Here is a 57,671-nt window from a genome sequence, read left to right as displayed (position 1 = left end):
GATCAGCTTCGCCTCGCCCTGCGTGCTGCCGCTGGTCCCCGGCTACCTCTCCTACGTCACCGGGCTGGTCGGCACCGGCGGCCGCACGAGCGCCCCCGCCCCCGCCCCCGCTCCGACGAGCGATGGCGGCACCGCGACCGCACCGACGAGCGGCGGCGGCACCGCGACCATCGCGCGCACCGCGGTGGACGAGCGGGCACCCCGTGGGCGGATGGTCCTGGGTGCGCTGCTGTTCGTGCTCGGCTTCACGGTCGTGTTCGTGGCCGCCGGCTCGGCCTTCGGCGGGCTGGGCCGGGCCCTGCTGCAGTACAACGACGTCATCACCCGGGTGATGGGCGTGGTCACCATCCTGGTCGGGCTCGGCTTCCTGGGCTGGCTCCCGCTGCTGCAGCGCACCTCCCGGCTGTCCGTCCGCCCGGTCGCCGGGCTGGCCGGGGCGCCGCTGCTCGGCGTCGTCTTCGGCCTGGGCTGGACCCCCTGCCTGGGCCCCACGCTGACCGCCGTCTTCTCCCTGGCCGTCGACCAGGCCACCGCGGGCCGGGGCGCCTTCCTCAGCCTGGCCTACTGCCTGGGGCTGGGGGTGCCCTTCGTGCTGGTCGCGCTCGGCGCCCGCTGGGCGGTCGGCGCGATGTCCTTCCTCAAGCGCCACGCCCGCGGGGTCACCCGCATCGGCGGTGCCGTCCTGGTGCTGGTCGGGCTGCTGCTGGTCACCGGCGCGTGGACCGAGATGATGCGCTGGCTGCAGGGCTGGCTCGCCGCCACCGGCCTGGCCGAGGGCGCGCCGCTGTGACGATCACCGCCCCGCCCCGCTCGGCTGCCACCCCCGCCCCGCCGCCGCGCCCCTCGGCCGGTCGCCGGTTGGCCAACCGGCTGCTGCGCTGGTGGCGCCAGCTCACCGCGATGCGCACCGCGCTGATCCTGCTGTTCCTGCTGGCGCTGGCCGCCATCCCCGGCTCGCTGCTGCCGCAGCGGTCGCTGTCGCAGACCAACGTCAACCAGTACCTGGCCGACTACCCGACGCTCGGGCCGTGGCTGGACCGGCTCTACCTGTTCGACGTCTTCAGCTCGCCGTGGTTCGCCGCGATCTACCTGCTGCTGTTCATCTCGCTGATCGGCTGCGTGCTGCCCCGGGCGGTCGAGCACGGGCGCGCGCTGTTCACCCCGCCGCCCTCGGCGCCGCGGCACCTGCACCGGCTGCCGGAGTCCGCCGCCCTGCCCACCCCGCTGGGCGGGCCGGCGGCGCTGGACGTGGTGGAGGAGGAGCTGCGGGTCCGCCGCTACCGCGTGGTCCGCCGCGACGGCAAGGCAGGTCCGGAGCTGTCGGCGGAGAAGGGCTACCTGCGCGAGACCGGCAACGTGCTGTTCCACCTCTCGCTGCTGGCGCTGCTGCTCGGCCTGGCCGGCGGGAAGCTCTGGGGCTACGAGGGCAGCATCCTGGTCACCGAGGGCTCCGGCTTCTGCAACACCTTCCAGCAGTACGACACCTACTCCGCCGGCCCGCTGGTCGACAACGGTGCGATGTCCGACCTCTGCGTCGACCTGGACGACTTCCAGGCCACCTACGAGGAAGACCGGACCGCCGCCTCCTACACCGCGGACATCCGCTACGGCCCGGCCGGCGGCGGCGCCGACCAGGAGACGACGATCGGGGTCAACGACCCGCTGCGCACCGGCGGCGACCGGGTCTACGTCACCGGGCACGGGTACAGCCCGTGCTTCACCGTGGCGGTGCCCGGGGCCGAGCCGATCACCGACGTCTGCGCGCCGTTCCTCCCCGCCAGGCAGTCCACGATGGACAGCGAGGGCGCGGTCAAGCTCCCCGACCTGGGGGCAGGGATCGACGAGCAGTACGCGATCCAGGGGCTGTTCGCCCCCACCGGCGTGGTCCAGGGCGGGATCCTCTCCTCGGTCGACCCGCGGCCGCTGGACCCGCAGGTCGCGATCTTCGTCTGGAAGGGCTACCTGGGGCTGGACTCCGGCCTGCCGCAGTCGGTGTACACGATCGACCAGCGGCTGATCGACCAGGAGCGGCTCACCGAGGTCGGCCGGGCGAACCTGGCGGTGGGGGAGTCGACGACGCTGCCCGACGGCACCGTGGTGACCTTCAGCAGCTACCGGCAGTTCGCCGCGCTCCAGCTGTCGCACGACCCCGGCCAGATCTGGGTGCTCGCTGCCGCGATCGCCGTGCTGGTCGGCCTGCTCGGCATGCTCCTGGTGCGCCGTGAGCGGGTCTTCGCCCGAGTCGGCCCGGGTGCCGACGGCGGGGGTACGGTGCTGTCGATCGGCTCGCTGACCCGGGGCAGCGCGGACACCGGCCCCCGGTTCGCCGAGCTGACCGACGACGTCAGGCGCGCGCTGGCCGCGGCCGCCCCGGCACCGCCCCCGTTCTCCGAGAGAGAGGCCCCGCCGTCGTGATCGACGAGTCGCTCGCCGCGTTGTCCGACACGCTGTTCTCCGTCACGGTGGGGCTGTACTCCCTGGCCGTGGTGGCGTTCTGCGCCGAGCTCGCGTTCGGTCGGCCGGCCCGGGCCCGCGAGCTGGTCGCGGCCGGCATCGCCCCGACCGCGCCGGTCGACGGGACCACCGGCCCGGGTGCGGCGCCGGAGCCGAGCCGGGCCCGCCGCCTGGGCATGGTGGCGATGGTGCTCACCGTCATCGGTGCGCTCACGCACACCGGCGTGCTGGTCACCCGCGGCATGGCCGCGGACCGGCTGCCCTGGGGCAACATGTACGAGTTCTCCACCGCGGTGGTGCTCGTGGCGGTGGTCGCCTACGCGGTGATGGCGGTGCGGACGCCCGCCCTGCGGCACATCGGCGTGTTCGTGATGGCGCCGGTCGTCGTCTCGCTGGTGCTGATCGGGCTGTTCCTCTACGTCGAGACCGGTCCGCTGGTGGCCGCGCTGCGGTCCAGCTGGCTGGCGGTGCACGTGAGCACCGCGACGCTGGGCTTCGGCATCTTCTTCGTCAGCGGGATCGCCAGCATCCTCTACCTGGTCCGCAGTCGCCGGGAGTCCCGGGTCGCGGCGGGGGAGACCCTGGCGCCGTCCCTGCTCGACCGGCTGCCCTCGGCCGCGGCGCTGGACCGCACCGCGCACCGCACCGCCGTCTTCGGCTTCCCGATCTGGACCTTCGCGGTCATCGCCGGGGCGATCTGGGCGGAGAGCGCCTGGGGGCGGTTCTGGGGCTGGGACCCCAAGGAGACCTGGGCCTTCATCGCCTGGGTGGTGTACGCCGCCTACCTGCACGCCCGGACCACGTCGGGGTGGCGCGGCCGGCCGGCCGCGTGGATCAACATCGTGGGCCTGGTCGTGATGATCTTCAACCTGCTGTTCGTCAACCTGGTCTCCACCGGGTTGCACAGCTACGGCGGGGTCAGCTGACCTTCCGGTCACCCAGCGTCACGATCGGGTGAAACCGGCCCGAGCGGAACGACGGTGGCTCGCGGCCTGCCCGCGGGACGTGCCATCCTCGGGTCATGACTGAACCCGGTGGAGTTCACTGTGGGTAGGCACGTGGCAGCTGAGGGCGCGTCGGTGCACCCGCTCGTCGCAGCGGCGCTGGAGCAGCGGCCGGAGGCGTCCGGTCCCCGGCACTCCGCCGGCCAGGGCGGCCTCGGCTGGCCGGGCGACCCGGCCGACGGCACGGGGCTGGGCTGGCCCGGCGACCTGGACACGGGCACCGACCGGTCCGATGCGTCGGCGTCGGCGTCGGCGTCGGCGTCGGCGTCGGACGAGCCTGTTGCCCCGCGGCGGGCCGGCTGGCGCCGGCTGTTCGGCGGCTCCCGCACCGCCGCGTAGCGCACCCCGCCGACGACGCGAGCCGTCGACCTCCGCAGGGAGGCCGACGGCTCGCGTCGTCGTCAGGGGCGCCGGGTCAGCTCAGGCTGCCGTCGTCCCGTCGGGCCCGTCGCTCGAGCTCCCGCAGGAACTCCGGGTCGTCGTCGGGCGCGACCGGCCGGGTCGGCCGCTGGGCCCGCGGCGGCCGTGGCGGACGGGGCCCGGCACCGGGCCGCCCGATCCCACCTGAGCCGCCGGAACCCCCGTTCTGAGCCGCGGCAGCCCGCATCACGAGCACGACCACCACGGCAGCGATCACCAGCATCACCAGGAAGACCATCGGTCCACCCCCCTCGTCAGCACCCAATGTACGACCGCGCCGATACTGGTACCCGGTGATCTCGCGCCCCAGGGTGCGGGTCCACAGACCGGGCACAGCGGCTCCTCAGGCGCCGGGTGCGACCACGGCAGGACCGGAGGGGCGTCATCGACGCGGTGGACGAGCAGCTGATCGCGCTGCTGGGGGCGAACGGGCGGGCCAGCTACGCCGAACTCGCCCGGCAGGTGGGGCTGTCGGCGCCCTCGGTGCACGAGCGGGTGGGCAAGCTGGAGGCCGCTGGGGTGATCACCGGCTACCGCGCGGTGGTCGACCCCGCGGCGGTGGGCCTGGGCGTCACCGCGCTGGTCGGCGTGATCGAGAGCGACCAGGTCGACGACGTCGGCCTGGAGGAGGCGCTGGCCGCGCTGCCCCCGGTGGAGGACTGCTGGCGGGTGGCCGGCAGCGAGGGCTACGTGCTGAAGGTGCGGGTGCCCGACATCCCGGCGCTGGAGGACACCATCAGTGCCATCAACCGGATTCGGGGCGTGGCCCGCACCCGCACCACGGTGGTGCTCTCGACGAAGTGGGAGGGACGTCGTGGCTGACGACAGGAACGTCGGGCAGCGGGTCACCCCCGGCTGCGACCAAGTGGGAGGGACGTCGTGGCTGACGACGCGCAGGCACCGGTGAACCCGGTGAACCCGGTGGGGCCGACCGGCGGGCCGGCGGAGCCGCCACCGCTGGTGCCCTGGCTGCTGGCCTACACCTTCGCCCGGCTGGCGATCGTCGCCGCGCTGGTGGCGCTGATCTGGGTGCTCGGGCTGCCGGGCTTCCCGGCGCTGCTGTTCGGGCTGCTGCTGGGCATGCCGGTGGCCTACCTGGCGCTGCGGCCGATGCGCGACCGGCTCACCGAAGCGATCGCCGCGCGCAGCATCCGCAAGCAGCAGCTCCGCGCGGAGCTCCGCGGCGACGACGACGCCGCGTCCTGATCCTCAGCTGAGGGCGAGGCCGACGGCCAGCAGCACGCCCACGGCGAGGGTGAGCCGGCCGGTGCCCTGCAGCGCGCCGATCAGCGCGGGGCCGCGGCCGCCGGTGACCACGGTGCGCACCGGCGGCACGGCCAGCGGTGCGGCGAGCAGCGCCAGCAGTGCCCACGGCCGGGCCAGGCCGATGAGCACGATCGCGGCGAACACGACCACGAGCAGCCCGGTGAAGAACAGCCGGGTGCGCCCCGCGCCGAGCAGCACCGCCAGGGTGCGCTTGCCGACGGCGGCGTCCCCGTGCACGTCGCGCAGGTTGTTGACCACCAGCAGCGCAACCGAGCACAGCCCGATCGGCACCGCGGCCGCGAACGCCAGCCCGTCCAGCGAGCGGGTCTGGGCGAACGTCGTCCCGACCACGGCGACCAGGCCGAAGAAGACGAAGACGAACACCTCGCCCAGCGCGCGGTAGCCGTAGGGGATCGGTCCGCCGGTGTAGGTCCAGGCGGCCAGGATGCTCACCGCACCGACCGCGACCAGCCACCAGCTGGACAGCGCGGCCAGCGTGAGCCCGGCCACCGCGGCGACGGCGAAGGCGATCATCGCGGCGACCAGCACCTGCCGGGCGGTGGCGGCGCCGGAGCCGACCAGCCGCATCGGGCCCACCCGGTCGGCGTCGGTGCCGCGCTTGCCGTCGGAGTGGTCGTTGGCGTAGTTCACCGCCACCTGCAGGCTGAGCGCTACGAGCAGCGCGAGCAGGGCGGGCACCAGGCGGAACCCGTCGAGCGCGGCCGCCACCCCGCTGCCGACGAACACCGGCGCGAGGGCCGCGGGCAGGGTTCGGGGGCGGGCGCCCGCCAGCCACTGGGCGGGGGTCGCCATCAGTCGGTTCCTCTCAACATGCGGGCCACACCGCGGCGGTCGGGCTTGCCGGTGTGCAGGGTCGGGACGGCGTCGATCAGGTGCAGGTCCTTCGGCGCGGCGGCGGCGCCGAGCCGGTCGGCCACCCAGGGCCGCAGCTCGGCCAGCCCGGGGACGGCGCCCGGGGCGGGGACGACGGCGGCGACCACCCGCTGGCCCCACTCCGGGTCGGGCAGCCCGGTGACGACGGCGTCGGCGACCGACGGGTGCTCACGCAGCGCCGCCTCGACCGCCTGGGGTGACACGTTCACGCCGCCGCTGATCACGACGTCGTCCAGCCGGCCGTGCACGGTCAGCACGCCGTCGGCGGACAGCGTTCCGGCGTCCCGGGTGCGGAACCAGCCGTCGTGGAAGGCCTCGGCGGTGGCCGCCGGGTCGCGCCGATACCCGTGCGCGAGCACCGGCCCGGCCAGCTCGATCCCGTCGGCCACCCGCACCGAGACGCCGTCCAGCGGCACCCCGTCGTAGACGCAGCCGCCGGCGGTCTCGCTCATCCCGTAGGTCCGGACCACGCGCACCCCGGCGGCGCGGGCCTCGGTCAGCAGCGCGGCGTCGGTGGCGGCGCCACCGACCAGCACGGCGTCGAACGACGCCAGTGCGTCCGGCTCCTCGGCCAGGTACCGGCGCAGCTGGGTGGGCACCAGTGCGGTGTACCGCCGGTCGCCGGCCGGCAGCCGGGCCGCGGCTGCGGCGAGCGGCTCGCCGCGGCCCAGCACGGCCGGCTCCCGGCCGGCCAGCGCGCTGCGCACCAGCACCTGCAGCCCGCCGACGGCGGAGGTGGGCAGCGCGAGCAGCCAGCTGCCGGGGCCGCCCAGCCGGTCCAGCGTGGCGGTGGCGGAAGCGCGCAGCGCTGCGGCGGACAGCAGCACCCCCTTCCCGGCGCCGGTCGAGCCGGAGGTGACCACGACCAGGTCGGTGCCCGGCTCGAGTGGCTCGTCGGGGCGCAGCACCTCGCGGGCGGCGGCCGCCGGGCCGTCGCCGGCGGGCAGCACGGCCAGCGGGGAGTCGCCCTCGAGGGCGGCGCGCAGCGCGGGCCAGACGGTGCCCAGCACCGCGGCCGGGTCGGTGGAGACAGGTGCCGGCACGAGGGTCAGCTGCCGGGACACGAGGAGCCACGGTACTGCGCACCGCCCGGGCGCCCTGGCGCGCTCTAGGCTGGGCGGGTGATCGCCCCGGCAGCCGGCGGCGCCGGTACGGCGCTGGAGGCGCACGTCTACCGCCTGCCGCTGCGCAACCGTTTCCGCGGGCTGGACGTGCGCGACGGCGTGCTGGTCCGCGGCCCGGCCGGCTGGGGCGAGTTCTCCCCGTTCTGGGACTACGACGTCGCCGAGAGCCGGCGCTGGTGGGCCAGCGCGCACGAGGCCGCCGTCCTCGGCTGGCCCGACCCGGTGCGCGGCACGGTGCCGGTGAACGTGACGGTGCCGGCGGTCGGCCCCGAGCGGGCGCACGAGATCGTGCTCGCTTCGGGCTGCCGGACGGCGAAGGTGAAGGTCGCCGAGCGCGGGCAGACGGTCGCCGACGACCTCGCGCGGGTCGAGGCGGTCCGCGACGCGCTGGGCCCCGCCGGCGCGATCCGGGTCGACGCGAACGCCGCCTGGGACGTCGACACCGCCGCCGACCGGCTCACCGCGCTGGACCGCCGGGTCGGCCTGGAGTACGCCGAGCAGCCGGTGGCCACCGTCGAGGAGCTGGCTGCGCTGCGCCGCCGGGTCGACGTGCGGATCGCCGCGGACGAGGTGGTCCGCCGCGCGCTGGACCCGCGCCGGGTGCCGCTGCGCGAGGCCGCCGACGTCGTCGTCCTCAAGGTGCAGCCGCTGGGCGGGGTCCGGGCCGCTCTGGAGGTGGCCGAGGCGCACGGGCTGCCGTGCGTGGTCTCCTCGGCGCTGGAGAGCTCGGTCGGCATCGCCGCCGGGATCGCCCTGGCGGCGGCGCTGCCGGAGCTCCCGTTCGCCTGCGGGCTGGCGACGGTCGCACTCTTCACCGCCGACGTCGCCAGCGAGCCGCTGCTGCCGGTCGACGGCGCGCTGCCGGTGACCCGTTCGGTGCCCGACCGGCTCGCCGAGACCACCGCGGACCCCGGGACCGAGCGGCGCTGGCGCGAGCGGCTCGCCGCGGTGCAGGCGCCGTGAACCCGGCCACCGCCTTCGCCCGGGTGCTCGTCGACGAGCTGGTCCGGGGCGGGGTCACCGACGCGGTCGTCTCACCCGGCTCCCGGTCCGCCCCGGTGGCGCTCGCGCTGGCCGACGCCGAGACCGCCGGCCGGCTGCGGCTGCACGTGCGCATCGACGAGCGGACGGCGGCGTTCCTCGCGCTGGGGCTGGCCAAGGCCGGCGGGGGCCCGGTGCCGGTGCTCACCACCTCCGGCACGGCGACCGCGCACCTGCACGCCGCGGTGCTGGAGGCCGACGCCAGCGGGGTGCCGCTGCTCGCCCTGACCGCCGACCGGCCGCCGGAGCTGCGGTCGACCGGGGCGAACCAGACGATCGAGCAGCCCGGGCTCTACGGCCGGGCGGTGCGCTGGGCCGCCGACGTCGGGGTGCCCGAGGCCGGGCGCGAGGTCGCGCAGAACCGGTACTGGCGCTCGCTGGTGGCCAAGGCGCTGCTGGTGGCCCGCGGCGAGCTGTCCGGCGACCCCGGCCCGGTGCACCTGAACCTGGCGCTGCGCGAGCCGCTGCTGCCCGACGACGTCACCCCCGGCGTCCGCCCGCCGCTGCCCGGCGGCCCGTTCGCCGGCCGCCCGGACGGCGCGCCGTGGACCGCTGCCGTGCCCGGCGGCGGCACGCCTCGGGGGGCGCCGCTCACCGGGCCTGACCCGGCCGGGGCGCGCACCCTGCTCATCGCCGGCGACGCGCCGCTCGGTGTCGGCCGGGCCGCCGCCGTCCTCGCCGACCAGCGGGGCTGGCCGGTGCTCGCCGAGCCCAGCAGCGGCGCGTGGGGCGCCGCCGGAGCGCTGCGCGGGCCGGCGCTGCTGCTGGGCGCGCCGGAGTGGCTGGCCGAGCACCGGCCCGACCGGGTGCTGGTGGTCGGCCGCCCCACGCTGTCCCGCCCGGTCTCCGCGCTGCTCGCCGACCCGGACGTGCTGGTCGAGACCTACGCCCCGGCGCCCCGCTGGGCCGATCCCGGCCGGGGGAGCACGCTGGTCGGCAGCGCGCACCTGGACCCCGGCAGCTCCTGGCGGGAGGGCGGCCCGCGCGCGGGGCGCGGCTGGGCGGCCGAGTGGTCGGCGGCCGCCGAGCGGGTGGGCGTCGCCGTCGACGCGCTGCTCGACGACCGGCCCGGGCGGGCGCTCACCGCCGCGCGGCTGGCGCGCGACGTGGTCGCCACCCTCCCGGCGGGGGCGCTGCTGGTGCTCGGGTCGTCGACCCCGGTCCGCGACGTCGACCGGCTGGCGGTGCCCCGGCCAGGCCTCACCGTGCTGGCCAACCGCGGCGTCGCCGGCATCGACGGCACCATCTCCACCGCCGTCGGCGCCGCCCTGGCGCACCAGGGGGCCGGCGGTGGCCCGGCGTTCGCGCTGATGGGCGACCTGACGTTCCTGCACGACCTCACCGGGCTGCTCGCCGGCGAGGGCGAGCGGCAGCCGGACCTCACCGTCGTCGTCCCGGACAACGACGGCGGCGGCATCTTCGCCCAGCTCGAGCCGGGGCAGCCGCAGTACGCCGCCGGTTACCGCCGGGTGTTCGGCACGCCGCACGGGCGCGACCTGGTGGCGGTGGCCCGGTCGCTGGGCTGGGCGGCCACCGCGGTCGCCGACCCCGAGCAGCTGGTCGCGGCGCTGAGCGCGGGCGGGCCGCGGGTCGTCGTGGTCCGCACGGACGCCGCGGCTGAGGCCGAACTGGCCGGGCAGCTACGTGCGGCGGCGGCGACGGCGCTGAGCGTCGCCCGGGGCTGACCGGCCGCCCTCAGGCCTGGGCGCGGGGCGCCGGGCTCGACTCGCGCAGGAGGAGCAGCTCCGCTTCCGCCTCCTCCAGCGGTGTGGCGAACAGGTAGCCCTGCGCCAGGTCGCAGCGCTCGGCGCGCAGCCGGTCCCGCTGGGCAGCGGTCTCGACCCCCTCGGCCACCACCTCCAGCCGCAGCGTGCGGCCCAGCTGGACCAGACCGTGCACGATCGCCGCGTCGTCCGGGGAACCGTCGAGCAGGCTGACGAACGAGCGGTCGATCTTGAGCACGTCGACGTCGAACTGGCGCAGCCAGCTCAGCGACGAGTAGCCGGTGCCGAAGTCGTCCAGCGCCAGGCGGGTGCCCAGCGCGCGCAGCTCGGCGAGCCGCTCGGCGACCGCGGACCGGTCGGTGACCAGCGCCGTCTCGGTGACCTCCAGCACCAGCGACGAGGGCGTGATGCCGCTGTCGGACAGCGCCTCGGCGACGTGCCCGACCAGCGTGCCGCCGGCCAGCTGACGGGGTGAGACGTTGACCGCCATCGACAGCGGGGTGCTGCGCGGGTGGGCACGCTGCCAGCGGGCGGCGGTGCGGGTGGCCTCGGCGAGCACCCAGCGGCCGATCGGCAGGATCAGCCCGGAGTCCTCGGCGACCGGGACGAACCGGTCCGGTCCGATCGGGCCGAGCACCGGGTGGTGCCAGCGCAGCAGCGCCTCGAAGCCGACGACCCGCTCGGTGGCCAGGCAGACCACGGGTTGGTAGACCAGCCGCAGCTGCCCGGCGTCCAGCGCACCGGCCAGCTGGCGCTCCAGCTCGATCCGCTCCAGCGCGGCCGCGCGCATCTCCGGGTCGAACACCACCCACTGCGCCCGGCCGGCGGACTTGGCCCGGTACATGGCGATGTCGGCGTCCCGGAACAGCGACAGCGGGGTCGCCGACGCCTCCGCGGCGACGATGCCGATGCTGGCGGCCACCGTGACCCGGTGCCCGCCGAGGTCGATCGGTGCCCCGATCACGTCCAGCAGCCGCTGGGCGAGCGCGGCGGCCTCGGGCAGCCCGCCGCGGGTGTCGTCGACCAGGACGGCGAACTCGTCGCCGCCCAGCCGGGCCACGGTGTCCGCGCTGCGGACGGCGTCCCGCAGCCGGTGCCCGACGGTGCGCAGCAGGTCGTCACCGGCCAGGTGGCCGAGGCTGTCGTTGACGTCCTTGAAGCCGTCCAGGTCCAGGCACAGCACGATCGGTGGGCTGCCGGTACGGCCGGCCCGGCGCAGCGCCTGCTCGGTGTGGTCCAGGAACAGCGAGCGGTTGGCCAGGCCGGTCAGCGCGTCGTAGAACGCCTGGTGGGCCAGCTCCTGCTCGGCGAGCTTGCGGGCGGTGATGTCGTAGACGCTCACCACGATGCCGCCCACGTCCGGGTCGTCGACCAGGTCGACGGCGCGGCCACCCAGCCAGACGGTGCCGCCGTCGGGGTGGCCGCCCCGCAGCTCCAGCTCCGACGGGGTGCCCTTCTGCTGCCGGGCCCGGGCCAGCACGGCCAGCACGTCGGCGGGGTCGACGCCGATCGCGGCCAGCATCGCCGGCAATGAGTCGCCGGCGACGCCGGGCTGGCCGAGCAGCTCGGCCATCGACCGGGAGTCGGCCACCAGCCGCCCTGCTGGGTCGACGACCACGACCCCGTCGGAGGAGTTCACGGCGAGCGCCTCGGACCGGCGGGCCTGGGAGCGGACCAGCGCCCGGGAGCGCGCGCTCTCGGTCAGCAGCCGCTGCGCCCGGATGACGACCAGGACGGTGAGGGCGAGGGCGGCCAGCAGCCCCGGCAGCGGATCCAGGTCCTCCCCTTCCAGCCACGCCTCGAGCTCCAGGACGCTCGGCACGAGCAGCGGCAGGAAGGCCAGCGTCATCCGCCAGCGGCCCACGACGGCGTGGTGCGGGCGCGGGGTCGCCCTCGCGCTCCTGCGGGAGGTCCACGTCGAGAGGGCGAGCAGCACCGAGCCGACCAGCCAACCGGCGTCCAGCCAGCCGCTGGCGGTGTCCGCGTCGCCGATCACCAGCCATCCCAGGTCCGAACCCAGCCACGCGGCGGTTCCCAGGGCGAGCAGCAGCGGGGACGTGCCCAGCCGGCGGTAGAGCACGGCCCCCCGGACGACCAGCCCCAGGGCCACGGCGTCCAGGACGGGGTAGGACGCCCAGACGACCCGGGTCTCCAGGGCGAGCGAGGCGTCGAACAGCGTGGTCCGCACGGAGGCCTGCCAGACCACCAGCAGGGCGATGACGAGCATGGACGTGCCGTCGAGCACGGAGTGGAAGCGGGCCCGGGTGCTCGGCCCGCCGTCGTGCCCGAGTCTGAGCAGTGCGGCCGCCAGGGCGATGTAGGAGCCGATGTAGGCCACGTCCGCCACCGAGACGTCCAGCGCGCTGCCGTGGGCGGTGGCGACCAGCTGCCAGAGCAGGTCACCGAGGGCGTTGAGGGTCAGCGCCACGGCGAGCCATCGGCTGGTCGACGAGCGCGGTTGCCGCCGGGCCCCGAGCCACGCGGCGATCGCGGCCCCGGTGCTGACCACCAGGAAGCTGACGGCGGACGACGGCGTGCCCTCCGTCAGCGCAGCCGACAGCACGAGGGCAACCGCGAGGCCCAGCACGGCGACGCCGGCCACCGTCGGGCGCCGGTGGGCCGGCGACGGCGACGGCGCAGGGGCGGCGGGCAACACCTGTGAGACGTCGGCCGGGAGCCGCCTCGCCTTGACCCCACCGGCGGCGCCTCCGCTCTTCCGGGTGACCCGGTGGGCGCTCAGTCCTCCAGGGCTGCCTGCACGGCCGCGAACTTCGCCTGCGTCTCGGCGAGCTCGGCCGCCGCGTCGGAGCCGGAGACGATCCCGCAGCCGGCGAACAGCCGCGCCTGCCGACCGCCCTCGGCGCCGGTCAGCTGGGCGCAGCGCAGGGCCAGCCCGAACTCGCCGTCGCCGCGGGCGTCGAGCCAGCCGACCGGGCCGGCGTACCGGCCGCGGTCCATGCCCTCGAGTTCGCCGATCAGCGCCGCGGCGCGGTCGGTCGGGGTGCCGCAGACCGCCGCCGTGGGGTGCACGGCGGAGACGAGCTCCAGCAGGTCGGCGTCGCCGTGCTGGCGGCCGTGCACGTCGGTGGCGAGGTGTCGGACGTTGGGCAGGGTCAGCAGCGACGGGCCGGGCGGGACGTCCATCGACGCGCAGTAGGGGTGCAGCGCGTCGACCAGGGAGCGGACGGCGTAGCCGTGCTCGGCGAGGTCCTTGACGGAGTGCTCCAGCGCGACGGCGAGCCGCTCGTCCTCGGCTCCCGCGCCGCGCGGGGCGGTGCCGGCGAGCACCCGGGCGGAGAGCTGGTCACCGGTGCGGCGCAGCAGCAGCTCCGGGGTGGCGCCGAGCAGGCCGTCGACGGCGAAGGTCCAGCAGTCGGGGAAGCGCTCGGCCAGGCGGAGCAGCAGCCGGCGGGGGTCGATCGGCTCGTCGGCGCTGACCAGCAGGTCGCGGGCGAGCACCACCTTGTCCAGCGCCCCGGCGTCGATCCGGGCGACCGCGGCCTCGACGGCGGCGCACCAGGTGGCCGGGTCCCGCGACCCGTCGGCGTAACGGAGCTGGCCGATCGACGTCGTCGTCACCGACGGCGAGGTCTCCACGACCGCCCGCTCCTCGGCGCCGGCGTCCCCGGTGACGGTGACCCAGGTGGCGCCGTCGCGCCGGCCGACCACCACCTCCGGGACGACGAACACCGAGCTGGACGCCGCCGGGTCGAAGGCGATGGAGGCGAAGACCACCGGGCCGGACCCGGGGACGCCCACCGGGTCGTGGACCTCGGTGCGGGCGCAGCGGTCGGCCCACCAGGCGGCGGCGGTGGCCAGCGCGTCGGGGCCGGAGACCTCCAGCCGGTCGGCCTCGCCCCAGCCGACCAGCCCCTCGCCGCGGCGGACCCAGGCCAGCGCACCGTCGGAGGGGACCAGGGTGAGCAGCGGGGTGCGCCGCCGGCCCAGCGCGGTGGTGGTGACGACAGCCGCGGTGGGAGGGGAGGACGCGGCCGGGCTCACCGCTCCAGGGTAGGAGGCGCGCAGGTAGCGTCCCCGGGGTGGCGACCGGTGGACGACCTGACGGGGGCGGCGTGCGCGCCGGGCTGGACAAGGCCCCGGCCGACGTCGCGGCGATGTTCGACCGGGTCGCCGGGCGCTACGACCTGACCAACACCGTCCTCTCCGGCGGGCTGGACAGCGGCTGGCGGCGGGCCACCCGCGAGGCGCTGGACGCGCGGCCGGGCTCGACGGTGCTGGACGTCGCGGCCGGGACGGCGGTCTCCACGGTCGAGCTCGCGGCGGGGGGCGTGCGCGCCATCGCCTGCGACTTCTCCCAGGGGATGCTGCGCGCCGGGGCATCGCGCCCGGTGCCGAAGGTGGCCGGTGACGCGATGGCGCTGCCGCTGGCCGACGAGAGCGTCGACGGGGTGGTCATCTCCTTCGGGCTGCGGAACGTCGCCGACCCCCGGCAGGCGCTGCGCGAGTTCCGCCGGGTCACCCGTCCCGGCGGGCGGCTGGTGGTGTGCGAGTTCTCCCGGCCGACGTGGGCGCCGTTCCGCACCGTCTACACCGAGTACCTGATGCGGGCGCTGCCCTCGATCGCGCGTGCGGTCAGCAGCAACCCCGAGGCCTACGTCTACCTGGCCGAGTCGATCCGGGCATGGCCGGCGCAGCCGGAGCTGGCGACGTGGCTGCAGGAGTCCGGCTGGGGCGACGTCGCCTGGCGCAACCTGACCGGCGGGGTCGTCGCCCTGCACCGCGGCACCCGCGCCTGACCTCGCCGCAGGCCTTGGCTCGGTCCTCCCGCCGTGCGCAGCTGCTGATCGGCGTCTCCCTCGTGGCTGTCCTCGGCCTCGCGGGCTGGGCCTGGGGAGCCGGTGGCCCGGCGGTGCTCCTGGTCTTCGGGCCGGCCGTGGCCGGCGCGCTCCTCGCGCTCGCGGCCGAACGGGCCAGCCGGACGATGATGGCTCCCGCGGTCACCGCCGGCGTGGGTGCGGCGTCGCTCGTGTGGGGGCTGGTCACGCTGGCGGGCGGCGGCCTCCATCTCCTGGTGCCCGCCGGTCTCCTGGTGGTCGCCGCCCTGGTCTCGTGGGTCGACCGGCGGCCGCGCGCCCGTGCGCGGGCGCGGACCTGAGCCGAAGCGCAAGAGCGATCTCGGACGCACGCAGCTCGGCAGCCGAGGTGCAGCGCCGGTGCGCGGCGAGATCTGCGATCTTGTGGCCACCTGGGCCGGGAAGCCACGAGATCGCAGATCTCGCGCGGCCCCGAGCGCGGTCGGTCTCGACCCGCTGTGTGAACTCGGTCACCGAAGGTCCTGGCGTTCCGGCGACCGGGTGTCATAGGCTTCGACCGCTCGACTTTGTGAAGTAGTTCACAAGCGTTCGCCCGGTCCGCCGGGCGGAGTGGAGGTCGTCAGCGTGGTCTGCACACCGGCGTGCGCACCCGTGACCGCCCCGGCGCGTGCCCGCTGCACGCCCGAGGGGGGCGGGCGCTGATGCTGTCCACCTACGCGCCGATCGTCGGTCTGTTCGTCCTCGCCGCGGGCTTCGCACTCTTCTCGGTCACCGTCGCGCCGTTCGTCGGCCCGCGCCGCTGGAACCGCGCCAAGCTGCAGGCCTACGAGTGCGGCATCGAGCCGGTCGACCAGCCGCTCACCGGGGGCCGCTTCCCGGTGAAGTACTACCTGACCGCGATGTTGTTCATCGTCTTCGACATCGAGATCGTCTTCCTCTACCCGTGGGCGGTCGCCAACGACGCCCTGGGCCTGTGGGGTCTCGGCGCGATGGCCCTCTTCATCGGCACCGTCTTCATCGCCTTCGCCTACGAGTGGCGCCGCGGAGGCCTCGAATGGGACTGACCCGAATGGGACTGACACCGATCAGGGACGGGGGCCGCTGACGTGGGCCTGGAGGAGAAGCTGCCCAGCGGCGTGCTGCTCACCAGCGTCGAGAAGCTGGTGAACTGGACCCGCAAGTCCTCGCTGTGGCCGGCCACCTTCGGGCTGGCCTGCTGCGCGATCGAGATGATGGCCTCCGGCGCCGGCCGCTACGACCTGGCCCGCTTCGGCATGGAGGTCTTCCGCGCCTCCCCGCGCCAGGCCGACCTGATGATCGTCGCCGGCCGGGTGAGCCAGAAGATGGCGCCGGTCCTGCGCCAGATCTACGACCAGATGCCCGAGCCGCGGTACGTGCTCGCCATGGGCGTCTGCGCCAGCTCCGGCGGCATGTTCAACAACTACGCGATCGTGCAGGGCGTCGACCACGTCGTCCCCGTCGACATGTACCTGCCCGGCTGCCCGCCGCGGCCGGAGATGCTCACCGACGCGATCCTCAAGCTGCACCACAAGATCCAGCACCAGCCGCTGGGCGCGAAGCGGGCCCGGGAGCAGGCCGCGGCCCGCGCGGACGGCACGGCGCCGGACCTGCACCTCGAGATGCCGTCCAGCGTGCGGTTCGACAAGGAGAAGCGGCGCGCCTACGAGGAGGCCGCGGCCGCCGGCCGCACCGGCCAGTTCGCCATCGAGCAGCGCGGCGGCAACGCCGTCGCCCTGCCCGGCGCCGAGCCGGGAGCGCGACGGTGAGCGACGAGGCCGGGTTCGGGGCCGCGACGGCACCGGGCGGCGGGTTCCGCAAGGGCGCCTTCGGGGTCACCGGCAGCGGTGACACCTCCGGCTTCGGCGGCCTGGTCCGGGTCGAGCCCGGCGGCGCCGTCGCGCTGCACTCCACCGACCGGCCCTACGGCGGCTGGTTCGACGAGGTCGCCGACGCGCTCGCCGACGCCGTGGGGCAGGCCACCTACGACGCCGCCGTCCAGCGGGTGCTCGTCGACCGCGGCGAGATCACCTGGTTCCTCCACCGCGAGCACCTGCTCACCTTCGTCCGTGCCCTGCGGGATGACGAGGCGCTGCGCTTCGAGCTGCTCTCCGGCGTCTCCGGCGTCGACTACCTCGACAGCGGCGGCCCGGAGGTGTCGCCCGGGCGCCCCCGGCTGCACGTCGTCCACCACCTGACCTCGATGACCTACCGCCGCCGCATCCGGCTGGAGGTCGCGGTCACGGCCGAGGACCCGCACGTTCCCTCGGTCACCGGCGTCTACCCGACGGCGGACTGGCACGAGCGGGAGGTCTGGGACATGTTCGGCGTCGTCTTCGACGGCCACCCGGGGCTGACCCGGATCCTCATGCCCGACGACTGGGACGGCCACCCGCAGCGCAAGGACTACCCGCTGGGCGGCGTGCCGGTGGAGTACCACGGCGCGACGATCCCGCCCCCCGACGAGCGGCGGAGCTACCGATGACCACGCTGGACGACCCCTACGCCGGGTCGCGGGAGACCACCGAGGGCCGGGTCTACACGGTCACCGGCGGCGACTGGGACCAGACCTTCGGCGCCGACCCGCACGAGGACGAGCGGCTCGTGGTCAACATGGGCCCGCAGCACCCCTCCACGCACGGGGTGCTGCGGCTGGTGCTGGACCTCGAGGGCGAGACGGTCACCAAGGCCCGCGTGGTCATCGGCTACCTGCACACCGGCATCGAGAAGACCACCGAGTACCGCACCTGGGTGCAGGGGACGACGCTGGTCACGCGGATGGACTACCTGTCCCCGCTGTTCAACGAGGCCGGCTACTGCCTCGCCGTGGAGAAGCTGCTCGGCATCGAGGCCCCGCCCCGCGCGCAGACGATCCGCGTGCTGGTCATGGAGCTCAACCGGATCGCCTCCCACCTGGTCGCGCTGGCCACCTTCGGCATGGAGATGGGCGCGCTCACCGGGATGACCAACGGCTTCCGCGAGCGGGAGCTGGTCCTCGACCTGCTCGAGGAGATCACCGGGCTGCGGATGAACCACGCCTACATCCGCCCCGGCGGCCTCGCCCAGGACCTCCCCGAGGGCGTGGAGGGCCGGATCCGCGAGTTCCTGAAGGTCATGCCCGAGCGGGTCACCGGCTTCCACCGCCTGCTCACCGGCCAGCCGATCTGGCAGCGGCGGCTCAAGGACGCCGGCTACCTCGACGTCACCGGCTGCGTCGCCCTCGGCGTCACCGGCCCGGTGCTGCGCGCCGCCGGGCTGCCCTGGGACCTGCGCAAGGTCGAGCCCTACCTCGGCTACGAGACCTACGACTTCGAGGTGGCGACGGCCGACACCTGCGACGCCTGGGGCCGTTACCTGGTGCGGATGAGCGAGGTGAACGAGTCGCTCAAGATCATCGCCCAGGCGCTGGACCGGCTGGAGCCCGGCCCGGTGATGGTCGAGGACAAGAAGATCGCCTGGCCCGCGCAGCTGTCGCTGGGCGCCGACGGCCTGGGCAACTCCCTGGACCACGTCCGGCACATCATGGGCCAGTCGATGGAGGCCCTGATCCACCACTTCAAGCTGGTCACCGAGGGCTTCCGGGTGCCGGCCGGCCAGGTCTACGTGCCGGTCGAGAGCCCGCGCGGCGAGCTCGGCTACCACGTGGTCAGCGACGGCGGCACCCGCCCGTTCCGGGTGCACGTGCGCGACCCCAGCTTCGTGAACCTGCAGGCCACGGCGGCGATGAGCGAGGGCGGGATGATCGCCGACGTCATCGCCGCGATCGCGTCCATCGACCCGGTGATGGGGGGTGTGGACCGGTGAGCGCCCTTCCCGGCTCGCAGGAGGGAACGGCGGTCACCGGGCTGGACTCCAGCCCGGTCGAGCCCGCCGCCCCGGACCTGCCACCGCTGACCGCGCAGACCGAGGCGGAGGCACGCCAGATCATGGCCCGCTACCCGCAGGCCCGCTCCGCGCTGCTGCCGATGCTGCACCTGGTCCAGTCGGTGCAGGGCTACGTCTCCCCGGAGGGTGTCGGCTTCTGCGCCCGGCTGCTCGGGCTGACCAAGGCCGAGGTCGGTGCGGTCGCCACCTTCTACACGATGTACAAGCGGCACCCGACCGGCCGGCACCTGGTCAGCGTCTGCACCAACACGCTCTGCGCCGTCCTCGGCGGGCAGCGGATCTACGACGCGGTCTCCGCCGACCTCGGGGTCGGCCACGACCAGACCGCGGCCGACGGCTCGGTCACCCTGGAGCACGCCGAGTGCCTGGCCGCCTGCGACTACGCACCGGTGGTCACCGTCGACTACGAGTTCTACGACCAGCAGGACGTCGAGTCGGCCCGGGAGCTGGTCGCCGCGCTGCGCCGCGGGGAGAAGCCGCCGCCGACCCGGGGCGCCCCGCTCACCGACTTCCGCGGCATCTCCCGCCAGCTCGCCGGCCTGTCCCAGCACGCCGACCTCGCCGCCGAGCGGGCCGCGGTCGACGCGCCGTCCACCGGCGCACCCACCCTGGCCGGCGTCCGGCTGGCCGCCGAGCGCGGCGAGACCGCACCGCCCCTGCAGCACCCCGAGCCCGAGGCCGCCCCCGAGCCGGACGTCTCGGAAGCGGCGGGCACGGGGGAGACGGCGAGCGAGCAGGCCGCCGACACCGCCGTCGCCTCGGCCGACACCCCCGCCGAGCGGGCCGGCACCGCCCAGCACCACCCCGACGCCCCCGAGCCCGCCGGCCGGCAGCCGGCCGAGCGCGGCCGCGAGGGCACCGACACCCCGCCGACCGGCACCGGCGCCGGTCAGCAGAGCTCGATCGAGCGGGAGGCCTGAGATGCCCCTGACCCCCGTGCTCACCGCACGGTTCGACGCGCCCCGCTCCTGGACGCTGGACACCTACGAACGCCTCGACGGCTACCGGGCGCTGCGGCAGGCGCTGGCGATGGCCCCGGACGACGTCGTCGCGCTGGTCAAGGACTCCGGGCTGCGCGGCCGCGGCGGCGCCGGCTTCCCCACCGGGATGAAGTGGAGCTTCATCCCGCAGCCCAAGCCGGGGGAGGAGCCCACCGGCCCGGCGGCGGCGCCGAAGTACCTGGTGGTCAACGCCGACGAGGGCGAGCCGGGCACCTGCAAGGACCTCCCGCTGATGATGGCCGACCCGCACTCCCTGGTGGAGGGGGTGATCATCACCGCCTACGCGATCCGCTCGCACTTCGCGGTGATCTACGTGCGCGGGGAGGCGGTGCACGCCCACCGCCGGCTGGTGGCCGCCGTCGGTGAGGCCTACGCCGCCGGCTACCTCGGCCGCGACGTGCTGGGCACCGGCTACGACCTGGAGCTGGTGGTGCACGCCGGCGCCGGCGCGTACATCTGCGGCGAGGAGACCGCGCTGCTGGACTCGCTGGAGGGCTACCGGGGCCAGCCGCGGCTCAAGCCGCCGTTCCCCGCCGTCGCCGGGCTGTACGGCTCCCCGACGGTGATCAACAACGTGGAGACGCTGGCCACCGTGCCGTACGTGGTGCGCGGCGGCGCGGAGTGGTTCAAGCAGTTCGGCCCGGAGAGGTCGCCGGGGCCGAAGATCTACTCGCTGTCGGGTCGGGTGGTGCGCCCGGGCCAGTACGAGGCCCCGATGGGGACGACGATGCGCGAGCTGCTGGAGCTGGCCGGCGGCGTCCGCCCCGGGCACCGGCTGAAGTTCTGGACGCCGGGTGGCTCCTCCACCCCCTACTTCACCCCCGAGCACCTCGACGTCCCGCTGGACTTCGACTCGGTGGCCAAGGCCGGCTCGATGCTCGGCACCACCGCATTGATGGTCTTCGACGAGACCGACTCCATCGTCGAGGCGACGCTGCGGTTCACCGAGTTCTACGCGCACGAGAGCTGCGGCAAGTGCACCCCGTGCCGGGAGGGCACGTACTGGCTGGTCCAGATCCTGGACCGGCTGGTCCGCGGGGAGGGTCGCGCCGCCGACCTGGACCTGCTCACCGACACCTGCGACAACATCCTGGGCCGCTCGTTCTGCGCCCTCGGCGACGGCGCCACCAGCTGCATCGCCAGCTCGCTGAAGTACTTCAAGGACGACTACGTGGCCCTGCTGCCGGCCGAGGAGCAGGCCCGCCTGGGCCGGTCGCTGCGGCTCGAGCCGGTTGGAGCAGCCTCATGACCCTCACCCCGGCCACCCCCGAGCCGGCGCCGGCGCTGCCGCCGGGCGCGCCCGGCCCGCACACGCCGCCCGACGCCGTGCACTGCACGATCGACGGCTTCCCGGTCGCGGTGCCCAAGGGCACGCTGATCATCCGGGCCGCCGAGCAGATCGGCGTGCAGATCCCGCGGTTCTGCGACCACCCGCTGCTCGACCCGATCGGCGCCTGCCGGCAGTGCCTGGTCGAGGTCGAGGGGCAGCGCAAGCCTGTCGCCTCCTGCACCACCCCGGTGAGCCCGGACATGGTGGTGCAGACCCAGCTGACCAGCCCGGTCGCGGACAAGGCGCAGCAGGGCACCATGGAGCTGCTGCTGGTCAACCACCCGCTGGACTGCCCCGTCTGCGACAAGGGCGGCGAGTGCCCGCTGCAGAACCAGGCGATGAGCAACGGGCGCGCCGAGTCCCGGTTCGTCGAGACCAAGCGCACCTACCCCAAGCCGCTGCCGATCAGCTCCCAGGTGCTGCTCGACCGCGAGCGGTGCGTGCTGTGCGCCCGCTGCACCCGGTTCAGCCAGCAGGTCGCCGGGGACCCGTTCATCGAGCTGTTCGAGCGGGGCGCGCTGGAGCAGGTGGCGGTCTACGAGGACGAGCCGTTCGAGTCCTACTTCTCCGGCAACACCACCCAGATCTGCCCGGTCGGCGCGCTCACCAGCGCCACCTACCGGTTCCGCGCCCGCCCCTTCGACCTGCGCAGCGAGCCCAGCGTCTGCGAGCACTGCGCCAGCGGCTGCGCCCAGCGCACCGACTACCGGCGCGGCACGGTCACCCGCCGGCTGGCCGGTGAGGACCCCGCGGTCAACCAGGAGTGGAACTGCGACAAGGGCCGCTACGCCTTCCGCTACGCCAGCAGCAACGAGCGGCTCATGACGCCGCTGGTGCGGGCGGCGGACGGCGAGCTGCAGCCCGCCTCCTGGCCGGAGGCCTGGGCCGCCGCGGCCGAGGGGCTGCGGGCCGCGCGCGCGGCCGGCGGGGTCGGCGTGCTGCCCGGTGGCCGGCTCACCGTCGAGGACGCCTACGCCTACGCCACCTTCGCCCGGGTGGCGCTGGGCACCAACGACGTCGACGCCCGCGCCCGCGCCCACTCCGCCGAGGAGCTGGACTTCCTCACCACGCACGTCGCCGGCACCGCGCCCGGCGCCGGGGCGGTCACCTACGACGACCTGGCCGCGGCACCCGTGGTGCTGCTGGTCGGCTTCGAGCCGGAGGAGGAGTCGCCGATCGTCTTCCTGCGGCTGCGCCGGGCGGTCCGGACGGCCGGCCTGCAGGTGTTCGACGTCGCCCCCTTCGCCACGCGGGCCGCGGAGAAGCTGCGGGCCACCGTGCTGCCGACGGTCCCGGGCCAGGAGGCCCGGCTGCTGCGCGACCTCATGACCCATCCGGTGGACGGCGTGCTGGCCGAGGTGGCGTCGGCGCTGTTCCGGCCGGGGGCGGTCGTGCTGGCCGGCGAGCGGCTGGCCGAGGCGCCCGGCGCCTTCTCCGCGCTGACCGCGCTCGCCGGTGAGACCGGGGCCCGGATCGGCTGGGTACCGCGCCGGGCGGGGGAGCGGGGCGCGGTCGAGGTCGGCGCGCTGCCCACGCTGCTGCCCGGCGGCCGCACCGTGGCCAGCGCCGCCGACCGCGCGGCGGTCGCCCAGCGTTGGGGAGCCGACGTCCCGGCCACGCCGGGCCGCGACCTCACCGGCATCCTCACCGCCGCGCGGGACGGCGCCCTGGCCGGCCTGCTCGTCGGCGGCGTCGACCCGGCCGACCTGCCCGACCCGGTGCTGGCCGAGCAGGCGCTGGCCGCCGCCGGGTTCGTGGTCAGCCTGGAGCTCTTCCCCTCCGCCGTCACCGCCCACGCCGACGTCGTCCTGCCGGTCGCCGCGGCGCCGGAGAAGGCCGGCGCCTACCTGGACTGGGAGGGCCGGGTGCGCCCGTTCGACGCGACGCTGCACGGCACCGGTCAGCTCAGCGACGGCCGGGTGCTGCAGGGGCTGGCCGAGCACCTGGGCCTGCAGCTGCGGCTGGGCTCGGTGACCGAGGTCCGCGCCGAGCTGACCGCCCTGGGTGGAGCCGCGCAGGCGCCCACCGCGGCGGCGCCGGACGCCGAGCCGGCACCGCTGCCGGAGCTGGCCGACGACGAGGCGGTGCTCGCCTCCTGGCGGCAGCTGCTCGACGTCGGGACGCTGCAGCGGGACGAGCCCGCGCTGGCCGGCACCGCCCGCCCGCCGGTGGCCCGGCTGGGCAAGGACGCCGCCCGCCGGCTCGGCGTCGCCGACGGCGACCCGCTCACCGTCACCGGCCCGGCCGGGGCGATCACCCTGCCGGTGCGGCTGGCCGACGTGCCCGACGGGGTCGTCTGGTTGCCGATGCGGTCGCCGGGCAGCGAGGTGCGCAGCCAGCTGGGGGCCGGCCCGGGTGGCGTCGTCCGGCTGGCCGGCCCGCCCCCCACCCCGGCCGGTGCCACGGCGGTCGCCAGCCTGCAGGGGGAGGAGGCATGAGCGTGCTCGCCGCCGCCGACCAGCCCACGCTCGCCGACTTCGGCGGCGACGTGTGGTGGATCGTGCTCATCAAGATCGTCGGCATCTTCGCCGTGCTCGTGCTGATGACGCTGTTCGCGATCGTCTTCGAGCGCAAGGTCGTCGCCCGCATGCAGCAACGGATCGGCCCCAACCGGGTCGGTCCCCGCGGCTACCTGCAGAGCCTCGCCGACGGGCTGAAGCTGGCGTTCAAGGAGGACATCATGCCGGCGCTGGCCGACCGGCCGGTGTACTTCCTGGCCCCGGTCATCGCCACCATCCCGGCCTTCCTGGCGTTCTCGGTCATCCCGCTGGGCCCGACGGTGAGCATCTTCGGCGAGCGGACGCCGCTGCAGCTCACCGACGCCCCCATCGGCGTCCTCATCGTGCTGGCCTGCTCGGCGATGGGCGTCTACGGCATCGTGCTCGGCGGCTGGGCGTCCGGGTCGACGTACCCGCTGCTCGGCTCGCTGCGCAGCGCCGCGCAGATGGTCAGCTACGAGATCGCCATGGGCCTGTCGATCGTGGCCGTGTTCCTCTACGCGGGCTCCATGTCGACGTCGGAGATCGTCGCCGCCCAGGCCGACGGCGTCCCGCTGTTCGGCGGCAGCGTCACCGGACCCGGCTGGTACGCGCTGCTGCTGCCGGTCTCCTTCGTGATCTACGTGATCGCGGTCGTCGGGGAGACCAACCGTGCGCCGTTCGACCTCCCCGAGGCCGAGAGCGAGCTGGTCGGGGGCTTCCACACCGAGTACTCGTCGCTGAAGTTCGCGCTGTTCTTCCTGGCCGAGTACATCAACATCGTCACCGTCTCCGCGCTGGCCGCGACGCTCTTCCTCGGCGGCTGGCGGGCGCCGTGGCCGATCTCGATCTGGGACGGCGCGAACACCGGCTGGTGGCCGGTGCTGTGGTTCCTGGCCAAGGTCGTCGTCGCGCTGTTCGTCTTTGTCTGGCTGCGCGGCACGTTGCCCCGGCTCCGCTACGACCAGTTCATGCGCTTCGGCTGGAAGGTGCTGGTCCCGGTCGGGCTGGTGTGGATCCTCGCCGTCGCCACCATGCGGGCCGTGGCCCGCGAGGCCGACCTCGACGTCGGGCAGGTCGCGGTCCTCGTCGGCGTGCCCGTCGCGCTGCTGATCCTCGGCGGGTTGCTGATCGCCTCGCGGCGGAGCAACCGGGACACCCGGGTGGCCGCGCGCGCCGCCGCGGCCGGCGCGCTCAACCCGACCGAGGCCGAGGTGCTGCCACCGACCGGGCAGGGCGCCGCCGGCGGCGGCTTCCCGGTGCCCCCGATGGACCTCGTGGTGCCGCCGTCCCCGCGGCTCGGCCGGGAGTCCGTCGGCGCCGGCGCCGTGGTCGGCACCGGCCGGCGCGGCACCCCACCCACCGAGCAGGAGGACGGCGATGTCTGAGCAGGCCCCGGCCCGGCGCAGCGGCGCCCGCGCCCTCAGCACCGAGGGCGCGGCCCCCCGCACCGACGGTTCGGCCCCGGCGCGGCGGAGCTGGCTGCCCGGCCCCGCGCAGGGCTTCGGCGTCACCTTCGCCACGATGTTCAAGAAGGTGACCACCGAGCAGTACCCGGAGGTCCCGAAGCAGACCAAGCCGCGCTACCACGGGCGGCACGTGCTCAACCGGCACCCCGACGGGCTGGAGAAGTGCGTCGGCTGCGAGCTGTGCGCCTGGGCCTGCCCGGCCGACGCCATCTACGTCGAGGGCGGCGACAACACCGAGGACGCCCGCTACTCACCCGGCGAGCGGTACGGCCGCGTCTACCAGATCAACTACCTGCGCTGCATCTTCTGCGGGCTGTGCATCGAGGCCTGCCCCACCCGCTCGCTGACCATGAGCAACGACTTCGAGCTGGCCGACGACGACCGGCAGAGCCTGATCTACACCAAGGAGCAGCTGATGGCGCCGCTGCTGCCGGGGATGGAGCAGCCACCGCACCCGATGCGGCTGGGCGACGACGAGCAGGACTACTACGTCCGCCAGCCGGAGGCGTCCTCACCCGCTGAGCCGGTGGTGGGGGAGCGGGCATGAGCGTGCTGGCCGCTGCCGCCGACACCGCCGTCCGGCTGGGCACCGCCGAGACGGTGGTGTTCTGGCTGCTCGCCCCGATCGCGCTGGCCGGGGCGCTGGGCATGGTGCTCTCCCGCAACGCGGTGCACTCCGCGCTCTGGCTGGTCACCACCATGCTGGTCCTGGGCGTGTTCTACGTCGTCCAGGAGGCGCCGTTCCTCGGCGCGGTGCAGATCATCGTCTACACCGGCGCGATCATGATCCTCTTCCTGTTCGTGCTCATGCTGGTCGGCCGCGACTCCTCGGACTCGGTGGTCGAGACCCTCCGCGGGCAGCGGGTGGCCGCCCTCGTGCTCGGCGCGGGGTTCGCCGCGCTGGTCGGCGCCGGCATCGCCCGGGCCACCCAGGACCTCCCGGTCACCGGGCTCACCGCGGTGCAGGGCACCGAGGGCGGGCCGGCCGCCGGCAACGTCGAGGCGATCGCCGGGGTGCTCTACGGCCGCTTCGTGCTCGCCTTCGAGGTCACCGGCGCGCTGCTCATCGTGGCCGCGGTCGGCGCGCTGCTGCTCACCCACGCCGAGAAGGAGCCCGGCACCCGGCGCAGCCAGAAGGAGCTCTCCCGCGCCCGGTTCCTCACCGATCGGCCGCAGACGCTGCCCGGCCCCGGTGTGTACGCGCGGGCCAACTCCGTCGCCGCGCCGGGCCGGCTGCCCGACGGCCGACCGGCCCCGGACACCCTGCTGACCGGCGTCGACCCGCAGCCGGTCGACCCGCTGCCCCCGGCGGGCAGCACCGGGATCGAGCGCGAGGGGCTGCCGCACAGCGGAGGCACCGACGCGGCGCTCGGCACCCTGGGGGAGGAACGGCGGTGACCCTCACCAACTACCTCGTGCTGGCGGCGATCCTGTTCACCATCGGCGCGGTCGGCGTCCTGGTGCGGCGCAACGCCATCGTCGTCTTCATGTGCATCGAGCTGATGCTCAACTCGGTGAACCTCACCCTGATCACCTTCGCCCGGGCCACCGGCACCGTCGAGGGCCAGGTCATCGCCCTGTTCGTGATGGTCGTCGCCGCCGCCGAGGTGGTCGTCGGGCTGGCCATCATCATGTCGATCTACCGGACCCGCCGTTCGGCGTCGGTCGACGACGCGAACCTCCTGAAGTACTGAGCGGAACGGGGCCCAGGATGAACGAGGTCGTACCGGCGTCCCTCCCCGTCGACGGGCTGCTCTCGGTCGCCTGGCTGCTCATCGCGCTGCCGCTGGCCGGCGCCGCGGTGCTGCTGCTGGGCGGCCGACGCACCGACCGCTGGGGCCACCTGCTGGGCACCGCGACGGTGGTCGCCGCGTTCGTGCTGGCCGTGGCCTGCACCGTGCAGCTCACCGGCCGGGCCGGGCGCACCGCCAGCATCGACCTCTACACGTTCATCGACACGGGCTCCCTCGACGTCACCGCCGGGCTGCTGTTCGACCCGCTGTCTGCGGTCTTCGCGCTGCTGATCACCGGGGTGGGCGCGCTGATCCACGTCTACTCGATCGGCTACATGGCGCACGACCCCGGCCGCCGGCGGTTCTTCGCCTACCTCAACCTCTTCGTCGCCGCGATGCTGCTGCTGGTGCTGGGCAACAGCTACGTCGCCCTGTACGTCGGCTGGGAGGGCGTCGGGCTGGCGTCCTACCTGCTCATCGCCTTCTGGTACACCCGCCCGGCCGCGGCCACCGCGGCGAAGAAGGCGTTCGTGATGAACCGGGTCGGGGACGTCGGGCTGGCGCTGGCGGTCTTCCTGATGTTCGCCCAGCTGGGGACGACGTCCTACGCCGGCGTGCTCGGCTCGGTCGGCGCGCTGGCCGGCGGCGTGGTCACCGCGATGGGGCTGCTCCTGCTGCTGGGTGCCTGCGGCAAGTCCGGCCAGTTCCCCCTGCAGGCCTGGCTGCCCGACGCGATGGAGGGCCCCACCCCGGTCTCCGCGCTGATCCACGCGGCCACCATGGTCACCGCCGGGGTCTACCTGATCGCCCGCAGCGCCCCGATCTACGACGCCACGCCCACCGCCCGCACCGTGGTGCTCACCGTCGGCGCGGTCACCCTGCTGATCGGTGCGATCGCCGGCTGCGCCCAGGACGACATCAAGAAGGTGCTGGCGTACTCCACGGTCAGCCAGATCGGCTACATGTTCCTCGCCGTCGGCCTCGGCCCGGTCGGCTACGCCGCCGGCATCGCGCACCTGCTCACCCACGGGTTCTTCAAGGCCGGGCTGTTCCTCGGCGCCGGCTCGGTGATGCACGCGATGGGCGACCGCACCGACATGCGCCGCTTCGGCGGGCTGGCCCGGCGCATGCCGGTCACCTCCGTCACCTTCGGCCTGGGCTACCTGGCGCTGATCGGGTTCCCGTTCCTGTCCGGCTACTGGACCAAGGACGCGATCATCGAGGCCGCGCTGGACCGCGGCGACTGGTCGGGCTGGCTGCTGGGCGGGGTCGCCGTCCTCGGCGCGGGGCTCACCGCCTTCTACATGACCCGGCTGATGCTGATGACCTTCTTCGGCCGGCCCCGCTGGGAGGAAGCCGACTCACCCGCCCCGCCGCCCGTCCCGCACGAGGCGCCGCCGGTGATGACCGCGCCGATGGTGCTGCTCGCCGTCGGCTCGGTCGCTGCCGGGTTCCTGCTGGTGCAGGTCTTCCCGCTGGCCGAGTGGCTCACCCCGGTGTTCGGCGAACCGGCCGAGGCCGCGCACGTCGTCGCCCCCGCCGTGGTCGGGCTGGTCGTCACCGCGGTGATGCTGGTGGGCGTGCTGGCGGCGTGGCTGCTCGTCGGCCGTCGCGAGGTGCCCACCACCGCCCCGGCCCGGGTGTCGCCGGTGGTCACCGCGGCCCGCCGCGCGCTCTACGCCGACACGGTCAACGAGGCGCTCCTCATGCGCCCGGGCATCTGGCTCACCCGCGCCCTGGTCTTCCTCGACAACCGCGGCGTCGACGGCCTGGTGAACGGCACCGCCGCCGCGCTCGGCGGCTCGTCGGCCCGGCTCGGCCGGGTGCAGACCGGTTTCGTGCGCAGCTACGCGCTGGGGGTGCTCGGCGGCGCGGTGGTGCTCGCCGGTGCGCTGGTGGCGGTGACGACGGCGTGAGCGGTGCCGACGGCGGAAGCGCCTGCCCTGGTCGAGAGGACGCCCGATGAGCGAGTTCCCGTACCTGCTGGCGATGATCGCCGTCCCCGCGCTGGCGGCGGCCGTCGTCGCCGCGCTGCCCGCGGCCCGCGCCGGCCTGGCCCGGTCGCTCGCCCTGGGCACCAGCCTGCTGGTGCTGCTGCTCGCCGTGCTGGCCACCGTCGCCTTCGACACCGCCGGCCCCCGGTTCCAGCTGACCACCTCGGTCGCCTGGATCCCCGACTTCGGCGTCGACTTCGCCCTCGGCGTCGACGGCATCGCGCTGGCGATGCTGCTGCTGGTCGGCGTGCTCGTGCCGGTGGTCGTGCTCGCGTCGTGGCGCGACGTGGCCCCCGGTCGGCGGTCGATGCGCACCTTCTGGGCCTGGCTGCTGGTGCTGGAGGCCACCCTGGTCGGCGTCTTCGCCGCCACCGACGTCTTCCTCTTCTACGTCTTCTTCGAGGCGATGCTCATCCCGATGTACTTCCTCATCGGGGGCTTCGGCGGACCGAACCGGCAGTACGCGGCGGTGAAGTTCTTCCTCTACAGCCTGCTCGGCGGGCTGGTCATGCTCGCCGCCGTCATCGGCCTCTACGTGGTCAGCAACTCCCAGCTCGGGGAGGGCACCTTCGCCTTCGACGCGCTGCGCCAGCTGGAGATCGACCCGGGCGTGCAGAAGCTGCTGTTCGCCGGGTTCTTCGTCGCCTTCGCGATCAAGGCGCCGCTGGTGCCCTTCCACACCTGGCTGCCCGACTCCGGTGCCGAGGCACCGATCGGCGGGGCGGTGCTGCTGGTCGGAGTGCTGGACAAGGTCGGCACCTTCGGCTTCCTGCGGTACTGCCTGCCGCTGTTCCCCGACGCCTCCCGCGACCTGGCGCCGGTGGTTCTGGTGCTCGCCGTCGTCGGCATCCTCTACGCGGCGCTGGTGGCGATGGGGCAGAGCGACCTGAAGCGGCTGGTGTCCTACACCTCGATCGCCCACTTCGGCTTCATCGCGCTGGGCATCTTCGCCTTCACCACCGAAGCGGTCACCGGCGCGGTGCTCTACATGGTCAACCACGGGATCGCGACCGGGCTGCTGTTCCTGGTCGTGGGCATGCTCATCGCGCGCGGCGGCTCGCGGCGGATCGGCGACTACGGCGGCGTCGCGGCGAAGGCGCCGATGCTGGCCGGGGCCTTCCTGATCGCCGGTCTGGCGTCGCTGGCGCTGCCGGGCACCAACAGCTTCGTCAGCGAGTTCCTGGTGCTGATCGGCGCGTTCCCGGTGCGGCCGGTGTTCACCGTCCTGGCCACCGCCGGCATCGTGCTCGCCGCCCTCTACGTGCTGCTGGTGTACCAGCGCACCATGCACGGCCCGCCGCGCGGCGTGCTGCTCGTCGACGACGAGGCGCCGCCACCGGTGCCCGACGGTGCCGGGGGAGCCACCGCGGTGCTCACCGCGCCCGAGCGCACCCGCACCCTGCGGGTGGCCGACCTGAGCCGGCGGGAGCTGGCCGTCGTCGCCCCGCTGGTGGCGCTGGTCCTGGTGCTCGGGTTCGCCCCGCAGCCGCTGATCGACCTGGTGGAGCCCGCGGTCCAGGCGATCGTGGCCGACGTCGGCGGCGAGCCGGGCGGCGTCGTCCCGGCCACCGAGGGGACGGGGGAGTGATGGGCGGCATCGCGGCACCGGACCTGTCGTTCGCGGCGCTCGCGCCGCTGCTGTGCACCTTCGGGGCGGCCTGCCTCGGCGTGCTGGTGGAGGCGTTCGTGCCGCGCGCGGTGCGCCAGCCGGTGCAGGTCGTGCTGGCGCTGGCCGGCACGGTCGGCGCGCTGGTCGCCGTCGTGCTGCTGGCCGGCCGTCCCGCGGCCACCACCGCCGCCGGGGCGCTCGCCGTCGACGGCGCGGCGCTGTTCCTGCAGGGCACCATCGCCGTCCTGGGCGCCCTGTCGGTGCTGCTGTTCGCCGAGCGGTCGCTCGACCCGGCCCGGTCGGCCTTCGTCGCCGCCGCCGCGGTCCCCGCCGGCAGCGTGCGCGACCGGCAGCTCGCCACCGACGAGCGGGTGCAGACCGAGGTCTACCCGCTGGCGTCCTTCGCCGTCGGCGGGATGATGCTGTTCACCGCCGCCAACGACCTGCTGCTGCTGTTCGTGGCGCTCGAGGTGCTCAGCCTGCCGCTGTACCTGATGGCCGGGCTGGCCCGCCGCCGGCGGCTGCTGTCGCAGGAGGCGGCGGTCAAGTACTTCCTGCTCGGCGCCTTCGCCTCCGCCTTCTTCCTGTACGGGCTGGCGCTGGTCTACGGCGCCACCGGCACCGTCCGGCTGGCCGGGATCCGGGACGCCGTCGCCGGCCAGGGCGCCGGCACCCTGCTCGTGCTGGGCCTCGGGCTGCTGATCGTCGGGCTGATGTTCAAGGCCAGCGTCGCGCCGTTCCACACCTGGACGCCGGACGTCTACCAGGGCGCCCCCACGGCGGTGACCGCCTTCATGGCCGCGGCCACCAAGGTCGCCGCCTTCGGTGCGGTGCTGCGGGTGCTCTACGTCGCCTTCGGCACCGAGGTGGAGGCGTGGCGGCCGCTGGTCTACGGCCTGGCGATCGCCTCGATGGTGGTCGGCGCCGTGCTCGGGCTCACCCAGACCGACCTCAAGCGGATGCTGGCCTACTCCTCCGTGGCGCACGCCGGCTTCCTGCTCACCGGCGTCATCGGTCTGGGCGCCGGGGCCGGCTCGGGCCTGGCCGCGACGATGTTCTACCTGCTCACCTACGGGCTGATGACCCTCGGCGCGTTCGCGCTGCTGACCCTCGTCCGGGACGGCGACGGCGAGGCCACCCACCTCGCCCAGTGGGCCGGCCTGGCCCAGCGTTCCCCGACGGTGGCCGCGCTGATGACCTTCTTCCTGCTGGCGCTGGCCGGCATCCCGCTCACCAGCGGGTTCACCGGCAAGTTCGCCGTCTTCCGGGCCGCCATCGACGACGGCGCGTGGCCGCTGGTCCTCGTCGCGCTGCTCACCAGCGCCGTGGCCGCGTTCTTCTACCTGCGGGTCGTGGTGCTCATGTACTTCTCCGATCCGGCGCCGGACGGGCCGACCGTGGGCGTGCCGGGGCTCCCGAGCACGGTCGTCCTCGGCCTCACCGCGGCCGCCACCCTGGTGCTCGGCGTCCTCCCCGGCGCCGTGCTGGACCTCGCCGACTCCGCCGCGGTGCTGGTCGGCTGACCGGGCGCCCCGACCTGGTGCACGGCCCCGAGCGCCGCCCGGTGCGCCGCACCCAGCCGGCGGCAGCTATCTTCGGCTGTTGATGACCGGAGCCGGCACCACCAGCCCGCGGGGCGAGGGGCACGACACCCGGGGGGAGACCGCCCGGCACCGGCCCGCCGGCCCCGCCTCGACGATCGGCCCCTGGCTGCCCGAGGGCGAGCTCGGCGCCGCGCTGGCCGCCGGGCTGGTCCGGGTGGAGGACGCGCTGGCCACCGCGGTGGCCAGCGAGAACGCCTTCGTCAACGAGGCCGCCGGCCACCTGATGGCCGCCGGGGGCAAGCGGTTCCGGCCGATGCTCGCGCTGCTGGCCGCCCAGCTCGGCGACCCGGAGGCGCCGGGGGTGGTCGAGGCCGCCGTCGTCTGCGAGCTGACCCACCTGGCCACGCTGTACCACGACGACGTGATGGACGAGGCGTCCGTGCGCCGCGGCGCCCCCAGCGCCAACAGCCGCTGGGGCAACAGCGTCGCCATCCTCACCGGCGACTTCCTCTTCGCCCGCGCCTCCGACCTCCTCGCCGATCTCGGCCCCGAGGCCGTCCGCGTGCAGGCGCAGACGTTCGAGCGCCTGGTCACCGGCCAGCTGCGCGAGACCGTCGGTGCCCAGCCGGGCCAGGACCCGGTCGCCCACTACCTGGCGGTGCTGGCCGACAAGACCGGCTCGCTGGTCGCCACCTCCGCGCGCTTCGGCGCCTCCTTCGCCGGGGCCGACGCCGAGCTGGTCAGCGCGCTCACCGCGTTCGGTGAGGAGGTCGGCGTCGCCTTCCAGCTCTCCGACGACCTGCTGGACATCGTCAGCACCGACGGCGCGTCCGGGAAGTCGCCCGGCACCGACCTGCGCGAGGGCGTCGCCACCCTGCCGGTGCTCTTCGCCCTCGCCGGCGACGACCCGGCCGAGGCCCGGCTGCGCGAGCTGGTCGCCGGCCCGATCGTCGACGACGCGGCGCACGCCGAGGCGCTGGCCCTGCTCCGCGGTTCGGCCTCGCTGGCCCGCGCCACCGCCGTCACCGAGGAGTACGCCGACCGGGCCCGCGCCCGGCTGGCCGGCGTCCCCGACGGGGAGGTGCGCGAGGCGCTGTCCGCGCTGTGCACCTACGTGGTGACCCGCACCAGCTGATCCTGCACGACCGGTCCGGCCCGGGGATGCTGGAGGTGATGAGCAGCCTCTCCCGGTCGTCCACCGCCCTCACCGCCGTCCTGCTGCTGGCCGGCTGTGGCAGCTCGTCCGGTGGTGCTGGGGAGGGAACCGGCCCCGATGCGGCCGTGACCAGCCCGCCGTCCGGCGCGCCGGCCCTGGACGTCGAGGTCCTCGCCGACGGGCTGGACCACCCGTGGGACGTCGTCCGGGCGCCCGACGGCACCCTGCTGCTCGACGAGCGGGCCGGCGGGTTCGCCGCCGTCCGGCCCGGCGGGCGGGTGCAGGAGGTGGACGCCGACCTCGGTGACCTGTTCGTCGCCGGCGAGACCGGCCTGATGGGTCTGGCCCTGGACCCGGCGTTCACCGACAACCGGCGCTTCTACACCTGCCAGGGCGTGCAGGGCGGCGGGGCCGCGTCGATCGAGGTCGTCGCCTGGACCGTCACCGACGACTGGACCGGTGCCTCCCGGGTCGACGACCCGCTGGTCGGTGGCATCCCGGTCAACGAGGGCAGCGGCCGGCACGGCGGGTGTCGTCTGGTCTTCGCCCCCGACGGCGCCCTGCTCGTCGGCACGGGGGACAACGCGGTCGGCACCAACCCGCAGGACCTCGGGTCGCTGGCCGGGAAGGTGCTCCGGGTCGACGCGGCCACCGGGGAGGCGCTGCCCGACAACCCGTTCGTCGGCACGGACGGCGCGGCGGACCGGATCTGGACGTACGGGCACCGGAACGTGCAGGGCCTGGCCGTGCGCCCGGACTCCGGCCAGGTCTTCTCGGTGGAGCACGGGCCCGACCGGGACGACGAGGTCAACCTGCTGCAGCCCGGCGGCAACTACGGCTGGGACCCCGTGGGGCAGGGGGAGTACGACGAGAGCGTCCCGATGACCGACCCGGAGCTCGGGGACGTCGTCCCGGCGGTCTGGAGCTCCGGGGCCCCGCCCATCGCGCCGAGCGACGGCACCTTCCTCGACGGTGACCAGTGGGCCGACTACGACGGGCTCCTCCTGCTCGGAGCGCTGCGCGGGGAACACGTCCTCGCGCTCCGCCTCGACGACGCCGGTGCCCTCGTCGAGCAGTTCCGGCTGCCGGAGCTGGACGGCACCTACGGACGGATCCGCACGGTGGAGCAGGGCACCGACGGCGCGCTGTACGCCACCACCGACAACGGTGGTGGCGAGGACGTCGTCCTGCGGGTCACCCCCCGGAGCTGACCCGCCCGGACACCCGGGCCGGCACCGGCGTCCCGGCCGGCAGCAGGGGGTCGGGCACCGGGTCGCCGAAGACGGTGCGCACGGGCAGCACGCCACCCCAGACCGGCGTACCCAGGTCCCGCTCGTCGTCCCCGGGCGGGCCGCTGCGGGTCTTGACGCTGGCCTCGCCGAGGTCCAGCGCCAGCACGGCCGTGGCGGCGAGCTCCTTGCGGTCGGGCAGCCGGGTGGTGCTCCAGGAGCCCGGCGCCAGGTGCTCGGTCAGCACGGTCAGCCCGTGCCGGCGCTCGTCCGGGTCGGTGAGCAGTCGCAGCACGCCGTGCACCACGGCGCAGCGGTAGTTCATCGAGTGGTGGAAGACCGAGCGCGCGTAGACGACACCGTCGAGCAGCGTGACGGTGAAGCAGACCGGCGCCCCGGCCGCGGCGGCCCGGAGCGTCGCCGCCCCGGTCGATCCGTGCAGGTAGAGCGTCTCGCCGTCCCGGCCGTACCCGGTGGGGAGCACCACCGGGGCGTCCCCCAGCTGCACGCCGAGGTGGCCGACGAGCCCGGCGTCGAGCACCGCGTAGAGCTCGGCCCGGTCGGTGCGGGCCCGCGCGGGATTGCGGCGGACCGTGCTGCGGGTGGTCGGGGAGAGCGGTGCGGTGTCCACGCCGATCAGCCTGACCGCGCCTGTGGCATCCTCCCAGGTCCAATCCGCCGCTGTTCCGGCAGTCCACTTCGGAGGGTGTTCGTGGTCGAGGTGCCGCCTGTCGTGCTCGACCGGAGCGCGCCCACCCCGTTGTCGGTCCAGCTCGCCGACGCGTTGCGCGCCGGGGCCGTGGGGGGCGCGCTCCGCCCGGGCGACCGGCTGCCCTCGACCCGCGAGCTGGCCCGTGCGCTGGCGGTGAGCCGCACGGTCACGGCGGCCGCCTACGAGCAGCTGCTCGCCGAGGGCTGGGTCGCGGGCCGCCGCGGTGCGGGCACCTTCGTCGTCGGCTCGGCACCCGGTCCCCGGCCGGTGGCTGCGCCGGTCCGGCCGGCGGTGGCGCCGCGGCCGGTGGTGGACCTGCGTCCGGGCACGCCTTGCCTCGAGGTGCTCGATCGCGCCGCCTGGCGGCGGGCCTGGCGAGCGGCCGGTGACCAGCCGCCGGACGCCGCGCCCGACCCCGCCGGCGACCCGGCGTTCCGGGTCGCCGTCGGCGAGCATCTGCTCCGGCACCGCGGGCTGCTCACCGACGGGAACTCCGTGCTGGCGACCGCCGGCACGTCCGCAGCGGTGGCGGAGATCGCCCGCACCCTGCCGCCGGGCAGCCGGGTCGGCGTCGAGGACCCCGGCTACCAGCGGGTCGTCGGCGCGCTGCGGAATGCCGGGGTCGCGGTGGTGCCGCTCCGGGTGGACGACGACGGGCTGGTTGTGGACGAGGTGCCGGCGGGGCTCGCCGCCGTCTACTGCACGCCGGCCCACCAGTACCCGCTGGGCCGGCGGCTCTCCGCGGCGCGGCGCGGCCGGCTGGTCGCCCGCGCCCGGGCGGAGGGCTGGTGGGTGCTGGAGGACGACTACGACGGCGAGCTGCGCTACGACGTCGCCCCGCTGCCGCTGCTCGGTGCGCTCGGCCCAGACGTCGTCGTGCACCTGGGGACGACGAGCAAGATCGTCAGCCCCACGCTCGGGGTGGGTTGGCTCGTGGCGCCTGCGCCGCTGCGTACGGAGCTCGTGGCCGGCCGCACCGCCACAGGCACTCGCCCGGCGCGGGCCGGTCAGCGGGTGTTCGCCGGGCTGGCCGCCTCCGGGGACCTGGCCCGGCACCTGCGCCGACTGCGCCGTGAGCTGGTCGTGCGCCGCGGGCTCGTCCTCGCCGCCGTCGCCGCCGGCGGCCTGCGCGCCACGGGCGACCCGGCCGGGGCCCACGTGCTGGTGCCGCTGCCCGATGCGGAGACCGAGGCCGCGGTGGTGGCGGCCGCCGCCGCGCGGGGGATCGCGCTGGACGGGCTCGCCCGGCATCTGGTGGGCGAGGGACCGGCCGGGATCGTGCTCGGGTTCGCCGCCCCTGGGCGCGCGGAGCTCACCACCGCGCTGCCGGTGCTGTCCGAGCTGCTCCGGAGCCGCTGAACGCCAGTGGCCCAGAACCCGGGGGGGTTCTGGGCCACTGGCGTTCAGTGCTGGGGTCAGGCGCTGACGGTCCAGCTGTCGCCGCCGGCCAGCAGTGCGTCGAGGTCGGCCGGCTGCTGCGCGGCGGCGTCCTCGAGCTGGTCGGCCATCATCCGCTCGTACGAGGGCTTGGCCACCGACCGGAAGACACCCATCGGCGTGTAGCGCAGGTCCTGGCTGGAGAGCCGGGACAGTGCGAACGCGTACGCCGGGTCCTCCCGGTGCGCGTCGTGCACCACGATCTCCGACGGCTCGACCTGGTTGGTCTCGGCGATCCGGAGGCCGCCGAAGTCGTCGCGGACCACGCACGAGGCGCCGCCCGGGCCGAACACCAGCGGCTCGCCGTGCACCAGCGGGATCGTCCACATCGGGCCCGTCGTCGGGTCCTTGAGCAGCTCGAACGCGCCGTCGTTGAAGATGTTGCAGTTCTGGTAGATCTCCACCAGCGACGTGCCCTGGTGCTCGGCGGCCTGCCGGAGCACGTCGGTCAGGCCCTTGCGGTCGGAGTCCATCGCCCGCCCGACGAAGGTGGCGTCGGCGCCGAGCGCCAGCGACACCGGGTTGAACGGGTGGTCCAGCGAGCCCATCGGCGTGGACTTGGTGACCTTGCCGATCTCGCTGGTGGGCGAGTACTGGCCCTTGGTGAGCCCGTAGATCCGGTTGTTGAACAGCAGGATCGTCATGTTCACGTTGCGGCGCAGCGCGTGGATCAGGTGGTTGCCACCGATCGAGAGCGCGTCGCCGTCACCGGTGACGACCCACACCGACAGGTCCGGGCGGGACGCGGCCAGGCCGGTCGCGATCGCCGGGGCGCGGCCGTGGATCGAGTGCATCCCGTAGGTGTTCATGTAGTACGGGAAGCGCGAGGAGCACCCGATGCCGGACACGATGACCATGTCCTCGCGGGCGATGCCCAGGCTCGGCAGGAAGCTCTGGACGGCGTTGAGGATGACGTAGTCACCGCAGCCGGGGCACCAGCGGACCTCCTGGTCGGTCTTGAGGTCCTTGGCCTTGAGCGTGGCGTTCTTCTCACCGGCCAGCTCGACCGACCGGTCGATCGCGTCGGCGATGGGGCCGGGGGCCGGCATCCCCAGGTCGTGCACGTGGGCGTTGCGCTGGTCCGGCTGGAGGGCAGTCACGAGGTGGCTCCGTTCCCGGCCGCGACGGCGGCCGGAGTGCTGGTGCTGTCGATGACGTCCTGCAGGACCCCGGCGAGCTCGGCGGCCCGGAAGGGCAGCCCGCGCACCTGGGTGTGGCTGACGACGTCGATGAGGTACTTCGCCCGCAGCACCATGGCCAGCTGCCCGAGATTCATCTCCGGGCAGATCACCCGGTCGTACCGGGCGAGGATCTCGCCGAGGTCGGCCGGGAGCGGGTTCAGGTGTCGCAGGTGGACCTGGGCGATCGAGCGGCCCGACGAGCGGATCTGCCGGCAGGCCGCCCCGATCGGCCCGTATGTGGAACCCCAACCGATGACCGCGACCCGCGCATTCCCGTCCGGGTCGTCGACCTCGGTGGCCGGGATCGACGCGGCGATGCCGTCGATCTTGGCCTGCCGGGTGCGGGTCATGAAGTCGTGGTTGGCCGGGTCGTAGGAGATGTTGCCGGTCTTGTCGGCCTTCTCCAGCCCGCCGATCCGGTGCTGCAGGCCGGCGGTGCCGGGCACCGCCCAGGCACGGGCCAGGGTCTCCGGGTCGCGCAGGTAGGGCAGGAACTCACCCTCGGTGCCGTCCTCCGCGCTGCCGTTGGGCGCGGTGGCGAAGTCCACCCGCAGGTCGGGCAGCTCCGTGACCTCCGGGATCGACCACGGCTCGGCCCCGTTGGCCAGGTAGCCGTCGGAGAGCAGCATCACCGGGGTGCGGTAGGTCAGCGCGATCCGCACCGCCTCCAGGGTGGCGTCGAAGCAGTCGCCGGGGGAGCGCGGGGCGATCACCGGGACCGGGGCCTCGCCGTTGCGGCCGTAGAGGGCCTGCAGCAGGTCCGACTGCTCGGTCTTGGTGGGCAGCCCGGTGGACGGGCCGCCGCGCTGCACGTCGACGATCAGCAGCGGCAGCTCGGTCATCACCGCCAGCCCGATCGTCTCGGCCTTGAGCGCGACACCGGGACCGGACGTCGTCGTCACGCCCAGCGCGCCACCGAACGACGCCCCCAGGGCGGCGCCGATGCCGGCGATCTCGTCCTCGGCCTGGAAGGTGCGCACGCCGAAGGACTTGTGCTTGGACACCTCGTGCAGGATGTCGCTGGCCGGGGTGATCGGGTAGGCGCCGAGGAACACCGGCAGGCCCGAGCGGTGCCCGGCGGCGATGATCCCGTAGGCCAGCGCCTGGTTGCCGGAGATGTGCCGGTACTTCCCCGGCGCCATCTTGGCCGGCTTCACCTGGTAGGAGACGGCGAAGGCCTCGGTGGTGTCGCCGTAGTTGTAGCCGGCGCGGAAGGCCGCGATGTTCGCCGCGGCGATCTGCGGCTTGCGGCGGAACTGGCGCTCCAGGAAGCGGACGGTGCCCTCGGTGGGGCGGTGGTACATCCAGCTGAGCAGCCCAAGCGTGAACATGTTCTTGCTCCGCTCGGCCTCCTTCTTGCCGAGACCGGAGTCCTTGAGCGCCTCGAGGGTGAGGCTGGTCAGCGGCACGCTCACCAGCTGCCAGCTCTCCAGCGAGCCGTCCTCCAGCGGGTTGGCGGCGTAGCCGACCTTGGCCAGGTTGCGGGCGGTGAACTCGTCGGAGTCGGCGATGATCAGCCCGCCGCCCGGGAGGTCGGGGAGGTTGGCCTTCAGCGCGGCCGGGTTCATCACGACCAGCACGTCGGGGGCGTCCCCGGGGGTCATGATGTCGTGGTCGGCGAAGTGCAGCTGGAAGGAGCTGACCCCGGGCAGGGTGCCCGTTGGCGCCCGGATCTCGGCGGGGAAGTTCGGCAGCGTCGACAGGTCGTTGCCGAAGGAGGCCGTCTCGCTGGTGAAACGGCCGCCGGTCAGCTGCATGCCGTCGCCGGAGTCGCCGGCCAGACGGATGACGACGCGGTCGAGCTCGACGACGCTCTTCACCAGGCCGCCGGGGGCGGAGCTGGGCACGGTCGGGTCCACGGCGGGGTGCATGCCGGGGGCAACGCCGTCCGCGGCCGAGCTGATTCCTGGAGTGGTGGTTCCGGGCGTGGTGCCAGTCATCTGTGAGGTACCTCCGGCTGGCCAGGTTACGTGCGGGTTGCGGGCGCCGGACCGGTCGCGCGTGAACGTGAGGCACCGCACAACGGGGTCGCCTGTCCGCACCGCGGCTCCCCAGGTCGCCGGGGAACGGGTGCGGGGCCGCCTCCGTTCTGATGGTCGTGCAACGGTGGAACAACGGTCTGAAGACGGCGGTCCTGCTCGGCCTGATGGCCGGGGCGATCCTGCTGGTCGGCAGCTTCTTCGGCCGGGGCGGGCTGTTCATCGCCCTCGTGGTCGCGCTCGGCGTCAACGGCTACGCGTACTTCAACTCCGACAAGCTCGCGCTGCGGGCGATGCGCGCGTTCCCGGTGACCGAGACGCAGGCGCCGCAGCTGTACGCCATCGTGCGAGAGCTGGCCACCGAGGCGCGCCAGCCGATGCCCCGGCTGTACGTCAGCCCCACCGACCAGCCGAACGCGTTCGCCACCGGGCGCAACCCGCGCAACGCCGCGGTCTGCTGCACCCAGGGCATCCTGGAGCTGCTGGACCGCCGCGAGCTGCGCGGGGTGCTGGCCCACGAGCTCTCGCACGTCTACAACCGCGACATCCTGATCAGCTCGGTCGCCGGCGCCATGGCCACGGTGATCACCTACCTGGCGCACATGGCGATGTTCGCCTCGCTGTTCGGTGGCCGCTCCGACGACCGGGGCGGCGGGGGCGCGCTGGGGAGCCTGCTGCTGGTGTTCCTCGGCCCGATCGCCGCCGGCCTGGTGCAGATGGCGGTCAGCCGCAGCCGGGAGTACCAGGCCGACGCGTCCGGCTCCGAGCTCTCGCAGGACCCGCTGGCGTTGGCCAGTGCGCTGCGCAAGCTCGAGCGGGGGGTGGCCGCGCGGCCGCTGCCGCAGGACGACCAGCTGGTCACCCAGAGCCACCTGATGATCGCGAACCCGTTCCGCGGGTCGGGGATGGCCTCGATGTTCGCCACCCACCCGCCGATGCCGCAGCGGATCGCCCGGCTGGAGGAGATGGCCCGCCAGCTCGGCCAGTAGTGGAAGGACCCCCGTCCCCCTCACCGCTCGCAAGCTCGCGGCGAGCCTCTGGACGGGGGCCGTTCCATCACGTCACCAGGGGCCGTTCCATTACGTCACCAGGGGGCCGTCCCCGTCAGGTCACCGGTAGTTGTCGAACTGCAGGGCGACGTCGAGGTCCTTGCTCTTCAGCAGCTGCTGCACCGCCTGCAGGTCGTCGCGCTTCTTGCCGCTCACCCGGAGCTGGTCGCCCTGGATCTGCGCCTGCACCCCCTTGGGGCCCTCGTCGCGGATGATCTTCGCGATCTGCTTGGCCTTGTCCGAGGCGATGCCCTGCTGGATCGTCGCCGAGATCTTGTAGCTCTTGCCGGAGGCCTGCGGCTCCCCGGCGTCCAGCGCCTTCATCGAGATCCCCCGCTTGACCAGCTTCTCCTTGAAGACCTCCAGCGCGGCCGCCACCCGCTCCTCGGTGTCGGCGGTCAGCGTGACGCCGTCCTCGCCGGCCCAGGCGATCGAGGCGTTGACGCCCCGGAAGTCGAACCGCTGGGAGAGCTCCTTGCCGGCCTGGTTCAGGGCGTTGTCGACCTCCTGCCGGTCGACCTTGCTCACCACGTCGAAGGACGCATCGGCCATCTCGGTTCCTCCTCTACCGCGGTCGGCCACCGACCGGTACCCCGGTGGGCGGTCGACCCTCGTCTTGTACTCTCTTCTCCGTACCACCACGGCGGGTTGCCCGAGTGGCCAATGGGAGCGGACTGTAAATCCGTCGGCTTAGCCTACGAAGGTTCGAATCCTTCACCCGCCACACCTGGTACGAACGGCCCCCGACCACCGGTCGGGGGCCGTTCTGCCTCCCCGGCCGTGTCTCAGCGTGCGGGCCTCACGGTGCCGTGGGGGCCCGGGCGCTGGCCACCGCGGTGCGCTCCAGTGGCTCCCCGGCCAGGAACAGCCACCCGAAGGCGATGTCCACGGCCCGCGTGCAGCGCACCGTCACCTCGGCGCCGTCGGTGACCGCCGACCACGCGTCCAGCCGCACCCCGGCGTCGGCGAGCTGGTCGGCGACCGCCGCCTCGGCCCCCGCGCGGGTCAGCGGCAGGTCCGGGCCCACGCCCTGGCGGTAGACGGCCGCCTCGTCGGCCTGGTTGGCCGCCGCCAGCGCGGCGCCGTCGCACACCGACTGCACCTCCTGCTGCTCGAGGAAGGCGTCGGAGGCGGCGACGGCGCCGAGCACCATCAGCGCCGCGACCAACCAGCACACCAGGACGAAGGGCAGCGTCGACCCGGCCTCCGGGTCGAGCCGCGTCTGGTCGACGCCGGGCAGGCGGGCTGGCACGCGGGCAGCGTAGGTCCCGCGCGGCCCTGGTGTGCACCGTTGTCCCCCGGTTGTGGACGGCGCCTGTGGACGGTGTGGACGACGAGTGCCCGCTCCCCGCCCGGCCCGGCCGGGCCTGTGGACGACGCCCGGGCGGAGTGCGCGGCCGCCCCCAGACTGCCCGCATGGCGATCGAGGTGGTCCCTGCCCGGCTGTACGAGCTGGCGCAGGTGCTGGAGGCGGCGGCCGGGCAGGTCGGCCGCTCGGGGCAGGTGGTGCCCGCAGCTGTAGTCGGTGGGGCGGTGGGGCCAGCGGTGAGCGCGTACACCGAGACGCTCCGCACGGCGGCCGGGTGCCTGGCGGCCGAGCTGTCCTGGCTCGGTGGCGCCGTGGCCGCCGCGGCCGACTCCTGGCTCGGGCTGGACGGCTCGGTCCTGCCGGTGCGCGGGGAGGGCACACCCCGGTGACCGTCGGACTGCCGAGGCCGGTGGACCTCCCCGACCCCCCGGGGTCGGCGACGGCGCTCGGTACGGCCCTGGACGACCTGGGGTCGGCTGCCTTCACCGCCGGCCTGGCCGTCCACCTGCTCGGACCCGCCACGGTGCTGACCGGCTGGGAGGGCGCCGATGCGCGCGTCGCGGCTGGGGAGGTGGCAGCCGCCCTGGGGGTCGCCGACGAGCTGCACCGGTGCCTGACCGTGGCGCTGAGCCGACTGGGCGAGCACCACGACCTGTGGCTGGGCGCTCTCGCCCGGCTGGAGGGGTTGCGGGCGGACCAGGCCGCGGACTTCGCGCAGGCCCGTGCCGAGTTCGGGCGGTTGCTCGGCGCCGCCCACAGCGGCGACGGCACGGCCGAGCCGCAGGCCCAGGCGCTGGTGGACCGCCTCGTGGCCGCGGAGGAGGCCCGGTGCACCGAGCACGCAGGCCTGCTGGCCGACCTGGACGGGGACGCGGCCGAGGTCGCCGCGCTGGTGGCCGCCGCGAGCCACGGGCTGGGCGGCAGCGGGGGCGCCGGGTCGGCCACCGGCGTCACCTCGCACCTGGCCGGGCTCCTGCCGGGGTGGGGCCGCGGGGCGCTGACGACGATGGGCGTCACTGCGGCGACCGAGCTCACCGGCCCGGGCACCGCTGCCACCGTCCGCGACGCCACCGTCCGCTGGGCCGATGCCGTGGCGGTGCCCGCGGTGGCCGAGGCGTTCCTCACCGCCCTGGGCGCGGAGGGGCTCACCTTCCTGCTCGCGCTGCTCCACCAGCAGGCCGGCACGGGGGAGGAGGGGTCGCTCGCCGGGTTGCTGGCCACCGCGCTCACCGCGGGTGGGGCCGGCGGCCAGCCCGCTCCCCGGGTCCGCGAGGTGCTCGCCGCGGCCGCGCTGCCGGTGCACGACCGCGATCCGCGGCACGACGAGACCGCCGTCGCGATGGGGGCGGTGCTCGCCGCGCCCGCTGCCGGTCCGGCACTGGCGGGCGCGTGGGGCCGGCGGCTGCTCGATCGCGAGGCGGCGCAGGGGGAGCGCGCCGTCGACCGGGTCACCCCCGGGCGACCCGACCCGGTGGCGGCGGCGCTGGCTGCCGTGGTCCGGGCCGGGGACCCGGCGGCGGCGGGCCGGATGCTCCACGCGTCGTCCGCCTGGGACGTCCTGCTGCGCCGGGGCTGGGACGACGACGGCCGGGCCGCCGGAGCGCTGGTCGACCTGGCCGCCGACTCGGCCGACGCCGACCAGGTCGCCCGGAGCGCGTTGCAGGCGCTGGGGGCAGGCCTCGACCCGGCCGGTGGTGGAGCCGGGGAGCCGGACGCCGCGGAGCCCGTCGACCTCGGGGCGCTGGGCCAGCTGGCCGGCAGGATCGGGAGCCTGCTGGCGGGGCAGCCGGAGCTGCTCGGCCGCGAGCTCGCCGCCGCGGGCACCGGAACGGAGCTCTCGTCGGCGCAGGTGACCGGTCTGCGCGGGCTCGGGCTGCTGCTCTCCGAGCCGGCGGCCGAGCAGCGGGTGACCAGCAGTCTGGTCGGCGGGCTGGCACTCGGTGGGGAGCACCGGGCAGAGACGACCGGCGCCCTGGTGGCGGTGCAGGAGTACGGGCACCGCGCCCGGTACGCGCTGCGATTCGCGCAGGTCCTCGTCGACACCCGTTCCCGGGAGGGCGTCTACGGCCTGGTCACCGCCCCGGTGGACCTGGTCCGCCGGTCGAGGGTCGCCACCGGACTCGGCGTGCTCGTCGACGCCGGCGCCGTGCTGCTGCAGGCGGACGGGCGGATCCGGATCGAGCCCGACGACGGACCGGTCCGCACGGCCGAGGACGCCGGACAGCTGGCGGTCGTCGTCGTCACCGGGGCGGCCGGGGTGCGGCCGTCGGGGGTGGGGACACCGGCGGGCCGCGCCGCCGTCGACGCCGGGAGCGCGGCGTTCACCCGCACCTCGGGAGTCCTGACGCTGCCCACGTTGCCGGACCGGTACACCGGCAGCACGACGGGAGCGCTGGTCCACGACGTGGTGGAGGGGCTGACCTCCGACGCCCTCGGGCCTCCGTCGGAGCGGGAGCGCCGCCGACGGTGACGGTTCCCTCGATCGATGACGTCACATCGGTCAATCAGTGACTCTGTGTGACGACACTGCGAAAAGTTTCGACACGGTGGGGGATGGACTTGCTCGATCGAGTGACCTTCTGCAATGTGATCACTGCGGTGTGTTGCCGGACGACGCTCTGCCCCCGCGTGGGCCGCTGCCGCTCAGCGAGAACTGACAGAGCAGACCGTCATGCCCCGAGGAGACGCCATGTCCACCGCCATCACCCCGTCCGTCGCCCGCCCCACCGCTCCCGGCCGCAACTGGCGGTGGACGCGCAACTGGCGCTGGACCCGCTGACCCCGGTCGGGCGCTCCATCGGGCAGTCGCCAGGTGACTGCCCGATGGGGTGAGCTGCGGTCCGCAGCACCCCGTGCGCTGTTACCGTCGGCGACCGACCCCATCCCTCGACAGACAGGCTGACGTTGGCCGAGCACACGTCCCCTGGGTCGGGGGAGCTGTCACCCCTCCGCCGTCCGTGGGTGATCGCGGTCATGGCGACCGCCGTCGCCGTCGGCAGCGGGGTGCTGGCCCTTCCTGCGGCGGTGACCAGCCCGCCCGTGTGGGCCGTCCTCGTCCTGTTCGCCACCCTGCTGCTGACCGAGTCGGTCCAGCTGGAGATCGAGTTCCGGCGGCAGACCATCTCCCTCGCGCCGACCGAGATCGCCGTCGTCGTGGGGCTGGTCGAGGTGGGTGGCTGGTGGACGGCGGCCGCCAGGGTCGCCGCGCTCATCGCCGTCATGGGCGTGCGGCGCATCCCCCCGGCGAAGATCGTCTTCAACGCCGCCCTCGCGGTGATCGAGCTGTGCGCTGCTCTGGCCGTGCTGTCCGTCCTGCCCCCGCTGGACGTCGCCGAACCGTTGAGCTGGCTGTCCCTGGTCCTGGCGGTGGCCGCCACTGGCCTGGTCAGCATCGTCGGGGTCGGGGCCGCGGTCTCGCTGACCAACGGCTTCCCCGGCTGGCCGTTCGTCACCGCCGCGCTGACGAGCGCGGCGTTGGGTCCGCTGAGCGTCGCGGTGGCGGTCACCGCGATGCTGCTCATCGACCGGACCGCCTGGGCCTGGCTCCTCATCGTCCCGGTGCTGCTGAGCGTGGTCGCGATCTTCCGCCAGTCGGCGCGGGCCGCGCGGGAGCGGCGGACGGTGCAGCGGGTCTACGACTTCGCCCGCCGGGTCGAGCTGGTCAGCCCGGACGAGACGGGCACGCAGGAGATCGTGCGGGCGGTCCGGGAGCTGCTCAACGCCGACCGGGTCGCGCTCTGGCTGCCGCCGTACCTGGACGACGGGCCGGTGCTCCTCGTCGACGCCACCGACACCGACCTGGCCTGGTACGACGGCCCCGGCGACCCCGACGACCTGCTGCGGCGCCGGGCCACCGCCCCGGACGCGACCGGTGCGGTCCTCGTGTCGGCAGCTCGCGCACAGGGGGGCGAGCTCGCCGCGCTGGACCGGCGTGGGGCGCGCGAGGTGCTCGGCGCGGCCGTGGTCACCGCGGCCGGCGAGCCCGGGTACCTCGAGGTCTGCGACCGGCGCAGTGACAGCGTCACCTTCGCCGCCGCCGACCGGGCGGCGCTGGAGTCGATGCTGACCCACGTCAACGCGGCGATCCGCCAGCAGCAGCTCCTCGGTCAGATCCGGCACGACGCCGACCACGACCGGCTCACCGGCCTGCCCAACCGGCAGCGGCTGGCCGCGGAGATCGACGCGCTGCTGCAGGCCGAGCCCGAGACCGCCCGCGTCGGGCTGGTGCTGGCTGCGCTGGACGGCTACACCAACGTCACCGACACCCTGGGGCACGCAGCCAGCGACGAGCTGCTGATGGTGACCGCGGGGCTGCTGCGCGAGCACGCTCCGCCGCAGGCCGTGCTGGCTCGGATGGAGGGCGGCCAGTTCGCCGTCCTGCTGCCAGGGTTGTCGCTGGCGGCCACCGAGCGGGCCGCCCGACGGCTGCGGGAGGCCGCCTCCACCCGTGCCCGGGTCGCCGGGCTGGACCTGGAGGTCTCGCTGACCATCGGCGTGGCCGCCGCCCCGGTGCACGGCTCGCACGCCGGCGCGCTGATCCAGCGGGCCGACGTCGCGCTGCTGGCCGCGCACGGGTCCAGTGGGGTCGCCACGTACCACCCGGTGCTGGACCAGCAGAGCCTGCGCCGGCTCCAGCTGGGCACGGAGCTGGAGGCGGCGATCGCCGAGGGGCAGATCACGGTGGTGTTCCAGCCGATCGTGGAGACCCGCACCTCCGACATCGTCTCGGTCGAGACGCTGGTCCGGTGGGCTCACCCCCGGTACGGCGACGTGCCCCCGGACGACTTCATCGCCCTGGCCGAGCAGATCGGCCGCATCGGGTCGCTCACCGACCACGTGCTGGACCGGGCGCTCGACCGCTGCCGGCGCTGGCTGGACCAGGACATCGCGTTGTCGGTGGCGGTCAACCTCTCCGCCCACTGCCTCGCCGAGCCCGACCTGGTCGACCGGGTGCGCCGCGCGCTGCGGCACCACGGGGTCCCCGGGGAGCTGCTCACCCTCGAGCTCACCGAGGGCAGCGTCGTCGACGACACCGTGCGCAACAGCACCGTCCTGGCCGACCTGCACGCCCTGGGGCTGCGGCTGTCGATGGACGACTTCGGCACCGGCTACTCCTCGCTGTCCCAGCTGCGCGCGCTGCCCATCGACGAGCTGAAGATCGACAAGAGCTTCGTGCTGGGCATGTCGACCAGCCAGAACGAGTCCTTCATCGCCCGTTCGATCGTCGAGCTGGCGCACAACCTCGGTCTCCGGGTGGTCGCCGAGGGCGTCGAGGACGAGGTGACCCGCGACCTGCTGGCCCAGATGGGCTGCGACAAGGTGCAGGGCTTCCTGGTCAGCCGGCCGCTGCCGGAGGACCGGCTGGAGGGCTGGCTGCTGGCCCGCACCGGGGTGCGCACCGCCGCGCCGGGGGGCACCCACCGCCGGTTGTTCGTCCGAACCTGAGGAAGGACCTCCCTGCCCCCCACCGCTCGCAGGCTCGCGGCGGGCCCCTGCAGGGAGGCCGAAGGCATCAGGTACAGTTCTCCACGGCTCCTCGGAGCAGGCCCCTTTAGCTCAGTCGGCAGAGCGTCTCCATGGTAAGGAGAAGGTCTACGGTTCGATTCCGTAAAGGGGCTCGTACGATCGAGTACCGACCACCGGTCCAGTCGCGAGACCGGGCCGCACGGTCACCCGGCGGTGTAGCTCAGCCTGGTAGAGCAAGCGGCTCATAATCGCTGTGTCACCGGTTCAAGTCCGGTCACCGCTACTCCAGACGGACCCCGTTCTCGGGGTCCGTCGTCGTGTCCGGCACCTGTCGGGCGCGGGCACCACCCACTGACCAGAACAAGGCGAGGACACACTCATGGCCGCCACAGACGTCCGTCCGAAGATCACCCTGGCGTGCCAGGAGTGCAAGAACCGCAACTACATCACTCGCAAGAACCGGCGGAACGACCCCGACCGGATCGAGCTGAAGAAGTACTGCCCGACCGACCGCAAGCACACGCTGCACCGCGAGACCCGCTGACCCCAGCGGACGTCGAGGCGAGAGGGCGGGAGCATGGCGCTGGACCCAGGACTGGTCGGGCGCAGCTACCCGCCCTCTGCCGTCTACGAGGTCGGGCGGGAGAAGATCGCCGAGTTCGCCACCGCGCTCGGTGACCCCGACCCGGTCTACCGCGACCCGGTCGCGGCGCAGGCGCTCGGCCACCCCGACGTCATCGCGCCGCCCACGTTCGCGATCGTGCTGAGCCTCGGAGCCGGCAACGTCGTCGTCGAGGACCCGGACGTGGGGATCGACTACGGCCGCGTGGTGCACGGCGAGCAGCGCTTCACCCACCACCGCCCCGTCCGGGCCGGTGACCGGCTGGTGGCCACCGCCACGATCGACGCGGTCCGGTCCGTGGCCGGCAACGACATGCTGACCACCCGGGTCGACCTGGCCACCGAGGGCGGCGAGCCGGTCTGCACCACCCGCTCGATGCTCGTCGCTCGGGGCACCGCGTGACCCGGCTGCGCGCCGCGGACGTCGCGGTCGGCACCGAGCTCCCGGAGCAGACCTCGCGGGTCACCCGCGCGGACCTGGTCCGCTACGCCGGCGCCTCGGGCGACTTCAACGTCATCCACTGGAGCGATCGCGTGGCCGGCGAGGTCGGCCTGCCGGGCGTCATCGCCCACGGCATGCTCACCGCTGGTCTGGCGGCCCGGGCGGTCACCGCGTGGGCGGGCGACCCGGGTGCGGTCGTCGACTACCACGTCCGGTTCAGCCGGCCGGTCGTCGTCCCCGACGACGACGCCGGCGCAGAGGTCACCGTCCGCGGCCGGGTCGCCGCGCTGCTGGACGACGGTCGGGTCCGCGTCGACCTGACCGTGACCAGCGGTGGCGAGAAGGTGCTCTCCCTGGCCCGCGCCGTCGTCGCGCTCGCCTGAGACCGGCTCGGGGACGGCCGTGCGCCCCCGACCGCTGCAGCCCCCTTCCTCGTGACGGCGGCCTGGCCGGCCGCGGTCCGGATGGTGCGGGGGCACCGACCGCCCCGCCGTCCGGCCGGCCTCCGGCCCCGCCGCGGACCTCGCGCGGCCGCAGGTGCGGAGGTCGTGCGGTCCACCCCGACCTCCGCACCGCCCCCGCGGTCCTGTGGCGGCGGTGGCGTCCCTCGGGAATTCGCCGGGTGAGCGGCCCGGTGCCCCCGCCGGAGGGGGGCCTGCCCGGCCGTGTTGGCCACCGCTCCCGCCGGTCCCGTACACTCGACGACCTGGGGCCAGCTTGACCCCGCCACCGGCGTGCCCCGGGACCCTCTGGGGCCCGGCAGCGCTGCGGCGCGGACCGGTCCCGGGCGGGTGTTCCTGAGGGTGTTCCAGGTGTCCTGCGCGAGCAACGCTCGTGGAGGGCCGAGGGGTGGCCCGTGGGGCTCCTAGGGGTGTAGCTCAATTGGCAGAGCAGCGGTCTCCAAAACCGCAGGCTGCAGGTTCAAGTCCTGTCACCCCTGCCACCGACCGACGACCGGTGCCGAGCCGGCGCAGGCGATCCATCGAGCAGAGCGAGGCGTTGTGAGCGAGAAGGACGGCGAGCCGAACGGCGAGCGGCCTGACGCCGAGCAGTTCGACCGCGAGGCGCCGGGCGTCGACGACGCTGCCGAGCTCGAGGCGGCCGAGGCGGAGCTCGCCGACGAGGCGGAGACCGACGAGGACAAGGCCGTCGCCACCCCCACCCGCCGGCAGCGCGACACCGGCCGAGCGAGCAGCCGCCCGGCCGGCCGGCCGGCCGAGGGGCGCACCGGGGAGGGCACCCGTTCGCGGGCGGCCGCCGAGCGGGCGCGCGCCGAGGAGCTGCGGGACAAGCGCAGCATCGGCCGGTTTCTCCGTGAGGTCGTCGCCGAGCTGCGCAAGGTCATCTGGCCGGGCCGCAAGGAGCTGATCACCTACACCACAGTGGTGATCATCTTCGTGGCGGTGATGGTCGCGCTCGTCGCCGGCATGGACATCGTCTTCGCCCAGGGCGTGCTCGCCGTCTTCGGCTGAGCGCCCCGCGAGCTGCACCGAACCCAGGAGGAAGAGACCACGTGACAGACCCCCGCGAGCCCTTCGAGACCGACAACGCCGTCGAGGGCACCGACCTCGACGACGCACGGTTCGACGTGCGCGGCGCCGCCGACCTCGAGACCGGGGCCGACGAGCCCGGCGCAGCCGAGGGGTCCAGCGACACCACCGACCAGGACACCGCGACCGGCGTCTCCGACGTCGTCCCCGAGGTGGAGTCCGGCGAGTCGGACACCCTGGCCGGTGACCCGCTGCCCGCGCCGGCGCCCGACCACGACCCGGTGGTCGCCGAGTCGCTCGAGGCGGCCCAGGAGGCCGACGAGGACCCCCGGGAGGCGCTGCGCTCGACGCTGCGCACCCAGTTCGGCGACTGGTACGTCATCCACTCGTACGCCGGCTACGAGAACAAGGTGAAGACCAACCTGGAGTCCCGCATCACGTCGCTGGACATGGAGGACTACATCTTCCAGATCGAGGTGCCCACCGAGGAGGTCACCGAGATCAAGAACGGCAAGCGGACCCAGGTCAACCGCAAGAAGCTGCCCGGGTACCTGCTGGTCCGGATGGACCTCAACGACGAGTCCTGGGGTGCGGTCCGCAACACTCCCGGGGTCACCGGATTCGTGGGCGCGACCTCCAAGCCCTCACCGCTGAGCATCGACGAGGTCGTCAACCTGCTGGTCGCCGACACCCCGGTCAAGCCCACGGCGGCGGCGACCGAGACCAGCACGCCCGCTGCCGGCCCGGTTCCCACGGTGGAGTTCGAGGTCGGCGAGTCGGTCACCGTCATGGACGGCCCGTTCGCCACGCTGCCGGCCACGATCAACGAGATCAACGCCGAGCAGCAGAAGCTGCAGGTCCTCGTCTCCATCTTCGGCCGCGAGACGCCGGTCGAGCTCTCGTTCACCCAGGTCGCCAAGTTGTGAGAAGGACCCCGCTGCTCCCCACCGCTCGCAAGCTCGCGGCGGGCCCCTGCAGCGGGGCCGTCGAACTGAACTAGTCAACGCACACAGAAGAAGGAAGTCATGCCCCCCAGGAAGCGGTTGACCGCGGTCATCAAGCTCCAGATCAACGCCGGCGCGGCCACCCCCGCGCCGCCCGTGGGCCCGGCCCTCGGTCAGCACGGCGTCAACATCATGGAGTTCTGCAAGGCGTACAACGCCGCGACCGAGTCGCAGCGCGGCAACGTCATCCCGGTCGAGATCTCGGTCTTCGAGGACCGGTCGTTCACCTTCGTCACCAAGACCCCGCCGGCTGCGCGCATGCTGCTCAAGGCCGCTGGTGTCGAGAAGGGGTCGGGCGAGCCGCACAAGACCAAGGTCGCCACCGTCACCCGCGACCAGGTCCGCGAGATCGCGCAGACCAAGATGGCGGACCTGAACGCCAACGACCTCGACCACGCCGAGAAGATCATCGCCGGCACCGCCCGGTCGATGGGCATCACGGTCCAGTGAGGGAAGCCGCCGGTTGACGGCGGCGTTCCACCTCCGGGTCCGACGGGCCCGGACAGCAATCGTGGGAGGGCCTCGCCGGGCCCGCGCACCACGCGACCCCCGACCCGGGGGGAAGGAGCACCACCATGGCGAAGCACGGCAAGAACTACCGCAAGGCCGCCGAGCTGGTCGACGCGGACGGGCTGTACAGCCCGCTGCAGGCCGCCGGCCTGGCCAAGCAGACGTCGACCACCAAGTACGACGCCACCGTCGAGGTCGCGATCCGGCTCGGCGTCGACCCGCGCAAGGCCGACCAGATGGTCCGCGGCACGGTCAACCTGCCCCACGGCACCGGCAAGACCGCCCGGGTCATCGTCTTCGCGACCGGCGACAAGGCCGCCGAGGCCGAGGCCGCCGGCGCCGACGTGGTCGGCTCCGACGACCTGATCGAGCGGATCCAGGGCGGCTTCCTCGACTTCGACGCCGCGATCGCGACCCCCGACCAGATGGCCAAGGTCGGTCGCATCGCCCGCATCCTCGGCCCCCGCGGCCTGATGCCGAACCCGAAGACCGGCACCGTGACCCCCGACGTCACCAAGGCCGTCAACGACATCAAGGGCGGGAAGATCAACTTCCGCGTCGACAAGCAGGCCAACCTGCACCTGGTGATCGGCAAGGCGTCCTTCGACGAGACCAAGCTGGTGGAGAACTACGCCGCCGCCCTCGACGAGGTGCTCCGCGCCAAGCCGTCCGCGGCCAAGGGGCGCTACCTCAAGAAGGTCACCATCTCCACGACCATGGGCCCGGGCATCCCGGTCGACCCGAACCGCACCCGCAACCTGACGGTCGACGAGGCCAACGCCTGATGAAGGACCCCCTGCCCCCCGCCGCTCGCTAGCTCGCGGCGGGCCCCTGCTGGGGGCCAGACGGACGGCGTCACCTCTCGCGGGGTGGCGCCGTCCGTCGTTCCCGGCCCGTTCGACCCCGCCGGTCCAGGTCTCTGGCAGCGGGCCGTGACGAAGGCGGTTGGCGTCGAGGGCGTGCCATGACGTACAGTTGCCGCTGTTCCCCCCATGACCGCTTGGTCGTCGCACGTCCGCGTGCGATCGAAGGTCCGGATCACCGGACGGCCCGCGCAGGTGGACGGTTCGACGAACGTGTCGGAGCTCGGGTCGGCTGACCCGGGGCCACCGGCCTTTCTCGCCCCGTGCGCCCTGCGCCGGGGCGTTCCTCGTCTCCGGGCCCCGATCGTGCACGTGCGCGCACCGGCCGGTGGTCGCCCGACAGCGAGAGGAGGCCCATGCCCACGCAGGCCAAGGACGCCGCGATCCAGGAGATCACCGAGCGTTTTCAGGCATCCAGCGCGGCCGTGCTCACCGAGTACCGCGGGCTGACCGTGGCGCAGCTGACCGAGCTGCGTCGTTCCCTCGGTGCGGGCAGCAGCTATGCCGTCGTCAAGAACACCCTGACGAAGCGGGCGGCGGACTCGGTCGGTTTCTCCGACCTGGGCCCGCTGCTGAACGGCCCCACCGCGATCGCCTTCATCGAGGGCGACCCGGTCGAGGCCGCCAAGGCCATCCGCGACTTCGCGCGGGCCAACCCGTCGCTCGTCGTCAAGGGTGGCGTGGTCGACGGCCGCACGGTCGACGCCTCCGAGGTCACCCGCCTCGCCGACGTCGAGCCGCGCGAGGTCCTGCTGGCCAAGCTGGCCGGTGCGATGAAGGGCAACCTGACCAAGGCCGCCGGGCTGTTCCAGGCCCCGCTGTCCCAGGTCGCCCGTCTGGCGGCCGCGCTGCAGGAGAAGAAGCCCGCTGAGGGCGCTCCTGCCGCGGACGCAGCTGCTGCTGACACCACCCCCGAGACCACCGACGCTGCCGCGGACACCGCGGCCAGCGACGCCTGACCCACCAAGGAGACACCATGGCCAAGCTTTCCACTGACGAGCTGCTCGACGCCTTCAAGGAGATGACCCTCCTGGAGCTGTCGGACTTCGTGAAGCAGTTCGAGGAGACCTTCGAGGTCACCGCCGCTGCCCCCGTCGCCGTCGCGGCCGCCCCGGCCGCCGGTGGTGGCGGTGGCGAGGCCGCCGCCGTCGAGCAGGACGAGTTCGACGTCATCCTCGAGGCCGCCGGTGACAAGAAGATCCAGGTCATCAAGGAGGTGCGCGGCCTGACCTCGCTCGGCCTCAAGGAGGCCAAGGACCTGGTCGACAACGCGCCGAAGCCGATCCTGGAGAAGGTCGCCAAGGACGCCGCGGAGAAGGCCAAGGCCGCCCTCGAGGGCGCCGGCGCCACCGTCACCGTCAAGTGACCCCCTGCCCGGCGTCCTCGGACGCCGGGTACGTCACGGTGACGTGACCCCCCTGCCCGGCGGAAGCCGGGCGTGCACGACCCGACAGGGGCCGTCCTCCGCACGGAGGGCGGCCCCTGCGGCGTACCCGGGCGCACCGTCCGGATCCCGGCGTGCCTGCCCGCACCGAGCCGGGGCGCTGGCATCATCGACGCCCGGCAGCCCCGCCGGCCCACGCGGTCGGCGTCCCCCGACGCACGGCGTCCCGGCACGACGACGGGGACCGCGACGGCGCCGGGTACACCGATGGGTGTGTCCCGCGCCGCACCAGCGGCCCGACGTGGACACCGGCGCGTAGCAGGGGTAGGGTCTCCTGTTGCGCTGCCCTCTGACTGCCAGCCCGCCGAAACGGGTCACGAGGGGTGCCCGGGGAACGGCTCCGGGCGACCCCGTGTTGACCGTACCGACGGGGCCCGGCATCCGCGGTCAGCCTCGCCGACAACGACGACGACCCAGGACGAACTGCACCCACCGCCCGCACGTCGTGAGGTCCTCGAAAGGACGCATCTTGGCAGGCTCTCGCCCCACCAGCATCACCCCCGGCACCACCGAGTCCCCCAGCAGCACCCCGGCCGCGGTCGAGCTGCAGGCCGGTCCCCGCACCGGCGGCACCGACCACCAGAAGATCCCCGGCGCGCCGCTCCGCGTCTCGTTCGCCAAGATCCACGAGCCGCTCGAGGTCCCCGACCTGCTCGGCCTGCAGACCGCCTCGTTCGAGTGGCTGGTCGGCAGCCCCGTCTGGCGCGCCACCCTCCCCCCCGAGGAGCAGGCCGGCGCCGTCGGCGGTCTGGCCGAGATCCTCGAGGAGATCTCGCCGATCGAGGACTTCAGCGGCTCGATGTCGCTGTCCTTCTCCAACCCGCGCTTCGAGGACGTCAAGGCGTCGCTCGAGGAGTGCAAGGACAAGGACATGACCTACGCGGCGCCGCTGTTCGTCACCGCCGAGTTCATGAACAACACCACTGGTGAGATCAAGAGCCAGACGGTGTTCATGGGCGACTTCCCGATCATGACGAACAAGGGCACCTTCGTCATCAACGGGACCGAGCGCGTGGTCGTCTCGCAGCTGGTCCGCAGCCCCGGCGTCTACTTCGACAAGGCGCTGGACAAGACCTCGGACAAGGACGTCTTCAGCGCCAAGGTCATCCCCAGCCGCGGTGCGTGGCTGGAGTTCGACGTCGACAAGCGCGACACCGTCGGCGTCCGCATCGACCGCAAGCGCCGCCAGCCGGTCAGCGTGCTGCTCAAGGCGCTGGGCTGGACCGAGGACCGCATCCGCGAGCACTTCCAGTGGTCGCCGACCATGCTGGCCACCCTGGAGAAGGACCACATCGCCGGCCAGGACGAGGCGCTGCTCGACATCTACCGCAAGCTGCGCCCGGGCGAGCCGCCGACGCGTGAGTCCGCGCAGGCGCTGCTGGAGAACCTGTTCTTCAACCCGAAGCGCTACGACCTGGCCAAGGTCGGCCGGTACAAGGTCAACAAGAAGCTCGGCGTCGACGCCCCCACCGCGACGACCACGCTGACCGAGGACGACATCGTCGCCACCATCGAGTACGTGGTGCGCCTGCACGCGGGCGAGCCCGACCACGGCGTCGACGACATCGACCACTTCGGCAACCGCCGGCTGCGCACCGTGGGCGAGCTGATCCAGAACCAGATCCGGGTCGGGCTGTCCCGCATGGAGCGCGTCGTCCGCGAGCGGATGACGACCCAGGACGTCGAGGCGATCACGCCGCAGACCCTGATCAACATCCGGCCGGTCGTCGCCTCCATCAAGGAGTTCTTCGGCACCAGCCAGCTGTCGCAGTTCATGGACCAGACCAACCCGCTCGCGGGCCTGACCCACAAGCGCCGCCTGTCGGCGCTGGGCCCGGGTGGTCTGTCCCGTGAGCGCGCGGGCATGGAGGTGCGCGACGTGCACCCCAGCCACTACGGCCGGATGTGCCCGATCGAGACGCCGGAAGGCCCGAACATCGGCCTGATCGGCTCGCTGTCCTCCTTCGGCCGGGTCAACCCCTTCGGCTTCATCGAGACGCCGTACCGCAAGGTGGAGAACGGTCAGGTCACCGACCAGATCGACTACCTGACCGCCGACGAGGAGGACCGCTTCGTCGTCGCGCAGGCCAACTCCCCGCTGGACGCGAGCGGCCGCCTGGCCGAGGAGCGGGTCCTGGTCCGCACCAAGGGCGGTGAGGTCGACTACCTCGCCCCCGAGAACGTCGACTACATGGACGTCTCGCCGCGGCAGATGACCTCGGTCGCGACGGCGATGATCCCGTTCCTCGAGCACGACGACGCGAACCGGGCCCTGATGGGCGCGAACATGCAGCGTCAGGCCGTCCCGCTGCTGCGCAGCGAGGCGCCGCTGGTCGGCACCGGCATGGAGCTGCGTGCCGCGGTGGACGCCGGCGACGTCGTGGTGGCCGAGAAGGCCGGTGTGGTCGAGGACTCCACCGCCGACTACGTCACCGTGATGGCCGACGACGGCACCCGGCAGACCTACCGGCTGCTGAAGTTCCGCCGCTCGAACCAGGGCACCTCGATCAACCAGACCCCGGTGGTCGAGGAGGGCCAGCGGGTCGAGGTCGGTCAGGTCATCGCCGACGGCCCCTGCACCGACGAGGGCGAGATGGCGCTGGGCAAGAACCTGCTCGTCGCCTTCATGCCGTGGGAGGGCCACAACTACGAGGACGCGATCATCCTGTCGCAGCGCCTCGTGCAGGACGACGTCCTGTCCTCGATCCACATCGAGGAGTTCGAGGTCGACGCCCGCGACACCAAGCTCGGTGCCGAGGAGATCACCCGGGACATCCCGAACGTCTCCGAGGAGGTCCTCGCCGACCTCGACGAGCGCGGCATCATCCGCATCGGTGCCGAGGTCGTCCCCGGCGACATCCTCGTCGGCAAGGTCACGCCCAAGGGCGAGACGGAGCTGACCCCCGAGGAGCGGCTGCTGCGGGCGATCTTCGGTGAGAAGGCCCGCGAGGTCCGCGACACCAGCCTCAAGGTCAAGCACGGTGAGTCCGGCAAGGTCATCGGCGTCCGGGTCTTCTCCCGCGAGGACGGCGACGAGCTGCCCGCCGGCGTGAACGAGCTGATCCGGGTCTACGTGGCCCAGATGCGCAAGATCAGCGACGGTGACAAGCTGGCCGGCCGCCACGGCAACAAGGGCGTCATCTCCAAGATCCTCCCGCAGGAGGACATGCCGTTCCTCGAGGACGGCACCCCGGTCGACATCGTGCTCAACCCGCTGGGCGTGCCCGGCCGGATGAACGTCGGCCAGGTGCTGGAGACCCACCTCGGGTGGATCGCCAAGACCGGCTGGGAGGTCGAGGGCACCCCGGAGTGGGCGTCCCGGCTGCCTGCCGCCGCACGCCAGGCCGCACCGGGCACCCGGACCGCGACTCCGGTGTTCGACGGCGCCAAGGAGGACGAGATCATCGGCCTGCTCGGCTCGACGATCCCGAACCGCGACGGCAACCGGATGGTCAAGGAGACCGGCAAGGCCCGGCTGTTCGACGGCCGTTCCGGCGAGCCGTTCCCCGAGCCCATCTCGGTCGGCTACGTCTACATCCTGAAGCTGCTGCACCTGGTCGACGACAAGATCCACGCCCGCTCGACCGGGCCGTACTCGATGATCACGCAGCAGCCGCTGGGTGGTAAGGCGCAGTTCGGTGGCCAGCGCTTCGGTGAGATGGAGTGCTGGGCGATGCAGGCCTACGGCGCCGCGTACGCGCTGCAGGAGCTGCTCACCATCAAGTCCGACGACATCCTCGGCCGCGTCAAGGTCTACGAGGCCATCGTCAAGGGCGAGAACATCCCGGAGCCGGGCATCCCCGAGTCGTTCAAGGTGCTGCTCAAGGAGCTCCAGTCGCTCTGCCTGAACGTGGAGGTCCTCTCCGGCGACGGCCAGGCGATAGAGCTGCGCGACACCGACGACGAGGTGTTCCGGGCCGCGGAGGAGCTGGGCATCGACCTCTCCCGCCGCGAGCCCTCCAGCGTCGAGGACGTGTGATCGGCGGCCGGCCGGCCCCGGTTCCGGGGCCGGCCGGC

Annotated in this window: 51 protein-coding genes and 4 tRNA genes (1 of these 55 running past the window's edge); 45 read left to right on the top strand and 10 right to left on the bottom strand. The window is 74.1% G+C overall.

The window, feature by feature from the left end; translation table 11 throughout:
* The 4 genes from ACI79A_RS00275 to ACI79A_RS00260 all read left to right on the top strand — a co-directional run.
* A protein-coding gene (locus ACI79A_RS00275) for a cytochrome c biogenesis CcdA family protein (protein ID WP_457078686.1) crosses the window boundary here: on the top strand, positions 1-790 show its 3' portion. 77 nt of this gene lie to the left of the window's left edge; 790 of the gene's 867 nt are visible here — the last part of the coding sequence; its start codon lies off the left edge, out of view; it ends in the stop codon at positions 788-790.
* Positions 787-2,415 carry a cytochrome c biogenesis protein ResB gene (resB, locus tag ACI79A_RS00270; RefSeq protein ID WP_457078684.1) on the top strand — a complete coding sequence of 543 codons (1,629 nt, stop codon included), beginning with the start codon at positions 787-789 and terminating at the stop codon, positions 2,413-2,415. The genes ACI79A_RS00275 and resB overlap by 4 nt, the downstream gene beginning before the upstream one ends.
* Positions 2,412-3,380 (top strand): c-type cytochrome biogenesis protein CcsB, encoded by a 969-nt coding sequence (ccsB, locus tag ACI79A_RS00265; protein WP_457078681.1) that lies wholly within the window; start codon positions 2,412-2,414, stop codon positions 3,378-3,380. Before resB ends, ccsB begins: the two co-directional genes overlap by 4 nt.
* A 132-nt stretch (positions 3,381-3,512) precedes the next feature.
* On the top strand, positions 3,513-3,797 hold the full coding sequence (locus ACI79A_RS00260; protein ID WP_457078679.1) for a hypothetical protein: 285 nt from the start codon (positions 3,513-3,515) through the stop codon (positions 3,795-3,797).
* Positions 3,798-3,873: 76 nt separating this feature from the next.
* Here the strand turns inward: ACI79A_RS00260 and ACI79A_RS00255 are convergent, their stop codons facing one another.
* On the bottom strand, positions 3,874-4,116 hold the full coding sequence (locus ACI79A_RS00255; RefSeq protein WP_457078677.1) for a hypothetical protein: 243 nt from the start codon (positions 4,114-4,116) through the stop codon (positions 3,874-3,876).
* Positions 4,117-4,271: 155 nt separating this feature from the next.
* Here ACI79A_RS00255 and ACI79A_RS00250 point away from each other — a divergent pair, with 155 nt between their 5' ends.
* Positions 4,272-4,700, top strand: a complete 429-nt coding sequence (locus ACI79A_RS00250) for an Lrp/AsnC family transcriptional regulator (protein ID WP_457078675.1) — start codon at positions 4,272-4,274, stop codon at positions 4,698-4,700.
* A 57-nt stretch (positions 4,701-4,757) separates the two neighbouring features.
* Positions 4,758-5,084: a DUF4229 domain-containing protein gene (locus tag ACI79A_RS00245; RefSeq protein WP_457078673.1), complete on the top strand. Its 327-nt coding sequence runs from the start codon at positions 4,758-4,760 to the stop codon at positions 5,082-5,084.
* Between the two features lie 3 nt (positions 5,085-5,087).
* Here ACI79A_RS00245 and ACI79A_RS00240 read toward each other — a convergent pair whose 3' ends face one another.
* Positions 5,088-5,957, bottom strand: coding sequence for a 1,4-dihydroxy-2-naphthoate polyprenyltransferase (locus ACI79A_RS00240; RefSeq protein ID WP_457078671.1), 870 nt, complete (start codon positions 5,955-5,957; stop codon positions 5,088-5,090).
* Entirely contained in the window at positions 5,957-7,102 is a 1,146-nt protein-coding gene (gene menE / locus ACI79A_RS00235; protein WP_457078669.1) for an o-succinylbenzoate--CoA ligase, read from the bottom strand. Before menE ends, ACI79A_RS00240 begins: the two co-directional genes overlap by 1 nt.
* A 57-nt stretch (positions 7,103-7,159) precedes the next feature.
* Here menE and ACI79A_RS00230 point away from each other — a divergent pair, with 57 nt between their 5' ends.
* Together ACI79A_RS00230 and menD are read left to right on the top strand one after the other, a co-directional pair.
* Complete coding sequence (locus tag ACI79A_RS00230; protein ID WP_457078667.1) at positions 7,160-8,125, top strand: o-succinylbenzoate synthase; 966 nt, start codon at positions 7,160-7,162, stop codon at positions 8,123-8,125.
* Entirely contained in the window at positions 8,122-9,888 is a 1,767-nt protein-coding gene (gene menD / locus ACI79A_RS00225; protein ID WP_457078664.1) for a 2-succinyl-5-enolpyruvyl-6-hydroxy-3-cyclohexene-1-carboxylic-acid synthase, read from the top strand. The genes ACI79A_RS00230 and menD overlap by 4 nt, the downstream gene beginning before the upstream one ends.
* A 10-nt stretch (positions 9,889-9,898) precedes the next feature.
* On the opposite strand, the gene ACI79A_RS00220 is transcribed toward menD, so the two are convergent.
* Both ACI79A_RS00220 and ACI79A_RS00215 read right to left on the bottom strand, forming a co-directional pair.
* Positions 9,899-12,583, bottom strand: coding sequence for a putative bifunctional diguanylate cyclase/phosphodiesterase (locus ACI79A_RS00220; RefSeq protein WP_457078662.1), 2,685 nt, complete (start codon positions 12,581-12,583; stop codon positions 9,899-9,901).
* Positions 12,584-12,663: 80 nt separating this feature from the next.
* Positions 12,664-13,929, bottom strand: a complete 1,266-nt coding sequence (locus tag ACI79A_RS00215) for an isochorismate synthase (protein ID WP_457078660.1) — start codon at positions 13,927-13,929, stop codon at positions 12,664-12,666.
* A gap of 38 nt (positions 13,930-13,967) precedes the next feature.
* Between ACI79A_RS00215 and ACI79A_RS00210 the strand changes: the two genes are divergently transcribed.
* The 18 genes from ACI79A_RS00210 (at position 13,968) to ACI79A_RS00125 (ending at position 34,129) form a co-directional block, all read left to right on the top strand.
* A complete protein-coding gene (locus ACI79A_RS00210; protein ID WP_457078658.1) occupies positions 13,968-14,684 on the top strand; it encodes a demethylmenaquinone methyltransferase in 717 nt (238 codons plus the stop codon).
* A 14-nt stretch (positions 14,685-14,698) separates the two neighbouring features.
* The gene (locus ACI79A_RS00205; RefSeq protein WP_457078656.1) at positions 14,699-15,043 is read left to right on the top strand and encodes a hypothetical protein; all 345 of its coding nucleotides are present in this window, start codon (positions 14,699-14,701) and stop codon (positions 15,041-15,043) included.
* A gap of 300 nt (positions 15,044-15,343) precedes the next feature.
* Complete coding sequence (locus tag ACI79A_RS00200) at positions 15,344-15,766, top strand: NADH-quinone oxidoreductase subunit A (protein WP_457078654.1); 423 nt, start codon at positions 15,344-15,346, stop codon at positions 15,764-15,766.
* Between the two features lie 42 nt (positions 15,767-15,808).
* The gene (locus tag ACI79A_RS00195; protein ID WP_457078652.1) at positions 15,809-16,489 is read left to right on the top strand and encodes a NuoB/complex I 20 kDa subunit family protein; all 681 of its coding nucleotides are present in this window, start codon (positions 15,809-15,811) and stop codon (positions 16,487-16,489) included.
* Entirely contained in the window at positions 16,486-17,205 is a 720-nt protein-coding gene (locus ACI79A_RS00190) for an NADH-quinone oxidoreductase subunit C (protein ID WP_457078650.1), read from the top strand. Before ACI79A_RS00195 ends, ACI79A_RS00190 begins: the two co-directional genes overlap by 4 nt.
* On the top strand, positions 17,202-18,524 hold the full coding sequence (locus ACI79A_RS00185; RefSeq protein ID WP_457078648.1) for an NADH-quinone oxidoreductase subunit D: 1,323 nt from the start codon (positions 17,202-17,204) through the stop codon (positions 18,522-18,524). Before ACI79A_RS00190 ends, ACI79A_RS00185 begins: the two co-directional genes overlap by 4 nt.
* The gene (gene nuoE / locus ACI79A_RS00180; RefSeq protein WP_457078646.1) at positions 18,521-19,525 is read left to right on the top strand and encodes an NADH-quinone oxidoreductase subunit NuoE; all 1,005 of its coding nucleotides are present in this window, start codon (positions 18,521-18,523) and stop codon (positions 19,523-19,525) included. The genes ACI79A_RS00185 and nuoE overlap by 4 nt, the downstream gene beginning before the upstream one ends.
* Before the next feature lies 1 nt (position 19,526).
* The gene (gene nuoF, locus ACI79A_RS00175) at positions 19,527-20,855 is read left to right on the top strand and encodes an NADH-quinone oxidoreductase subunit NuoF (protein WP_457078644.1); all 1,329 of its coding nucleotides are present in this window, start codon (positions 19,527-19,529) and stop codon (positions 20,853-20,855) included.
* Positions 20,852-23,374: an NADH-quinone oxidoreductase subunit G gene (locus tag ACI79A_RS00170; protein ID WP_457078642.1), complete on the top strand. Its 2,523-nt coding sequence runs from the start codon at positions 20,852-20,854 to the stop codon at positions 23,372-23,374. The genes nuoF and ACI79A_RS00170 overlap by 4 nt, the downstream gene beginning before the upstream one ends.
* Complete coding sequence (gene nuoH / locus ACI79A_RS00165; protein ID WP_457078640.1) at positions 23,371-24,801, top strand: NADH-quinone oxidoreductase subunit NuoH; 1,431 nt, start codon at positions 23,371-23,373, stop codon at positions 24,799-24,801. Before ACI79A_RS00170 ends, nuoH begins: the two co-directional genes overlap by 4 nt.
* Positions 24,794-25,429, top strand: coding sequence for an NADH-quinone oxidoreductase subunit NuoI (nuoI, locus tag ACI79A_RS00160; protein ID WP_457078638.1), 636 nt, complete (start codon positions 24,794-24,796; stop codon positions 25,427-25,429). The genes nuoH and nuoI overlap by 8 nt, the downstream gene beginning before the upstream one ends.
* Positions 25,426-26,280, top strand: coding sequence for an NADH-quinone oxidoreductase subunit J (locus ACI79A_RS00155; RefSeq protein ID WP_457078636.1), 855 nt, complete (start codon positions 25,426-25,428; stop codon positions 26,278-26,280). Before nuoI ends, ACI79A_RS00155 begins: the two co-directional genes overlap by 4 nt.
* Complete coding sequence (gene nuoK / locus ACI79A_RS00150) at positions 26,277-26,576, top strand: NADH-quinone oxidoreductase subunit NuoK (protein ID WP_457078634.1); 300 nt, start codon at positions 26,277-26,279, stop codon at positions 26,574-26,576. Before ACI79A_RS00155 ends, nuoK begins: the two co-directional genes overlap by 4 nt.
* 17 nt (positions 26,577-26,593) lie before the next feature.
* The gene (nuoL, locus tag ACI79A_RS00145; RefSeq protein ID WP_457078632.1) at positions 26,594-28,531 is read left to right on the top strand and encodes an NADH-quinone oxidoreductase subunit L; all 1,938 of its coding nucleotides are present in this window, start codon (positions 26,594-26,596) and stop codon (positions 28,529-28,531) included.
* Between the two features lie 46 nt (positions 28,532-28,577).
* The gene (locus ACI79A_RS00140; RefSeq protein WP_457078629.1) at positions 28,578-30,197 is read left to right on the top strand and encodes an NADH-quinone oxidoreductase subunit M; all 1,620 of its coding nucleotides are present in this window, start codon (positions 28,578-28,580) and stop codon (positions 30,195-30,197) included.
* Positions 30,197-31,741 carry an NADH-quinone oxidoreductase subunit NuoN gene (nuoN, locus tag ACI79A_RS00135; protein ID WP_457078627.1) on the top strand — a complete coding sequence of 515 codons (1,545 nt, stop codon included), beginning with the start codon at positions 30,197-30,199 and terminating at the stop codon, positions 31,739-31,741. The genes ACI79A_RS00140 and nuoN overlap by 1 nt, the downstream gene beginning before the upstream one ends.
* Before the next feature lie 82 nt (positions 31,742-31,823).
* Positions 31,824-32,897, top strand: coding sequence for a polyprenyl synthetase family protein (locus ACI79A_RS00130; RefSeq protein WP_457078625.1), 1,074 nt, complete (start codon positions 31,824-31,826; stop codon positions 32,895-32,897).
* A 38-nt stretch (positions 32,898-32,935) separates the two neighbouring features.
* The gene (locus ACI79A_RS00125; RefSeq protein ID WP_457078623.1) at positions 32,936-34,129 is read left to right on the top strand and encodes a PQQ-dependent sugar dehydrogenase; all 1,194 of its coding nucleotides are present in this window, start codon (positions 32,936-32,938) and stop codon (positions 34,127-34,129) included.
* Here the strand turns inward: ACI79A_RS00125 and ACI79A_RS00120 are convergent.
* Positions 34,113-34,778, bottom strand: a complete 666-nt coding sequence (locus tag ACI79A_RS00120) for a pyridoxamine 5'-phosphate oxidase family protein (protein WP_457078621.1) — start codon at positions 34,776-34,778, stop codon at positions 34,113-34,115. The two genes, ACI79A_RS00125 and ACI79A_RS00120, sit on opposite strands and share 17 nt — an antisense overlap.
* A gap of 102 nt (positions 34,779-34,880) precedes the next feature.
* Between ACI79A_RS00120 and ACI79A_RS00115 the strand changes: the two genes are divergently transcribed.
* Positions 34,881-36,218, top strand: coding sequence for an aminotransferase-like domain-containing protein (locus ACI79A_RS00115; protein WP_457078619.1), 1,338 nt, complete (start codon positions 34,881-34,883; stop codon positions 36,216-36,218).
* A gap of 56 nt (positions 36,219-36,274) precedes the next feature.
* Here ACI79A_RS00115 and ACI79A_RS00110 read toward each other — a convergent pair whose 3' ends face one another.
* On the bottom strand, positions 36,275-37,396 hold the full coding sequence (locus ACI79A_RS00110) for a 2-oxoacid:ferredoxin oxidoreductase subunit beta (protein ID WP_457078617.1): 1,122 nt from the start codon (positions 37,394-37,396) through the stop codon (positions 36,275-36,277).
* Positions 37,393-39,324, bottom strand: coding sequence for a 2-oxoacid:acceptor oxidoreductase subunit alpha (locus ACI79A_RS00105; protein WP_457078615.1), 1,932 nt, complete (start codon positions 39,322-39,324; stop codon positions 37,393-37,395). The genes ACI79A_RS00110 and ACI79A_RS00105 overlap by 4 nt, the downstream gene beginning before the upstream one ends.
* A 245-nt stretch (positions 39,325-39,569) precedes the next feature.
* Here ACI79A_RS00105 and htpX point away from each other — a divergent pair, with 245 nt between their 5' ends.
* Complete coding sequence (gene htpX / locus ACI79A_RS00100) at positions 39,570-40,445, top strand: zinc metalloprotease HtpX (protein WP_457078613.1); 876 nt, start codon at positions 39,570-39,572, stop codon at positions 40,443-40,445.
* A gap of 120 nt (positions 40,446-40,565) precedes the next feature.
* On the opposite strand, the gene ACI79A_RS00095 is transcribed toward htpX, so the two are convergent.
* Entirely contained in the window at positions 40,566-41,057 is a 492-nt protein-coding gene (locus tag ACI79A_RS00095; RefSeq protein ID WP_457078611.1) for a YajQ family cyclic di-GMP-binding protein, read from the bottom strand.
* A gap of 90 nt (positions 41,058-41,147) precedes the next feature.
* Between ACI79A_RS00095 and ACI79A_RS00090 the strand changes: the two genes are divergently transcribed.
* Positions 41,148-41,229 (top strand) — tRNA-Tyr (locus ACI79A_RS00090).
* Positions 41,230-41,304: 75 nt separating this feature from the next.
* Here the strand turns inward: ACI79A_RS00090 and ACI79A_RS00085 are convergent.
* The gene (locus ACI79A_RS00085; RefSeq protein WP_457078609.1) at positions 41,305-41,757 is read right to left on the bottom strand and encodes a pilus assembly protein TadG-related protein; all 453 of its coding nucleotides are present in this window, start codon (positions 41,755-41,757) and stop codon (positions 41,305-41,307) included.
* A 164-nt stretch (positions 41,758-41,921) separates the two neighbouring features.
* On the opposite strand from ACI79A_RS00085, the gene ACI79A_RS00080 reads away from it, so the two are divergent.
* The 16 genes from ACI79A_RS00080 to rpoB all read left to right on the top strand — a co-directional run bounded on the left by ACI79A_RS00080 (position 41,922) and on the right by rpoB (position 57,633).
* The gene (locus ACI79A_RS00080) at positions 41,922-42,203 is read left to right on the top strand and encodes a hypothetical protein (RefSeq protein WP_457078606.1); all 282 of its coding nucleotides are present in this window, start codon (positions 41,922-41,924) and stop codon (positions 42,201-42,203) included.
* Positions 42,200-44,284 carry a hypothetical protein gene (locus ACI79A_RS00075; RefSeq protein ID WP_457078604.1) on the top strand — a complete coding sequence of 695 codons (2,085 nt, stop codon included), beginning with the start codon at positions 42,200-42,202 and terminating at the stop codon, positions 44,282-44,284. The genes ACI79A_RS00080 and ACI79A_RS00075 overlap by 4 nt, the downstream gene beginning before the upstream one ends.
* Positions 44,285-44,787: 503 nt before the next feature.
* The gene (locus ACI79A_RS00070) at positions 44,788-47,259 is read left to right on the top strand and encodes a putative bifunctional diguanylate cyclase/phosphodiesterase (RefSeq protein WP_457078602.1); all 2,472 of its coding nucleotides are present in this window, start codon (positions 44,788-44,790) and stop codon (positions 47,257-47,259) included.
* A gap of 100 nt (positions 47,260-47,359) precedes the next feature.
* Positions 47,360-47,432 (top strand) — tRNA-Thr (locus ACI79A_RS00065).
* A 57-nt stretch (positions 47,433-47,489) separates the two neighbouring features.
* A tRNA-Met gene (locus ACI79A_RS00060) sits at positions 47,490-47,563 on the top strand.
* Positions 47,564-47,659: 96 nt separating this feature from the next.
* On the top strand, positions 47,660-47,824 hold the full coding sequence (gene rpmG, locus ACI79A_RS00055) for a 50S ribosomal protein L33 (RefSeq protein WP_110553396.1): 165 nt from the start codon (positions 47,660-47,662) through the stop codon (positions 47,822-47,824).
* Positions 47,825-47,857: 33 nt separating this feature from the next.
* Positions 47,858-48,304, top strand: coding sequence for an FAS1-like dehydratase domain-containing protein (locus tag ACI79A_RS00050; protein ID WP_457078600.1), 447 nt, complete (start codon positions 47,858-47,860; stop codon positions 48,302-48,304).
* Entirely contained in the window at positions 48,301-48,726 is a 426-nt protein-coding gene (locus tag ACI79A_RS00045) for a MaoC/PaaZ C-terminal domain-containing protein (RefSeq protein ID WP_457078598.1), read from the top strand. The genes ACI79A_RS00050 and ACI79A_RS00045 overlap by 4 nt, the downstream gene beginning before the upstream one ends.
* A 484-nt stretch (positions 48,727-49,210) precedes the next feature.
* A tRNA-Trp gene (locus tag ACI79A_RS00040) sits at positions 49,211-49,286 on the top strand.
* Positions 49,287-49,344: 58 nt separating this feature from the next.
* Entirely contained in the window at positions 49,345-49,815 is a 471-nt protein-coding gene (secE, locus tag ACI79A_RS00035; protein ID WP_457078596.1) for a preprotein translocase subunit SecE, read from the top strand.
* 41 nt (positions 49,816-49,856) lie between these two features.
* Positions 49,857-50,759 (top strand): transcription termination/antitermination protein NusG, encoded by a 903-nt coding sequence (gene nusG / locus ACI79A_RS00030; RefSeq protein ID WP_457078594.1) that lies wholly within the window; start codon positions 49,857-49,859, stop codon positions 50,757-50,759.
* Positions 50,760-50,858: 99 nt separating this feature from the next.
* A complete protein-coding gene (rplK, locus tag ACI79A_RS00025; RefSeq protein ID WP_153359795.1) occupies positions 50,859-51,287 on the top strand; it encodes a 50S ribosomal protein L11 in 429 nt (142 codons plus the stop codon).
* Between the two features lie 125 nt (positions 51,288-51,412).
* Positions 51,413-52,132, top strand: a complete 720-nt coding sequence (gene rplA / locus ACI79A_RS00020; RefSeq protein WP_457078592.1) for a 50S ribosomal protein L1 — start codon at positions 51,413-51,415, stop codon at positions 52,130-52,132.
* 434 nt (positions 52,133-52,566) lie between these two features.
* Positions 52,567-53,169, top strand: coding sequence for a 50S ribosomal protein L10 (gene rplJ / locus ACI79A_RS00015; RefSeq protein ID WP_457078590.1), 603 nt, complete (start codon positions 52,567-52,569; stop codon positions 53,167-53,169).
* 17 nt (positions 53,170-53,186) lie between these two features.
* Positions 53,187-53,576, top strand: coding sequence for a 50S ribosomal protein L7/L12 (gene rplL / locus ACI79A_RS00010; RefSeq protein ID WP_457078588.1), 390 nt, complete (start codon positions 53,187-53,189; stop codon positions 53,574-53,576).
* A 547-nt stretch (positions 53,577-54,123) separates the two neighbouring features.
* Entirely contained in the window at positions 54,124-57,633 is a 3,510-nt protein-coding gene (gene rpoB, locus ACI79A_RS00005) for a DNA-directed RNA polymerase subunit beta (RefSeq protein WP_457078586.1), read from the top strand.
* The last annotated feature ends 38 nt before the right edge of the window (positions 57,634-57,671 follow it).

The organism is Modestobacter sp. SYSU DS0657, from assembly GCF_054050925.1.
This window is presented reverse-complemented; position numbering and strand designations above follow the sequence as displayed.

Coding starts and splice junctions, on each gene's coding strand:
- ACI79A_RS00255 (WP_457078677.1), bottom strand. CDS start 4,116: ATGGTCTTCCTGGTGATGCTGGTGATCGCTGCCGTGGTGGTCGTGCTC.
- nuoH (WP_457078640.1), top strand. CDS start 23,371: ATGAGCGTGCTCGCCGCCGCCGACCAGCCCACGCTCGCCGACTTCGGC.
- rpmG (WP_110553396.1), top strand. CDS start 47,660: ATGGCCGCCACAGACGTCCGTCCGAAGATCACCCTGGCGTGCCAGGAG.
- ACI79A_RS00155 (WP_457078636.1), top strand. CDS start 25,426: ATGAGCGTGCTGGCCGCTGCCGCCGACACCGCCGTCCGGCTGGGCACC.
- nuoF (WP_457078644.1), top strand. CDS start 19,527: ATGCCCCTGACCCCCGTGCTCACCGCACGGTTCGACGCGCCCCGCTCC.
- ACI79A_RS00080 (WP_457078606.1), top strand. CDS start 41,922: ATGGCGATCGAGGTGGTCCCTGCCCGGCTGTACGAGCTGGCGCAGGTG.
- ACI79A_RS00095 (WP_457078611.1), bottom strand. CDS start 41,057: ATGGCCGATGCGTCCTTCGACGTGGTGAGCAAGGTCGACCGGCAGGAG.
- ACI79A_RS00125 (WP_457078623.1), top strand. CDS start 32,936: ATGAGCAGCCTCTCCCGGTCGTCCACCGCCCTCACCGCCGTCCTGCTG.
- rplK (WP_153359795.1), top strand. CDS start 50,859: ATGCCCCCCAGGAAGCGGTTGACCGCGGTCATCAAGCTCCAGATCAAC.
- ACI79A_RS00050 (WP_457078600.1), top strand. CDS start 47,858: ATGGCGCTGGACCCAGGACTGGTCGGGCGCAGCTACCCGCCCTCTGCC.
- rplJ (WP_457078590.1), top strand. CDS start 52,567: ATGCCCACGCAGGCCAAGGACGCCGCGATCCAGGAGATCACCGAGCGT.
- ACI79A_RS00140 (WP_457078629.1), top strand. CDS start 28,578: ATGAGCGAGTTCCCGTACCTGCTGGCGATGATCGCCGTCCCCGCGCTG.
- nuoI (WP_457078638.1), top strand. CDS start 24,794: ATGTCTGAGCAGGCCCCGGCCCGGCGCAGCGGCGCCCGCGCCCTCAGC.
- ACI79A_RS00240 (WP_457078671.1), bottom strand. CDS start 5,957: ATGGCGACCCCCGCCCAGTGGCTGGCGGGCGCCCGCCCCCGAACCCTG.
- nuoN (WP_457078627.1), top strand. CDS start 30,197: ATGGGCGGCATCGCGGCACCGGACCTGTCGTTCGCGGCGCTCGCGCCG.
- ACI79A_RS00070 (WP_457078602.1), top strand. CDS start 44,788: ATGGCGACCGCCGTCGCCGTCGGCAGCGGGGTGCTGGCCCTTCCTGCG.
- ACI79A_RS00185 (WP_457078648.1), top strand. CDS start 17,202: ATGACCACGCTGGACGACCCCTACGCCGGGTCGCGGGAGACCACCGAG.
- ACI79A_RS00130 (WP_457078625.1), top strand. CDS start 31,824: ATGACCGGAGCCGGCACCACCAGCCCGCGGGGCGAGGGGCACGACACC.
- ACI79A_RS00170 (WP_457078642.1), top strand. CDS start 20,852: ATGACCCTCACCCCGGCCACCCCCGAGCCGGCGCCGGCGCTGCCGCCG.
- rplL (WP_457078588.1), top strand. CDS start 53,187: ATGGCCAAGCTTTCCACTGACGAGCTGCTCGACGCCTTCAAGGAGATG.
- nuoL (WP_457078632.1), top strand. CDS start 26,594: ATGAACGAGGTCGTACCGGCGTCCCTCCCCGTCGACGGGCTGCTCTCG.
- rplA (WP_457078592.1), top strand. CDS start 51,413: ATGGCGAAGCACGGCAAGAACTACCGCAAGGCCGCCGAGCTGGTCGAC.
- htpX (WP_457078613.1), top strand. CDS start 39,570: ATGGTCGTGCAACGGTGGAACAACGGTCTGAAGACGGCGGTCCTGCTC.